At 61.8% G+C, this 41357-nt stretch carries 48 protein-coding genes, 2 pseudogenes and 1 riboswitch; of the genes and pseudogenes, 24 read left to right on the top strand and 26 right to left on the bottom strand.

Features of this window, described 5'->3' with window-relative positions:
• Window positions 1-76: 76 nt before the first annotated feature.
• The 18 genes from ACETK3_RS19750 to ACETK3_RS19665 form a co-directional block, all read right to left on the bottom strand.
• The gene (locus ACETK3_RS19750) at window positions 77-505 is read right to left on the bottom strand and encodes a GIY-YIG nuclease family protein (protein ID WP_373993462.1); all 429 of its coding nucleotides are present in this window, start codon (window positions 503-505) and stop codon (window positions 77-79) included.
• On the bottom strand, window positions 495-1664 hold the full coding sequence (locus ACETK3_RS19745; protein ID WP_373993461.1) for a DNA cytosine methyltransferase: 1170 nt from the start codon (window positions 1662-1664) through the stop codon (window positions 495-497). Before ACETK3_RS19745 ends, ACETK3_RS19750 begins: the two co-directional genes overlap by 11 nt.
• A gap of 382 nt (window positions 1665-2046) precedes the next feature.
• Complete coding sequence (locus ACETK3_RS19740; protein WP_267785030.1) at window positions 2047-2343, bottom strand: hypothetical protein; 297 nt, start codon at window positions 2341-2343, stop codon at window positions 2047-2049.
• The gene (locus tag ACETK3_RS19735; RefSeq protein ID WP_253033693.1) at window positions 2340-3119 is read right to left on the bottom strand and encodes a ParA family protein; all 780 of its coding nucleotides are present in this window, start codon (window positions 3117-3119) and stop codon (window positions 2340-2342) included. The genes ACETK3_RS19740 and ACETK3_RS19735 overlap by 4 nt, the downstream gene beginning before the upstream one ends.
• A gap of 102 nt (window positions 3120-3221) precedes the next feature.
• Entirely contained in the window at window positions 3222-3527 is a 306-nt protein-coding gene (locus ACETK3_RS19730) for a hypothetical protein (RefSeq protein WP_267785032.1), read from the bottom strand.
• Window positions 3528-3622: 95 nt separating this feature from the next.
• A complete protein-coding gene (locus ACETK3_RS19725; RefSeq protein WP_267785034.1) occupies window positions 3623-4018 on the bottom strand; it encodes a hypothetical protein in 396 nt (131 codons plus the stop codon).
• A gap of 62 nt (window positions 4019-4080) precedes the next feature.
• Window positions 4081-4284 (bottom strand): type II toxin-antitoxin system HicA family toxin, encoded by a 204-nt coding sequence (locus tag ACETK3_RS19720; protein ID WP_028264585.1) that lies wholly within the window; start codon window positions 4282-4284, stop codon window positions 4081-4083.
• A 26-nt stretch (window positions 4285-4310) separates the two neighbouring features.
• Complete coding sequence (locus tag ACETK3_RS19715) at window positions 4311-4523, bottom strand: hypothetical protein (protein ID WP_373993460.1); 213 nt, start codon at window positions 4521-4523, stop codon at window positions 4311-4313.
• A 25-nt stretch (window positions 4524-4548) separates the two neighbouring features.
• Window positions 4549-4878, bottom strand: a complete 330-nt coding sequence (locus ACETK3_RS19710; RefSeq protein WP_373993459.1) for a hypothetical protein — start codon at window positions 4876-4878, stop codon at window positions 4549-4551.
• Window positions 4879-4907: 29 nt separating this feature from the next.
• Entirely contained in the window at window positions 4908-5165 is a 258-nt protein-coding gene (locus ACETK3_RS19705) for a hypothetical protein (RefSeq protein ID WP_373993458.1), read from the bottom strand.
• The gene (locus tag ACETK3_RS19700) at window positions 5165-5407 is read right to left on the bottom strand and encodes a glutaredoxin domain-containing protein (RefSeq protein WP_267785040.1); all 243 of its coding nucleotides are present in this window, start codon (window positions 5405-5407) and stop codon (window positions 5165-5167) included. The genes ACETK3_RS19705 and ACETK3_RS19700 overlap by 1 nt, the downstream gene beginning before the upstream one ends.
• Before the next feature lie 55 nt (window positions 5408-5462).
• Window positions 5463-5813, bottom strand: coding sequence for a hypothetical protein (locus ACETK3_RS19695; protein WP_373993457.1), 351 nt, complete (start codon window positions 5811-5813; stop codon window positions 5463-5465).
• 11 nt (window positions 5814-5824) lie between these two features.
• A complete protein-coding gene (locus tag ACETK3_RS19690) occupies window positions 5825-6025 on the bottom strand; it encodes a hypothetical protein (protein WP_373993456.1) in 201 nt (66 codons plus the stop codon).
• A gap of 823 nt (window positions 6026-6848) precedes the next feature.
• Window positions 6849-7097, bottom strand: a complete 249-nt coding sequence (locus tag ACETK3_RS19685; RefSeq protein ID WP_373993455.1) for a hypothetical protein — start codon at window positions 7095-7097, stop codon at window positions 6849-6851.
• 50 nt (window positions 7098-7147) lie between these two features.
• Entirely contained in the window at window positions 7148-8029 is an 882-nt protein-coding gene (locus ACETK3_RS19680) for an ArdC-like ssDNA-binding domain-containing protein (RefSeq protein WP_267785045.1), read from the bottom strand.
• A gap of 478 nt (window positions 8030-8507) precedes the next feature.
• Window positions 8508-9725, bottom strand: coding sequence for a hypothetical protein (locus tag ACETK3_RS19675; RefSeq protein ID WP_373993454.1), 1218 nt, complete (start codon window positions 9723-9725; stop codon window positions 8508-8510).
• Window positions 9726-9992: 267 nt separating this feature from the next.
• Entirely contained in the window at window positions 9993-10226 is a 234-nt protein-coding gene (locus ACETK3_RS19670) for a hypothetical protein (RefSeq protein ID WP_253033654.1), read from the bottom strand.
• 60 nt (window positions 10227-10286) lie between these two features.
• Window positions 10287-10604, bottom strand: a complete 318-nt coding sequence (locus ACETK3_RS19665) for an ArsR/SmtB family transcription factor (RefSeq protein ID WP_373993453.1) — start codon at window positions 10602-10604, stop codon at window positions 10287-10289.
• A gap of 312 nt (window positions 10605-10916) precedes the next feature.
• On the opposite strand from ACETK3_RS19665, the gene ACETK3_RS19660 reads away from it, so the two are divergent.
• The 13 genes from ACETK3_RS19660 to ACETK3_RS19600 are packed head-to-tail and all read left to right on the top strand — an operon-like array spanning window position 10917 to window position 24035.
• Window positions 10917-11354: a hypothetical protein gene (locus ACETK3_RS19660; RefSeq protein WP_373993452.1), complete on the top strand. Its 438-nt coding sequence runs from the start codon at window positions 10917-10919 to the stop codon at window positions 11352-11354.
• Complete coding sequence (locus tag ACETK3_RS19655) at window positions 11351-12430, top strand: M23 family metallopeptidase (protein ID WP_373993451.1); 1080 nt, start codon at window positions 11351-11353, stop codon at window positions 12428-12430. Before ACETK3_RS19660 ends, ACETK3_RS19655 begins: the two co-directional genes overlap by 4 nt.
• Complete coding sequence (locus ACETK3_RS19650; RefSeq protein WP_373993450.1) at window positions 12430-12921, top strand: hypothetical protein; 492 nt, start codon at window positions 12430-12432, stop codon at window positions 12919-12921. Before ACETK3_RS19655 ends, ACETK3_RS19650 begins: the two co-directional genes overlap by 1 nt.
• A gap of 36 nt (window positions 12922-12957) precedes the next feature.
• Window positions 12958-14277: an AAA family ATPase gene (locus ACETK3_RS19645; RefSeq protein WP_253033659.1), complete on the top strand. Its 1320-nt coding sequence runs from the start codon at window positions 12958-12960 to the stop codon at window positions 14275-14277.
• Between the two features lie 2 nt (window positions 14278-14279).
• Window positions 14280-14798, top strand: a complete 519-nt coding sequence (locus ACETK3_RS19640) for a hypothetical protein (protein WP_373993449.1) — start codon at window positions 14280-14282, stop codon at window positions 14796-14798.
• A complete protein-coding gene (locus ACETK3_RS19635; RefSeq protein WP_253033661.1) occupies window positions 14795-15076 on the top strand; it encodes a hypothetical protein in 282 nt (93 codons plus the stop codon). Before ACETK3_RS19640 ends, ACETK3_RS19635 begins: the two co-directional genes overlap by 4 nt.
• Before the next feature lie 8 nt (window positions 15077-15084).
• Window positions 15085-15786, top strand: coding sequence for a hypothetical protein (locus tag ACETK3_RS19630; RefSeq protein ID WP_253033662.1), 702 nt, complete (start codon window positions 15085-15087; stop codon window positions 15784-15786).
• Window positions 15779-17155 (top strand): hypothetical protein, encoded by a 1377-nt coding sequence (locus ACETK3_RS19625; RefSeq protein WP_373993448.1) that lies wholly within the window; start codon window positions 15779-15781, stop codon window positions 17153-17155. Before ACETK3_RS19630 ends, ACETK3_RS19625 begins: the two co-directional genes overlap by 8 nt.
• Window positions 17152-18660, top strand: a complete 1509-nt coding sequence (locus tag ACETK3_RS19620) for an SCO6880 family protein (RefSeq protein ID WP_373993447.1) — start codon at window positions 17152-17154, stop codon at window positions 18658-18660. Before ACETK3_RS19625 ends, ACETK3_RS19620 begins: the two co-directional genes overlap by 4 nt.
• Complete coding sequence (locus tag ACETK3_RS19615) at window positions 18660-20171, top strand: ATP-binding protein (protein ID WP_267785056.1); 1512 nt, start codon at window positions 18660-18662, stop codon at window positions 20169-20171. The genes ACETK3_RS19620 and ACETK3_RS19615 overlap by 1 nt, the downstream gene beginning before the upstream one ends.
• The gene (locus ACETK3_RS19610; protein ID WP_373993446.1) at window positions 20171-22000 is read left to right on the top strand and encodes a type IV secretory system conjugative DNA transfer family protein; all 1830 of its coding nucleotides are present in this window, start codon (window positions 20171-20173) and stop codon (window positions 21998-22000) included. The genes ACETK3_RS19615 and ACETK3_RS19610 overlap by 1 nt, the downstream gene beginning before the upstream one ends.
• Window positions 21997-22845, top strand: coding sequence for a DUF4913 domain-containing protein (locus ACETK3_RS19605; protein WP_373993445.1), 849 nt, complete (start codon window positions 21997-21999; stop codon window positions 22843-22845). The genes ACETK3_RS19610 and ACETK3_RS19605 overlap by 4 nt, the downstream gene beginning before the upstream one ends.
• Window positions 22842-24035, top strand: coding sequence for a hypothetical protein (locus ACETK3_RS19600; protein ID WP_373993444.1), 1194 nt, complete (start codon window positions 22842-22844; stop codon window positions 24033-24035). Before ACETK3_RS19605 ends, ACETK3_RS19600 begins: the two co-directional genes overlap by 4 nt.
• A 63-nt stretch (window positions 24036-24098) precedes the next feature.
• Here ACETK3_RS19600 and ACETK3_RS19595 read toward each other — a convergent pair whose 3' ends face one another.
• From ACETK3_RS19595 to mobC, 4 genes are all read right to left on the bottom strand, one after another.
• The gene (locus ACETK3_RS19595) at window positions 24099-24956 is read right to left on the bottom strand and encodes a hypothetical protein (protein WP_373993443.1); all 858 of its coding nucleotides are present in this window, start codon (window positions 24954-24956) and stop codon (window positions 24099-24101) included.
• A 91-nt stretch (window positions 24957-25047) separates the two neighbouring features.
• On the bottom strand, window positions 25048-26313 hold the full coding sequence (locus ACETK3_RS19590) for a hypothetical protein (protein WP_373993442.1): 1266 nt from the start codon (window positions 26311-26313) through the stop codon (window positions 25048-25050).
• A 2-nt stretch (window positions 26314-26315) separates the two neighbouring features.
• Window positions 26316-28154 carry a relaxase/mobilization nuclease domain-containing protein gene (locus ACETK3_RS19585; RefSeq protein ID WP_373993441.1) on the bottom strand — a complete coding sequence of 613 codons (1839 nt, stop codon included), beginning with the start codon at window positions 28152-28154 and terminating at the stop codon, window positions 26316-26318.
• Window positions 28155-28162: 8 nt separating this feature from the next.
• Window positions 28163-28543 (bottom strand): plasmid mobilization relaxosome protein MobC, encoded by a 381-nt coding sequence (gene mobC / locus ACETK3_RS19580; protein WP_373993440.1) that lies wholly within the window; start codon window positions 28541-28543, stop codon window positions 28163-28165.
• Window positions 28544-28766: 223 nt separating this feature from the next.
• On the opposite strand from mobC, the gene ACETK3_RS19575 reads away from it, so the two are divergent.
• From ACETK3_RS19575 to ACETK3_RS19560, 4 genes are all read left to right on the top strand, one after another.
• Window positions 28767-29105: a hypothetical protein gene (locus ACETK3_RS19575; RefSeq protein WP_373993439.1), complete on the top strand. Its 339-nt coding sequence runs from the start codon at window positions 28767-28769 to the stop codon at window positions 29103-29105.
• 490 nt (window positions 29106-29595) lie between these two features.
• Window positions 29596-30006 carry a hypothetical protein gene (locus tag ACETK3_RS19570; protein ID WP_373993438.1) on the top strand — a complete coding sequence of 137 codons (411 nt, stop codon included), beginning with the start codon at window positions 29596-29598 and terminating at the stop codon, window positions 30004-30006.
• Window positions 30007-30039: 33 nt separating this feature from the next.
• On the top strand, window positions 30040-30222 hold the full coding sequence (locus ACETK3_RS19565; RefSeq protein WP_267785019.1) for a hypothetical protein: 183 nt from the start codon (window positions 30040-30042) through the stop codon (window positions 30220-30222).
• Window positions 30223-30615: 393 nt separating this feature from the next.
• Entirely contained in the window at window positions 30616-30954 is a 339-nt protein-coding gene (locus tag ACETK3_RS19560; protein WP_373993437.1) for a hypothetical protein, read from the top strand.
• 360 nt (window positions 30955-31314) lie between these two features.
• On the opposite strand, the gene ACETK3_RS19555 is transcribed toward ACETK3_RS19560, so the two are convergent.
• From ACETK3_RS19555 to ACETK3_RS19540, 4 genes are all read right to left on the bottom strand, one after another.
• A complete protein-coding gene (locus ACETK3_RS19555; RefSeq protein WP_116768532.1) occupies window positions 31315-31899 on the bottom strand; it encodes a hypothetical protein in 585 nt (194 codons plus the stop codon).
• Entirely contained in the window at window positions 31896-32210 is a 315-nt protein-coding gene (locus ACETK3_RS19550; protein WP_116768533.1) for a PadR family transcriptional regulator, read from the bottom strand. Before ACETK3_RS19550 ends, ACETK3_RS19555 begins: the two co-directional genes overlap by 4 nt.
• Window positions 32211-32296: 86 nt before the next feature.
• A complete protein-coding gene (locus tag ACETK3_RS19545; protein WP_373993436.1) occupies window positions 32297-32980 on the bottom strand; it encodes a nuclease-related domain-containing protein in 684 nt (227 codons plus the stop codon).
• Between the two features lie 1109 nt (window positions 32981-34089).
• Window positions 34090-34410, bottom strand: coding sequence for a hypothetical protein (locus ACETK3_RS19540; protein ID WP_116768536.1), 321 nt, complete (start codon window positions 34408-34410; stop codon window positions 34090-34092).
• 312 nt (window positions 34411-34722) lie between these two features.
• On the opposite strand from ACETK3_RS19540, the gene ACETK3_RS19535 reads away from it, so the two are divergent.
• The 7 genes and pseudogenes from ACETK3_RS19535 to ACETK3_RS19505 all read left to right on the top strand — a co-directional run bounded on the left by ACETK3_RS19535 (window position 34723) and on the right by ACETK3_RS19505 (window position 41300).
• A complete protein-coding gene (locus ACETK3_RS19535; protein WP_373993435.1) occupies window positions 34723-35295 on the top strand; it encodes a recombinase family protein in 573 nt (190 codons plus the stop codon).
• A gap of 416 nt (window positions 35296-35711) precedes the next feature.
• A riboswitch (M-box (ykoK) riboswitch) is annotated at window positions 35712-35888 on the top strand.
• A gap of 252 nt (window positions 35889-36140) precedes the next feature.
• On the top strand, window positions 36141-37841 hold the full coding sequence (locus tag ACETK3_RS19530; RefSeq protein WP_373993434.1) for an Nramp family divalent metal transporter: 1701 nt from the start codon (window positions 36141-36143) through the stop codon (window positions 37839-37841).
• Window positions 37842-37914: 73 nt separating this feature from the next.
• Window positions 37915-39180 carry a magnesium transporter MgtE N-terminal domain-containing protein gene (locus ACETK3_RS19525; RefSeq protein ID WP_373993433.1) on the top strand — a complete coding sequence of 422 codons (1266 nt, stop codon included), beginning with the start codon at window positions 37915-37917 and terminating at the stop codon, window positions 39178-39180.
• 87 nt (window positions 39181-39267) lie between these two features.
• The gene (locus ACETK3_RS19520) at window positions 39268-39633 is read left to right on the top strand and encodes a hypothetical protein (protein ID WP_373993432.1); all 366 of its coding nucleotides are present in this window, start codon (window positions 39268-39270) and stop codon (window positions 39631-39633) included.
• Between the two features lie 146 nt (window positions 39634-39779).
• Window positions 39780-39958, top strand: a pseudogene (locus ACETK3_RS19515) (ATP-binding protein); the annotation flags it as partial.
• Between the two features lie 48 nt (window positions 39959-40006).
• A pseudogene (locus tag ACETK3_RS19510) lies at window positions 40007-40573 on the top strand (recombinase family protein); the annotation flags it as partial.
• Between the two features lie 154 nt (window positions 40574-40727).
• Window positions 40728-41300, top strand: coding sequence for a recombinase family protein (locus ACETK3_RS19505; protein WP_373993431.1), 573 nt, complete (start codon window positions 40728-40730; stop codon window positions 41298-41300).
• Window positions 41301-41357: the final 57 nt, after the last annotated feature.

Genomic DNA, 41357 nt, shown 5'->3' with positions numbered 1-41357 from the left:
GCAACCGCCACGACATCGCGGCGGAACTCTTCGGGAAAGGCTTTGGGCATGAGGAACATCCTTCCACCCGCAAGGATCAAATCCTCACAGGCAAAGTGTCAATCAAACCTTCAGCAGTCCCTTTCGCGTCAATGTACGCTTGGGCTTTCTTTTCCTTAAGATTTACGCTCTCGTACTGCCACGCGGGCCAAATTTCCACTTCTGCGACTTCAAACAGGTCGAGGATTCGCATGGCTACCGCATCGGTCCGTTGATTGGTCAGGTGCCTGCCCAGTCGCACTCTCAGCTGCTCGTTTGTCTGCCCGACGTAGATGGGTTCCCCGTCATAGTCGTAAAACGCGTACACACCCCATTTGGCGTCTGACCATTTGCGGCCCACATCGTCCGTTTCGTTCAAGAACTGCTTGAGAAGGAGACGGAACTGCTGGACGTCGGTGGCCGGTAGTGAAACTTTGGCCGGTTTCTTGGGTTTACGTACGGGAGATGCGGTGCTCTTACTGGACAACCGACACCAGTTCCTCGCTCTGAGACTGGGTGCCCAGCTTTCCCTTGATCAAGGGCATGAGGTAGTTTTCCCCCAACCATTCCACAACCGGGACTGCAACTGCGTCACCGAATCCGAAGAGAGCTTGGTTCGTGCGAGCTGTGGAAAGGTCGTAGTCGCCGGCACCCATAAGGCGGGCGTATTCAAGGGGCGTCATCCACCTCACTTGGAGTCTCTTGTTCCCGAGCCTCACGACGGCCTGTTTTGAAGAGCCGCCTCGGGCTGTACGGAGGCAACCTGAAACGTCATCAGGGCGGACTTCCCAAACAGCGACCCCGTTTCGGGTTCTCCGGTACGCTGTTCGGTATTTAACGCCGCTGTCGCGGCGCAAAGAGTTGACGCGATCGCGTTGAGTGGGTGACAGCGAGGCAATGAAGGCATCCGTCCGATCCTGGTCCCACCACCTCTCGTCGGTTGTTTGCATTTCCTCAACGAGTTCACCAAGCCCGGAGAGCTGAGGGGTTGGAGGCGCGGGCAGCGCCGCGCGGTGAGTCCTCAGCGTGGGGTCGCCGTAAATCCATTGCAACCAATCGGGCCGCAGCTCGTAATTCTGCTCTTCAGAGTCTTCCGGAGGGTTTTGTGCGCCTACTAGGAAGATCCGCGGACGCGACTGCGGCAAGAAACGGCGAGCGTCTATGGCCAACACATCGACTGAATATCCAAGCTCGTTAAAGGCCCGGATGGCAGCAACCAGATCATCTCCGCCATGCGACGTCACCAACCCGTTCACATTTTCGAGAACAGCTACCTCTGGCCGATTTTCTGCTCCCAAGTCCTCCAGGAGGCGGATGAAGTGCCAGAATGTCCCGGATTGACTCCCAGCGAGGCCTGCCCGGCCTCCAGCCAGGGATAAATCCGTGCACGGCGAGGATGCCCATGCGAGTTTGGCATCCGTCGGCAAGTCAGCTGCCTTTACGACCCCTATGTCCCCCAACGCGAACGTGTGTTCAGAGTCATCGCTGAACTGCCCCTCGTACATGGCCCATTTGTCCGGCTCAAAGTCGTTGGCCCAGGCAACGCGGAATCCTGCCGATTCCAGGCCTATGCGGGCCAGTCCGATACCTGCGAAGAATTCAAGGACCTTCGGGCGAGCAGTGGATAGTTGGGTGACGTTGTGCATGTCTGAAGATTACCGTTGCCAGCGAGAGCGGCCAGCAATTGTGTGACGGACACGACCACTCAAGGCTATGGCGACAAATCAGCCAAGACGGCGAGCATCCAGATCCCATCGCCAAACCTGATCTCAAATAGCGGTTCCCCTTTGGGATCTGTGCCGCGTGGTTCCATTGCGAAGTAGGGCCATCCATCCCTTGCGAAGGCCACGGCATCCCGCGTGCGAACCGCGTGAAACGTCCCTAAAGGCTTCGGCGGTGTGCTCATGTCTGCTCCTAATTCCACCAAGTCGGTACAAAGCGAAGCGGTTTCTCTTGAACCTGCATCTGCACGTTTCCCATGGCACACCTCCGAACTGACTTCACTGAACAAGGTCCTTCGAGGGGGCTTCATTGCTCCTGCCGGTACTCGGACCAGTGGGCCAACACTGCCTGTTCGACGGCCGCACGCTTGGTCAGCTTCGTCTTGAACTTCACGAAATCAAGGATCTCCCCAACCTCGTCGCTGACTTGGAGATTCAGATCCCGCACACCTTGTGCGGCGTTCGGCTTGGCGGCTGGGACAGGCTGCCGGGCAGGTGCCGGCTGCGCAGCTACCGGGGGCTCAATGGGATCAACATGCTCGTCAGGAGCAGGCTTGATCTGGGCTCTCACACGGCGGTTGGTCAGGTCCGGTTTGCTACTCATCGGATCACTTTCTTGGATAGTTCGGTGTAGGCGTCAAGAACTTTGTGCCCGCTCGGATAGTCGCCATACCACTCCCCGGCAAGGCGGGCCTGTTCAACGATGGTCCGCTTCGGCACCATGGGCGTCAGCAGCAGCCCGGTTTGTTTCAAGTCATCGAAAGCCACGCGCTCAACAGCAGGGGTCCCCACAACACGGTCATCAATGGCGGCCGCGATAACACCCAGCTCGTCCAGCGTGTGAGTGGCCCCGATACGGGCCAGGTTCTTCTTGAACTGGCTGACCGTCTGCCGGGCCCCGTCCACGCCATCTACGCCATCTTCGGAAAGCCTGGACGCGTAGACGATGGAATCCGCGGCTGTCAGTGCTCCCTTGATGAGCGGACCGCCCTGCCTGTTGGGGCAGTCGATGACCACCAAATCGGATTCAAGGCCAACCAGCGAGGTCTTTAGGCGGTACTCAGCACCGTCCGCGTACTCGGCTTCCCGGTTGCTCATGCTGCGGGCAGCAGGAATGACCCGAATGTTCTCTGACCAGGCGGGAACGACGATGCCCAGCTCCTCGGCGTAGCCTTCGCAATCGTCGTAAGCCAGGATCGCGCCGACGTGTAGGTGATCTTCCTCGGGAACGACGCGCGCCCACTTCGTAGTGGCGGCCCGCGGGTCCAGGTCCAGTAGCGTCACCTTGCGCCCGCTTCTGGCCGCAATGACAGCCAACGATACTGCGGTGGTTGTCTTGGTGACCCCACCGCTCTCTGAGTAAATCGCTAGTACCTGCATAAGCCGAATCTACATTCCTTCCAATCTACATTTCCGGATATACACGCCTCTTGGTTTGTAGATTTCTTGTTTTCGGGAAACCGTGCGGATCTATGGATGCGGCTAGTTGCCTTCGGTGTCGAGCTGCGCGTGAACACTGTCCATCAGCTGCGACAGTCCTGCCGATTCCCAGGAGCCGGGGCGGTTGTCCAGAAGGGTGTAACCGTCTGCGACTTCCCGCTGGGCTTCCAGCATCCCGGCATAGATGAGTTCCCCTATGTCAGTGCCGGCTCCGAGCTGGCGCAGGATCGCGTCTTTGATGGCTTCAACGTCCTCGTGGTATTCCTGGCTGCGTGTCTCCAGCTCCTCGGGCGACTTTCCGGCTATGGCTCGGCCTTCGAAACCGCCGGGAATGATCTTTTGCGCCATGGTTTTGTTCTCCTTGTTTGTTCGGCTCGGGGCAGGACCTACTCCCCCAGCTCGCTAGTACAGATTTGTAGAAATCTTTTTTTGTAGATTTCTGGTTAGGCGTCAGCGGGCTTCTTCGCCTTGAGCTGGGACACCCGTTGGGTGGAAATGCCGAGCATGCGGGCAACTTCGGTGATGCTGAACTGATCGCTGAGTTCCGCGACGACGGCCCGAGATTCTGCGGCCCCCTTGGCGGCAAGCTCCTGGGCTTTATCAAGGTCTTCCCGCGCCTGGGTCCAGCGCTGCATGGCTTCGTCAGGGGCTCGGAGGGTGACATTGACCTGAACCTCGTCGGGGTCGAGGTCGAGCACTGCGGCCGCGAGGTCCGTGGCCATGTCCTGGATATCCTTCGCTCTGCTGGCCTGGGTGACCTGATCCAACTCGTGAATGTGAATCATCCACCACTTGCCTTCTTTGTGGGCTACAGCTTCGAGCTCGCGCTTGACGGTCATTTCTTCCTCTCGTACTGCCGGGCGGTGGTCCGGTAGGGGCCTTGCAGCCCCTACCGGGAAGGCTACTGCCAGCCGCTCGGCGTAGTCGGCAGTCCCTTGGCAATCTGCCGGACGACTCCGGGGCTGATGGTCCGGTGCCGGGGAACAGCCACGGTGACTGTCCCGTCCGGCGAGGCCCATACGTCGTGCTTGCCCGTCTGCCGAATAATCCTCCATCCGGCCTTGGTCAGTTCCGCCTCGGCTTCTTTCCTTTTGATCTCCTTCATAACTCTATTCTAGCCCCCCTTGCGTGTCAATTGCAAGGGGGGCTAGGAAAAACTAGGGATTGTTGGGTGTTGTGGATTTTGCTGCGGTTGCGGCAGCGACTTTCCTGCGCGAGTGAGAGGGTGGCGTATGCCTGCGCCATGCTGGCCTTGATCGCAGCGGCCGCCGTGGCGTCCTCAGGGAGTTCCTGGGCGGCTTCGGTGAGGAGGGCTGTGGCTTCGGCAAGGTAGGGGTTGTGCATGGTTTCTCCTTTGCGGGTGGGGGGATTAGGGCGAACCGAGTTGGTACAGTCCGCTGAATCCTTGGGGTCGTAGATAGGGGCAGGGCCAGCCGCCGGCGCGGACTAGGGCGACTTCGGCCAGCGTGTAGAACGGTTCTGTGATTCCGAGCTGGTGCATGTAGGCGCAGCGGCCATCGGTCATCATTTCGTGCTCGCGGTCGAGGCGGGCCTGAACGGTGGGTTTGGCCCGGGCGTTTTCGGCGCCCCAGTTGGAGTGGCAGGCGGGGCAGTAGGCGACTTCATAGGCTTCTGCATCGAGGATGGTTGGGAAGCTCTGGGTGTCGAAAAGTGCGAGCTGTCCGGCTAATTCAGCCATGGTCTTGGTTCCTTTCGCGTTCTGGCTGTTTAGAAAAGGGCTTCCTGGGTCCATGCCGGTGCGTGTTCGTGGTTCAGGTGTTCAATCAGTAGTGCGGCGGCGTCCTCGGGAGTCGGTCCCCAGAACCTGGGGTTTTCTGTCCAGTGGCAGACCGTGCAATCCGCGTGCCAGTGGGCCCGCCAGTCGGGGCAGCCTTCCAGCGGAAACGGGCCGGAGCAGCACCACGATGTTGAGTCGATTCGTCCCCGTCCCTGGATCTTCTCGGCCTGTTCCTTAGTCAGTGCCATCAGGATTCCTTTCCGGTGAGAGCCAGAATTTTGTCGGGGCGGAACCCTGCCCATGTGTCGGTGTCGGTGACGACGATGGGGGCTGTCATGTGGCCGGCCTTTTTGAAGGCTTCGCGGTCTGTCTCCGTCATTTCCCGGACGTGGTACGTGATCCCCTGGCGGTCCATGGCCTTCTTCGTGGCGGTGCATTTGCTGCACTCGCGGCCTGCTTCGTCGGTGATCGTGTAGACGGTGATGCTCATGGTTCCGACTCCTTGGGGATCGGTGGTGGCCGGGGGTCACGGCCACCTTGGGCGGTTAGACGGGTTCGGCCGCTGCTAGGCGGGTGTCGAACAACTTCTCTGCGAGGCGGATCAGATGTGCGGGAGCGTCGGTGTCCCAGCCGTGTTCTGCGCGTCCTAGGTAAATCGCGTTTCCTGTGACCTCTGGCAGATAGAGGCCCGTTTCCCGGAGCAATTGTGTGGCCCGGACGTTGGTGCGGAGGTTGCTGCTGTCGGCCCTGAGGTAGACCTGCCAATCGCCACTGACGATGCAATCGAGTGGGCCGTAAAGGGCTTCAAGGGTCCCGTGGCGAACGTCCTGGGGCCTGGCTGTGACTTCTTCGCTGAGTCTGGCGGGAATGACCAGGGCAATGCATTTGCGGATCATGACGTACTCCTTCACTCGTGGCGGATGGCGTTGGGCACGTAGGCCCTGAGGGTTTCTTTGTCGATCCAGAAGTGTTGGCGGCCAGTTCCCCCTGCGGCGACGTGATCACCGCTGAGAATGTTGTTGGTGGGGGATTCGAAGGTCTGAAACCACTTGTCCTCGTGGTCAAAAATGACGGTGTTGCCGTTTTCGTCGGTGGTCTCCGTGAGCATTTCGGTTCCTTCCGGTGGGCTTCTTGATACTTCTATTCTAGCCCCCCTAGGATCTGCTTCGCAAGCCCCACTAGGAGGCTTTGGAAGTTTTCCATATTTCTCTATAGGTAGATTTCTGCTTTTCTGCCTTTGTAGAACACGGGACATGCCATTACTTAGATCACGCGGGCCCGGCGTTACTGGGCGGCGAGTGTCGCCGTAGCCAGCTGTGGTAATCCCCGCCCGTAACCACGCTGGAAGCCCCCATGTGCCTTAGAAGCTGCTCACGGCGTCATGGTTCCTGTGCCTGCGCCAGCCCGGCTCCGCGCACTAGATGTGTGTCGTCCCGGCTGAAAAAGACCCAGCCATGACGGCAGGGGAGAAGGCCGCCCCAAAGTCTTAGACCATGGGGAACATGTCCGAGTGTCAGCGATACTTGCTAGATCAATCTCAAGAAGGAGACACATGGGGAAAGCAAGCCGTCTAAAGGCTGAACGTCAGCAGGTGAACGTGATTCGCGAGCCGATCACAGAGACTCATGAGCCTCCGCAGCCGCAGAACTGGCCAGATGGCCATGTGGGCGTTGCGCTTACCGGAGATGACCAGGAGGAGTGCATTGAGGTCACTATCCATGGGGTGCGGCACTACCTTCACTCGACCACCGCGGAGGAGCTGAGCAAGATGCTTAGGTCCCGCATTGATGAGTGGAACGAAACCGCCTTGGCCGGGGGAGCCCCAGGAGTCTAGGGACGGTCGCGGCAGGCGGGGGGCCTCAGGAGTCTGCCGTGAACCGCCGGCCGAGCTTGCGAGGCCGGCGGCGGCCATTTGGCCGCCGCCTCCTGGTCTATTGGCTCTCTGCTGCCTCGCGGGCTGCCTTGATGGCTTCGCGTAGTTTCCGGCTGAACTCGGGGTCAGGTGTCCGTGCGCATTTTTGGCATTTCTCCCAGCGGTAGCCTTTACCGCCTCTGCCTTCGTAGGCCATGGTGAGCTTTTCGCGGCACTTCACGCAGTGGGTTGGGGCCTCGCCGTTGGTGTAGATCAGTGGATCCGGCGCGATGGCGAAGAGTTCGCCCTGGCCTTCGAGCTGCATCATGGTTGCTCCTTTCAGTAAGGGGCGGCCCGGACGGACCGCCCCGGGCCGCTCTAGGCGGCTTCGTCGGTGGGGTCCTCGTCGAGCGCTTCCGCGAGCTCGTGCACGGCGCGGAGGACGTTCGCGGCGGTGGCCTTAACGGTCTCCATGTCTGCCTTGGACCATCCGGCGACGTAACCGACGCTGTAGGCGCTCGTGTCGAGTCCGAGCATTCCGGCCATCACGTAGGCCACGCTCTCGGCCTCGGTTTCCTTGACGCCACGGTGGGCCACGTATTCCTTGTGGTCCTCGTCGGCGTGCAAGATCACGTGTGCGGCCTCGTGGATAGCCGTCTTGGCTGCCTGAGCGGGGGAGAGGCCGGCATCGATCACAACGCGGCGCGTGCCGTCCGTGGTGGTGTAGCCGTTGACCTCGCCGGGAATCTCTTCGTGGGTGACGGTCCAGCCGCGGACGCTGAGAAATTCGGTGACCTTGGCGACGATGCCCAGATCATCGGAGCCGGTAAGGCGGCGGGCGGGGCTGCTGTAGTCCTCGGCCCCTTCCATGAGGTCAGTCTGTGAGATATCGAAAACCGAGAGGATGGGGAAGCGGACGACGGTTTTTTCTTCGTCCTCGCCGGTGGCCTCGTTGGTCTCGGTGACCTTCTTGGTGCTGTAGCCGAAAATCTTGATGGCCTTCTCACCCTTTCGGACCTGACGGCCGAGCTCCTGCCATTTGCGGAATCCGGCAACGCGGGTGGCCACGTTGCACTGGGAAAGGATCAAAATGACGTTGTTGAGGCTGTACGCGTGGAATGCCTGGGCGAAAGCCAAGAACTTCATCCACTCATCCGAGCTTGTGAACGATTCGATTTTGGCGGTGAGCTGAGCTTGCAGCGCTTCGGCCTGAGCCTTGCGCTCTTCGGCGGTCTTGCGGGTCTTGGTGGCAGTGGCCATGGTTTCGGCTCCTTCGGGATGGGCTGTTTTCTTATCTCTATTCTAGCCCCCCTAGGAACTTTTTTGCAAGCCCCACTAGGAGATTTTGGGGAGTTTTCCGGATTTCCTGATTTCCTGATTGGTAGATTTCTGCTTTTCTGCCTTTGTAGAAAACCGGACTTGCCATTACTTGGATCACGCGGCCCGGCGCTACTGGGTGGCGATTGTCGCCGTAGCCAGCTGTGGTAATCCCCGCCCGTAACCACGACGCAAGCCCCCATGTGCCTTGAAACCCGGCCACGACGCATGGTTCCTGTGCCGTCGCCAGCCCGGCCCCGCGCGGTAGATGTGTGTCGTCCCGGCTGAAAAGAACCCGGCCAGGGCGGCAGGGGAGACGGCCGCTCACGGCTTGGACCATGGGAAACTCCTCCGTTGCGCTGTCCCCACTGTGGGCCGGTGGAGACAGGAGGATGAATCTCAGAGCGGTCCACACTGGGTGTCAGCGTGCGGCCGCTTCTTGGACTCCTCGTTGGTAGTCGTCCGCGAACCTGGTTCGCCAGGACTGGCCCGAGGGTGCCGGACGATGTTCGGCCGCTTCCTTCTGGATCCGCTGGAATGCGGCCTCAGCCTGAGCTTTTGCGGCGCGGGAGCGTTGGATTGCTCGTTGGCTGCGGCTGTAGACGGGCTGGCCGTTAACGCGCCAATGGTTGAGCCTGCCTTGAAGGAGAGCGGGCAGGTTGAGAGCACCGTCAAAACCGTCGTGCCGGTGCTCGGTGCCATCCGGTTTAGTGTCGACCGCGTGCAGGATATCGCTGGGGGTGTAGTCGGCGCGGAAGAACGGTGCCAGGATCCGCGCGAGATGGCGGGAGCGGAGCTTACGCATCGGCGGTGAGTGCCATTGAACCGTGCGGGCCGCTTGCAACTCATTGAAGGATCGGGTTGCCTCATCCAGGGCGTTTGTCGTCCCGTCAAGCGGCCATTGCAGGTCTGCACGAGCGGCCGTCATCTCGGCCACCCACTTGGTTGTCGCCTGAAAATAGGCTTTCAGGGTGGGCGAAGCCCACGCCTTTATGCCCTTGGGGGCGGTTTTTCCTTTGGAGGGGTTAGGGTTGCCATTTATGTCCACAGCCAACCCGAACATCGTCAGGATCGGGTCCAGCTTGCACTTGAAATCCATGCGCTGGACCTCCTCTTCACCGAATCTGGCCAGCTCCTCTTCGGTGGCAGGACGGCAAAGAACGTAGACGGCTCGGTCGGCCATCCGTTCTTCCCGTTCGCCGTCCTTATGCAGGTTGGATGCGCCCAAGCAGTTCTTGGGTGTGTAGATCGCTGAGCGGCCGCCAGCGACGACAGCGAGGAAACCGTAACGGATCAGCCAGCGCTTGATGCGCCCCAGGGTGCCTTGGCCAATGCCGGCCATGGCCAACAGATAGGCATTGCCGGGAGTCACGGTGTGGCTGTTGAAGTCAAAGCCTTGAAGAAGAAGCTCAGCCACGGAGAGGAGGTTTCGGCGGAAGTCAGTTCTGCGCAAGGCGAGTTTGGGGTGATGGCGGATGGCTTCGAGCCAATCGAAGTCGGTGGTCAGCGCGCAGCTGCCCTCGGGAACGGCGCGCAGGACGTTCTCCTCGTCCCGTTCCACGAGCCGGTTCAGGCGACGGGGAGCCTCCGTGCGTTTCGAGTGCTCGCCCAGCTGGGCCGGATCCCGCTGCTTCCACACGCCCGGCAACCCCTGTACGGCAACGTAGCCGGGGATACTCGGGGTGCACGTACTTGTGGTGTTGCAGGGGGCAACTCGTATGCGGGCATGCGTTGACGCCGGTTCAAGGTCCGGTACCATAAGGGGGACAAGATCCTTTCAGGTTTGAAGGGAACACAAAGGGACCGTCCCTCGCGGGAAGGTTCTGTTTATCCATCGCCGGCCCGTCGCCAAACAAAGACGGTGATGGAAGGATTCGGAAGGCCCGCTCGCGCGGGCCTTCTTCTTTTAAGCGGCCTGGATAGGCAGCTCCTCAGCTTGGGGTTTCGGCTTGGGGAACACTGGCAGGCCGCCGTTCTCCTCAAGATGCCGGATGAGAGTGTCCAGGTAGAAGCTCAGGGAAAGGCCTGAGGCATCGGCTGCGTCGCTGACGGCGGTCCGTCGTTCGGGTATCACCTTGCCCTGTAAGAGCACGGTTAGTGCACCGTCACGGCGGCGGGCTCGACCGGGTTGTGTACTCATAGGATTAACCTGCCACGCAAGTTATGCATATGTACGGATTTGGGTCCGCGCGTGTCGCACTTAATCAGCTGGATCGGCTTTCGATCGATCACTACGCGTCCAAAGGGTTGAGCCCTTTACGTAAAGGGCGATGCCTGCCAGCGCATCATCGAAGGCAGATTCTTTGAGTTGATAGACCACTCGCTGCCCTTGACGGTTCTCGGAAGCATCGGATGTGACGGCACCGCGGTCCTCCAGCTGCCGCAGATGCCATGCCACAGTCTTGTAGCCTGCCCCGATAGCTCGTCCTATGTCGCCCGAGGTCCCTCCCTCGGGATTCTGGGCAAGGTGCCGCAGAATTTCGATCCTCAACGGGTTGATCCCCAGGACGTCGATCACGTCAGCCGCCCAGGGGGGCGTGGGGGTGGATGGCTGGACATAGCGGGGCATCCCTTCATTCTGTCGCACTCGGCATTCTTAGCTTTCCACTGACTAACTTAATACGATAGTCTGCTGCAAGAGGGAAAATAAATCGGATAGTAGGGACACGCGCATGGTTGCTGGTGAGGCCTAAGTCTCAATAGGTCGGTATGACAAGCGTTTTCGATGAATTGCAGGGACAATAGCGCCGTTCCATCGAATGGATAATCCGCCATCTTGTCGGAGGCTGCTGGTTAGGTATTGAACGATGTTCCAGGGGGAGGACAGGGTTTGAAGAATTTGGTGCCGTTCGGCACGCCGTGGCCGATGAATGCAACCCTGAGGGAACGCGCCGCCTGTGAGCGTGAGGCTTTCCGCTCATGGGTTGACGGCCTGGCTATCCCGTCCAGCCAGCGAAGGGTGCTCATTGAACTTCTAGGGCTGATGGATGAGCGGGAGTTCGTAGAAGGCCGCGCAGCTTGCGTAACGTACGAGGCGGAATTGGGCCGCCGCACCGGTTTAGGGGAATCCCTGGGCTCTGTAATCGATGATTTGGCGGCTGCTGGTCTGCTGACTTCCCACCGTGCCGCTGACGTGTTCCAGGATGGCCGGTCGGGCGTGGTGTTGCGTGTGCGGCGTCCAGATGTGGTCCTCACCGTAGAAGCGGCTGGCACGTTGTGGCTGGCCGATTCCTGGACGCGGAAGCACCGGCGTGGAGTAAGCCTGTGAAACAAAGTTCATCGGCCGCTGTGTTGGCTGTAGCGGCGTTTCTTTTTGCCCCTGTCCTGATTGTGATGCTGTTCCTCGGGACCGGTGGTGCGAAGGCCGCCGCGTCTTGCGGGGTGGGCGGCACGAGCGTGGCAGTGGGGAACGTCCCTGCCAAGGTCGGAGCCTTTTCGGGAAAGCAGCTGGAGAACGCGGCAGCGATCATGAAGGCCGCCAAGGACCTCGGGTTGCCTGCGGCCGCTCAAATCCTTGGTGTGCAGGCAGCCATTGGTGAGTCCACCCTGAACGTCATCGACTACGGCGATGCAGCTGGCCCGGACTCCCGTGGCTTATTCCAGCAGCGCGCCAATGGCGCATGGGGGTCCTACGCGGACCGCATGGACCCGCACACCAGCGCTACAAACTTCTTCAAAGCACTGGCGAAGGTTTCCGGGTGGGAGCAACTGGAGCCGAGCACGGCGATCCATCGGGTCCAGCGCAACGCCGTTGAGAACCACTATGCGCAGTTCCGTGCCCCTGCAGCTGAGATTGTGAAGGCCCTGGGCGGGGAGGCCGGCGCGGGCATTGACGCGTCCGGCGCGTGCCCCAGCGCCGGGGGAGCGGTCGTAGGGCAGCTGTCCGGCAAGTGGGTCCACCCTCTTGCCGGAGCCCCCATGACCAGCGGTTACGGCCCCCGTCCTGCCCCTCCGGGCACCGTCGGGGGAGTGCTGGCTAACTTCCACTACGGAATCGACTTCTCCACCCCCGGTCACGCGGGAACGATCGTGGCGGTGACGGATATGAAGATCGTCAAGGTCCGGAACCTTGACGGAACCTTTGGTACCGGCGTCACCGGCCAAACCACTGATGGCAAGTTGAGCATCGGTTACTACCACATGGAAGCCGGGTCCTTGAAGGTCAAGGAGGGCGACGTCGTTGCTGCCGGGACACCGCTGGGAACCGAAGGGGCCACGGGCAACGTCACCGGCCGTCACCTGCACATGGAGTTCTTCCCTGGCGCGCTGCCTAACCCAATGGTCCCGATCAACCAGACCATAGACCCGGCCCCGATCCTCAAAGCACAAGGAGTGAACTTCTAGTGAGTATCAACAAATTCGGTTTCGTCGTGGCCGTGACCGCCGCCCTGGCTGGCTGCGCTGCCCCGGCATCAGAGACCGCCCCGGCGACGCCTGCCATCACAACGAACATTCCCGTAGAGGACCCCGGCCACTCTGAAGATCACGGCGTTCCCGCCGTGACCTGGGACGCGGCCGCTGAAGAGAAGGTCAAGGCTCTGGCCGCTGACCTGATGGGCAAGTTCGCCCGCCCCGACCTGACGGACCGGGCGTGGTTCAACGCGTTGCAGCCGCACATGAGCGCTGACTACCAAGAGTCCGCGCAGTACATCGATCCCGGCCGCATCCCGGTCCGGCAGATCGTGTCCGGCCCGGTACTGGTCCGGGAGAAGGGAAACCCCATGTCCGTCACGGCCGAGTTCACCACCAATAACGGCCCATGGGTCCTGTCCCTCCACCGGACCGGGCAGGACGAGCCCTGGCTGATCACCAACATCGCACCCAAAGATTCCTGAGCAGCATCACCACTCCGAAACGAAAGAGGTAGGCCCATGGCCATCGAAAAATCGCTGATCCAGCCGGAACCGGTGATCAGCGCCATCATCAACGGTGACAACACCGGCGTCCTGAAAATCAACGGGGAAGAACACCCCTACGAAGCCCTGGACGTCAACGATCTGCGGCAAGCGCTCATGAAGCGGGTCATCGGAGAAGCGGCCACGCTCGGCCGCCCGGTCCGCGTAACTTCCATGGATGACAGCGGGGTTTCATACCTCGTTGTCTCCCCAGCTGGGGAAGTCGAGGAAGAACAGCCAGAGGCTGTCCCGGAGGACGCCAGCACGATCATTGAGCGCATTCCCTCGGCTACGTCCGCCACAACCACCGTCACCAAAGCCCCTGCGACGCCAGCTGCGCCAACCGCAGGGACATCGGCAGAAGCGCCCGCTACGCGCCGGTCCATCAGGGAGGCCAGCAGCTTTCTGGCCGCTCCCAGCGCCGTCGAACCAGCCAGCCAGGGTATCCGGGGATGGCTCAACAGCCTGGGCATGTCGTTGGCACCCTCGGAGGAAGAGCTGAGCGAACGCGAAGATATCCGGCTGGCCTCCAAGCACTTCGCCGGCACCCGCACCATCGCTGTGGCTAACCAGAAGGGCGGGTCGAACAAGACGCCTACCGTTGCCGACCTCGCGGCCGTGTTCGGCCGTAACGGCGGCAGTGTCGTGGCTTGGGACAACAACCCCACCACGGGCACCCTGGGGTGGCGGACGGAAAAAGGTGATCATTCCCGGAGCGCACTGGATGTGATTGCGGCCGCTGATGCGCTGCTGTCGCCCACGGCCCAGTCAGCGGATATCAACGCGTTCGTGCACCACCAGAGCACGGACAAGTACGACGTGTTGCGCTCTGATGCCGACGTGGCCGGTACACACGAAGTCACCGCTGAAGAGGTCGATATTCTGCACCGGGTTCTCTCCAAGTACTACCGGCTGATCCTCATGGATTCGGGCAACAACCACCGGAGCGCCGAGTGGAACCGCATGATCGATCACGCGGACCAGTTGGTGGTTCCCACCACCAACGAAGAGGACCGGGTAGAGGCCGCTCTGTTGACCTTGCAGGGTCTGGACCTGAAAGGCGAACGCTCGGCTGACCTTGCTTCCAACGCCGTCGTGATCGTCTCCGAACGGCAACGGGGCGAAGCGCGGTTGTCCCAGGAGACGGCAGAGAAGTTCCGCCCCTACGTCCGGGACGTGGTGGTGGTGCCGTTCGATGAGGCCTTGAAGTCGGGCCAGATCCGTTTTGGCGCGCTTCAACCGGCGACCCGGAGGGCGTGGCTGCGGGCGGCAGCTGCGGTGGCGCGTGGGCTATGACCGTGGCAGAGAAAACCGAGAACGTCAGTCCGTGGGTGACGGCCGCGCAAAGCATCGCCCCGGAAGTCCAGGCCGCTGCCCCTGAACCGGAGCCATCACCGGCAGCCGAGGAACAGCCAATGCCGTTCGTGGCCGCGCACGGCGGGGCCGGTGCCACAGCGTGGGCCGCGATCCTCGACGGCGCCGACCATGGCCAACAGTTGCCCGCTAATGGGGAACCGGCAGTGCTTGTTGCCCGTGCGAGCCTCCACGGCATCGACGCGGCCAAGGCTTCCATTGCCGCCCACGGACGGGCCGCGTTCAGCACCGTCCTGATCGTCCCGGCCTCACCGGGACGCATGCCGCGTCTGATCCAGAACGAGCTCAAAGTTCTCGGCGGCGCGGTTCCTCTGGTACCCGTCCCGTGGGTGCCGGGTCTGCTGATCAAACGCTCTGCCCTGTCAGATTTCACTGACGTACCTGCGAAGGACCTGGAAAAGATCCGCACCGCACTTTCAACGATTAAAGGAGAAACGAAATGACCGTTATGACCAAGCTGACCAACGTTGCAACCACCGTCGTGGCCGAGGCTAAGCCGCTGCCCAAGGAAGTCCAGGACGGGCTCGACACCGTTCTGATGTGGACGAAGATCATCGGCGGCTCCCTCGCCGTGCTGGGCCTGATGGTTCTGTTTATCGGCCTGTTCTTCGCCCACCAGCGCGGCCGCGGTGAAGAGTTCATGGGCAAGGCCGGCTGGTGGCTGACCGGTGCTATTGGGTTGGGCACGGCCGGTGTTCTCGCTGCCCTGTTCGTCGGTTAGGAGAGCCCATGCCTACGACAAAGAAGCCGCAAACGCTGCGCGGGAAGGTCGCCCTGTGGGCCTCCGTCCTCGTGGTGTTCGTCGTCGCGATTCTGTTGATCCTGATCGTGGTCAAGCCCTCCGGCCAGCCTGAACCGTCTGGACCGGTAGCCGTGGAAACACCCAAGAATGAGGGCGGCTGCAACGTCCCCGCAGGGGATATCTCTTCCAAACCTGCCATGCCCAAAGACCTCCGCTGGAACGCCGAGAAGGGCTGGACCTGGCCTGTCTCGGACACCTACGGCCCAACCAAGACCAAGGACGGATTCCCGGCCTGCTTCGCCCGCTCACCGCTCGGAGCAGCTCTGACGGCCGTCTCGATGAACGCAGCCGGAAACCTGATTAACGCCCGTAAAGCCGGTGAGTTTTACGGCATAGATTCTCCGGGGAAGGAGGTTTTGCTCGCCAAAACACCTGATAAGGCGGCTATGACGGCGCCCCCGTCATTTTCGGGTTTCATCGTGGACAGCTTCACCGGAAACGAAGCCTCCATAACGCTGGTCGTGGCCACGGCAGCGAGCAACTCCGGGTACGCGGGGCTTCCCCTGACCTTCCAGTGGGTGGACGGGGACTGGAAACTCAAAATTCTTGACGACGGATCGACGTTCGTCGGCCAGCCCCCGGTACCGGTCAAGGGCGGATTTGTTGAATGGAGTGCGTCAAATGGCTGATTGCAATCCTTTGACCGACGGTGCAGCCTGCGTGGCGGGAAAGGTGATCGGCGGCGTCGTTGGCGGCGCGAAGGATGCCGCCGCGGGTGCGGTGAACTCTGCCGTGGACTCCGGGGCCAACGGCCTCGGTGAAACCATGATGGGAGCCTGGGATTCGATTATGAAGGGCTTCCTGACGTCCTGGCTGGATTCCGGAATGCTCGTCAGTCTGGACGGCGCGTCCATGCAGTGGCTCGGGGACCAGTTGCAGGTGATCAGCATCTTCCTCGCCACGATCGGCATCATGGTCGCGTGCGTGTGGACGATGGTCCACGCGCGAGGTGATCAGGCCGTGAAGGTCTCCAAGGCCCTGCTGATGACATTCCTGGTGACCACCCTGGGAACAGCGTTGATGCAGGTTGCCATTCCTGCCGGTGACGCCTTCGCGAAGTGGATCCTTAACGAGGCCGGTGTAACGGTCTCCGGATACGGCGCGATTGGTCCCGCCTCGCAGGCGACCGGTTCCATTGGTGCGGGCCTGGCGATTATTGCCGGGATTTTCGGGGTGATTGCCACTTTGTTGCAGTGGATCATCATGATTATCCGCGCCACAGTCCTGCCGCTTTTGATTGCGTTTTGGCCGGTGGCTGCGGCGGCCGCGATGATCCGCGGCGCTGAAGGCGGTTTTGCGACGATCACGAAGTGGTTGATTGCCTTCCTGATCTACAAGCCGGTGGCGGCGATAATTTACGCGTTCGCGTGGAAGCTGAAATCAGGCGGTGACGGTATTGGAGGCGTCATCAACGGCATGCTGCTGCTGGTGCTGGCTGTGGCTGCCCTTCCGGCGATCATGAAGCTCCTGGGCCCTGCAACCTCCGCGATGGGTTCAGCTGCGGGCGGGACCATGGCCATGGCTGCCGGTGCCGCTGTCGTCTCCGCCGGTGTGGCCGGGGGAGCAGCCATCGCCACGGGCGGCGGCTCAGCTGCTGCCGGTGCCGCTGCTGCTGGCAAGGCCGGCACGGCTGGTTCCGGCATGTCCATGGCTCAGGGCGCATCGGTTTCCTCCGGGTCCTCCGGGGGCTCCGTCTTGGGCGGTGGAGGAGGTTCATCCGGTGGCAGCGGCCCGTCCGGCCCCTCGGGCGGTAGTGGCCCCTCGGGTGCACCTGGCTCTTCCGGGGCCAGCGGTGGCACGGGTTCGGGTGGGTCCTCAGCTGGTGGCGCTGGTCCTTCGGCCGGTCAGCCGTCTTCTGGTGGGGTCGTGGCCGGTGGTTCGCCGTCCACGGGGGCTTCCGGGTCGAAAGCAGGAATTCACGCAGCTGCCCAGTCTCTGGGCGGGACTGTAGCCCGCGGGGCACAAGACGCTGACGGAAAGGGCGTGTTGGGATCATGAGCGATAACGTTCCCCAGGAAAAATTCGGGAACTGGCTTCAGCCAGCGTCCCCTGGCCTGTACGGGCTGAGCCTGCCAGCGGTGATTGTCAGCGCTGCCGGTTTGGTCCTTGGCCTGTTGTTGCTGATGCGGGGCTTCTATCTCGCCGCTGTGCTCCTTGTGCTGGTCGCGGCCATGATTGTGCTGCTGGGCATGGTGAAGTTCGGTGGAACCACGATCATTGCCAAGGTCACTGATCGGTTGTCCCTGGCGTCCCGGAACGCTTCCGGTTCGTCGTTTTACGTCACCGGGGCCTTGTCGACGCTTCCCCCTGAGGATGCTGAGCGCCTTCCTGGCGCGCTGCTGGACGTGGACACGATTTCGGGCACTGACGGGTTGGGCCGTGAGTATTCACTGCTGCACCACAAGTCCGTGGGCCAGCTGGCGGCCGTGTTCGGGTGCTCCCCGGACGGCGCTGCCATGCAGGAGCAATCGACGGTGAATTCACAGGTGTCCAAGTTCGGCGTCTGGCTTTCGTCCCTGAGCGTCGAAGAGGGCCTGACCGGTGCCACGGTCGTGGTTGACTCGGCGTCCGAGTCCTCGGCCGGCACCTGTGCGGCGATCCGTGAAGACGTGGTGCCGGGGGCACCGGACTTCGCCAAGGAAGTCCTGGACCACGCGGTGGGCACCCTCCCGGCACGGTCGGCGGTGCTGAACGTGTACGCCACGATGGTCTGGGACACCGAAACGTTGGGGGCCTCGGAGAAGGACGTGTCTTCCGCAGTTGCCGAGGTCGCTTCCCGTCTGCCGGCGCAGAGCGAAATGCTCAGCGACGCCGGGGCAGGTGCCCCGGAACCTCTGGTCGAGGCGGAACTGGCCCATATCGCGCAGCTGGCGTATCAGCCGATGCGTGATCAGGAAATGGCGTTGGATGCCCTGAGCGGCCGCCAGGCCGTGAAGGACTGGCAGCATGCCGGTCCGGGATTCTTCGATGATTCCCAAGGCCGTGTGGTGTTCCACGACGGTGTTGCTTCCATGACGCTGATGATGACCGTGCCTCCCGGCGCGCACATCACCTCGAGGAGCTTTGACCGGATTTTCGGACCGAACTCCAAGTTCCTCCGCAAGCGGGTGGCACTGTTCTACCGGCCGGTGGACCCCGGATCGGGGGCCAAGGTTGTCGATAAGTTGGTCAAAACTGCTGACTGGAAGATCAGTACCCGCAAAGGCCGGCCGACGTCCTGGGACCGGGCGGCCAAGGCCGTGGCAGAGAAGACCGAAGAGGAACTGGCAACAGGTGCCAGGCTCTCGCTGTTTTCGATGATGGTCACGGTGACGTTCTCCCCGGATGAGAAGTCCTACCGGGATGCGCTGAACCAAGTGAAGTCTCTGATGAACCAGCTCATCATGCCATACCGGTTCGTTGAGCACGCCGGTTCGGCCGCCTTCCACACCACGCTTCCGTTCGGTGTCCTGCCGTGGCGCTACTCCGGCTCTCCCCTCTGGCTCGGAAAGGGAACGAACTAATGTCCAGCAAAAAGGCACCTGAAACCAAGCACTTCAAAACGTCCAAGGGCTTTACCGGATTCGGTGGAGGCCGCTGGGGCAAGCGTCCCAAGCCTCCGCAGTGGTATTCGTCCTCGAACCAGCTGTGCGGGATCTATCCTTTCTCAGCCGGGACGTCCCGGCCGAACCTGGGCACCCCGTTGGGCCGAGATATGAACGTGGGCACTGCGGTGGCCGGGGACATGAAGTCCTGGTATGACGCGGGCCTGATTTCCTCGGCCACGATGATGCTCTTTGGCTTGAACGGCAACGGCAAGTCCTCGGTCGCGCAGCGGTTCATCTACTCCATGGCCGCACGCGGCATCGTTCCGATGGTCTTTGACCCGCTGAAGGATGAGTACGGCGAGATGATCGAGCTTATGGGCGGGAAACGATTCAGTTTCGGCCCACGCGGGAAGGACCGCATCAACCTGATGCACCTCGGGGCGCTGGGAGAAGCGGCACACAAGATCGGTGGGAACCTCGGGGAAGAACTGCTCCAGGAAGCCATCGGCAAGGCTGTGGACATGGTTGCCCTGGTCGTACAGATCAACCGCGGCCGCCCGCTGGAGGACTTCGAAGATACCGCGCTGGACCTGCTGGTCCGTTCGGTCATCAAACGGGTCCGGAACGCTTCTCCGCACGATCTGAAGGCCGCGTTCCTGAACCCGCCTCCGGAAGTTCTCTCGGCTGTCGCCTGCAACAGCCCGGAAGAGTTTCTTTCCGAGTACCGGACGCTGCACCTGTCAGTGCTCGCCATGCTCAACGGCCAGATGGGGCCGCTGATCGGCGGCAGCGATGCCATGTCCGTGCCGCTGGGCAATCCGGGCGGGTTCTGCTTCGATACCTCATCCATCCCGGCGTCGAACACCAAGCTCCTGTCGGCGGCCATGCTGGCGACCTGGAACATTGGCTTCTCCGCGATCGATGCCCACTGGGAAATCTCCCAGCATGATCCCTCCGTCCACTGGGGCGGCTATCTGGCCGTCCAGGACGAGTTTTGGTACCCGATGCGTGCCTGTGAGGGCATCATCGACCGGGCAGACCGTATCGGTCGGACCAACCGTGGCCTGGGTGTCAGTGAACTGAAAATCACCCACAGCCCCAAGGACTTCCTGTCACTGCCCAACGAGAAGGACCGTGCCACGGCCAAGGGCTTCGCCCAGCGCAGCGGCATCCTGGGCCTCATGGCCCTGTCCCTCGATGACCTGCACGAGCTCAGTGCGGTCCAGCCGCTCAACGCCAGGGAAATTGAAACCGTGAACAGCTTCAACACCCCGCCTGACTGGAAGCCGAAATTCAACCCCGACGGCACCCCGGCTCCCCCTCCCGGCGCCGGAAAGATTCTGCTGAAGGTGCCGGGCCGGGCAGGGATTCCGGTCAAGATGACCCTGACCGACATTGAAAAGAAGCACCACGTCACCGACGAACGCAGCAAACGGTTCGTGCCGACGGAAGTTCAAGACGCTGAGATGGAAGGAGCGGCCGCCTGATGGGTGCACCAACACGGGCGCGGTACCTGCGCCAAAAGAACCGGGCAACGATCATCGGCGCTGCCGTCCTGATCGGTGTGCTTCTCTCCGTGGTGGCCGGCCTGGCTGTCGGCGGGTTCTACGCCACCGGCACCTGGGCGGGGCCCCAGATCGTCGTCCAGGAGCTGGTGAAGGGGCCGCGGGAGTTCTCCGGCCTGTATATCGCCGGGATGGGAACCGTCGCGGCTGTGATCGCGGCCGTCATCGTGGGCGGGTTGCTCCTGGCCCGGAAAGCATCCCCGAAGTCCTCCTGGGTGGACCCGGCAGCCCGGCACATGGCGGCGTTCAAAGAGGTCAAATCTCTTTCGGCCAAGGTCACGATTGCCGATAACCGGAAGATGAAGTGCCAGGCTGACGGCTGGCCCGGTTTCGAACTGGGAAAGATCGTCCCCACGTCCCAGCCGTTGTACGCGAACGCTGAACTGGTCGGCCTGATCTTTGCCGGCCCTCGCGCCGGCAAGTCCGCCTCCTATGCGGTGCCGTTCATCCTGGACGCTCCCGGCGCGGTCATCGTCACCGAGAACAAGCGGTTCCTGACTGACGCTACCCGCGACGTGCGAGCCAAGAACGGCGGAAATATCTGGGTCTTTGACCCGCAGCGCATTGTCGGGGAAGCGCCGGGCTGGTGGTGGAATCCGCTGTCGATGGTCCATGACGCGGCCAGCGCATGGACTTTGGCTGACACGTTCGCCAAGGCCGAAATGGAATCCGTAGGAGAGAAGGGCTTCCAGTTCTTCGAGCTTCGCGCCACGCAGCTGCTTCGCGGGTTCTTCCTCGCGGCCGCCGTGAAAGGCCTGCCCTTGTCCACGGTGCAGGAATGGATTTCGGATCGGGACGTGCGCGAACCTGAGGCCATCGCGATCCTGAACGAGACCCGCCACGTCGAGGTCCTGAACCAGCTGGCCAGCATCTTCTCCCCGGACTCCCTGCCCGAACGTTCCGGCGTGTTTTCCACGGCGCAGATCATGACTGAATGCCTGACCAACCATGAGATTGCGCGGTGGGTCAACCCTGTTGAAGGTGATGAGGTCGCCTCCCCGGAGGTTCCCGGTTCGGTGTACCGGGGACGCCGGCACTTCAACCCGGCAGAGTTCGTCCGCAGCAAGGACACCCTCTACTCGCTCTCCAAGGACTCGGCCGGTGGCGGCCGCGCACTGGTCACGGCCATGGCCGTGGCCGTGCTGGAAGCGGCCGTGGAATTCGCCACCGAATGCCCTGGGGGCCGGTTGCCTGTCCCCCTCTCGGCCATCCTGGATGAAGCGGCGAACGTCTGCCGCTGGTCCAAGCTGCCCAAGGAATACTCCCACTTTGGCTCCCGTGGAATCCTCGTGGCCACCATTCTGCAGTCCTACTCCCAAGGCGAATCCGTCTGGGGCGAAAAGGGCATGGAAGCCCTGTACCAAGCCGCCAACTGGGTCCTGTACCTGGGCGGCAACAAGCCTGGCCCCTTCCTCTCCAAAACCTCCGAAGCGGTCGGGGATTACTACTACACAACGCCCGGTTCACCCGGATCCAAGGATTCCCCCCGCGGTCCGGCCCAGGAACACCGTGACCGCATCTTCGATGTGGCCGAGCTCGCCGCCCTTCCCAAGGGCCGGGGCATCCTGATTACGGGCCAGAACCGGGCTGCCCTGGTCAAGTCCACCCCGTGGATGTGGACCAAGCACAAGGAAGCGGTCGAGGCGTCCCTTCGCGCCCATGACCCGCAGGCTGAAAGGACTATTCAGGACGCTGTAGCCGAAGCCGAGTCTGTGCGCCGCAACCCTGACATGACGCCGGTGGCAGCGTGAGCGGCACCGCTGAACAGAACGGCCAGTTCCCGGAAGAGCACCTTCCGGGAACTGGTCTGCTCTTTGAGGAAACTGACGCCGAACAAGACACGGGCACGCCTCCCGCTGCTCCGGCCGATAGCCAGGACGACTGCGCGGCTGAGCTTCCCTCGCCCGGTGCTGGCGGTGCTGCGCTGGCCGGGCTGGACCCCGCGGCCATGGAGGACCTGGTGGCAAAGGTTGCTCTCCGTCGCTACACCAAACGTCTCGAAGCCGAAGTGGACGCCCGGCTTGATCAGCTGGACTGGTCCGCCGTCACCGAAAGCATCGACTCGCGCTTGGCCGGCGACGTTGCAGAAGCCGCGGGGGTGGATACCTCGACCGGGGAAATCACTGACAGCACTGATACCCAGGTTGATGCCAAAGCACCGGCCGCCGAGGACACGGAAGAGACTCCCGAGCCTGCTTTCCGTACCGTGTACGACTTCTACGAAGGCATCTACGGGCCGCTCTATGAACACTACGATTCACGCCCGGGCGTCCTCGCCCAACGCGGGACCCCGCCCATCCAGTGGTGCCGGCAGTGGTGGAACCACGAGTCGGTCATGATGCGCCTGACTGCCCTTTGGCAGGCTTACGAAGTCGCCTACGCCGAAGGCGGCGGCGCACTGAGTACCTGGATGCTTGATCACGCTGACCGCCATTTTGACCGGATCATGGCCGAAGGGGGGCCGCTGTCAGAATGCCGCTCGGACCACGGCCACAACATGACCCGCTATCCCGTTGACCCGCTGCCCGAAGGCCTGAACCTCGACGCAACAACCGTCCAGCCAGCACCGTCTGGCAACGAAAGGAAAACTGCATGAACCGGGAAGAACGCCGCCGCCAGGAAAATGCCAACCGCCAACCGGGACCATCGCAAAAGACCATCGCGCCGCATCGGATTGACGCCGAAAATCAGGACTTCATAGCCGGAACCATCTTCGTCCACGGTGCAGCCGGCATCCGCCCCGATACAGACGGGCCAGCCCTGCCGCCTCTGTTCGTAGTGCTTCTGGATAAGAAAGCGCTGACCCCCGCCCCGGAGCTGTTGCATCTCTTTGACCTGTTCGACGCCCAGGGAACCGTCAAAATCAATGACCAGTTGCAGGGCACCGCCCGCTGGGGGGCCATGCCAGCCGGGAATGGCCAGATGCTCGCCAAGCTGGAACTGAACCTTGCAGCACCCGTGAGGACACGTCCCTCATTCCTTCTGCTGGCAGACAACTACAAAGACATTTGGGACATCCCCGCCACGGCAGGCTACGTACTGGGCATCACGACCACCGAACGGTTCTATGCGCTGAGCGATTCCAGTTCCTACGCTGACGCACTGGAAGCGTGCATCGTTATGCTGCCCGAGCCCAGTAACGCGGCACAGATGCTCAGCGAGCATTACAGCACCACCGACACACCGTTCTCGCCGGACGCGTCCCCTCTGCTCATCTTCAACGAAGACGACACCGACAACATGCGCTACCAGGTCGGAATCGCCACAGGCCCTGACGGGGAAGTGGTGTATCCCTTTATGCTGCTCCGGCCCACAGGGATCACGCAGATCGCCCTGGGTGATGGTTCCGTTCCCAAAGCGATCTCGTCGGCCTACGCCGAACGCGGCCTGCATTGGTTTGATGCTCGGGCTTCAATCAAACGCGCCGAGGGCTGGGCATGGAGGGAACAGGGCAATGACTTCATCATCACCGACGCAGACTGCGTCCTTGTCGCGTCCTTTGCGCCGCAGACAACGGGAGCCGAAGGAAAGTGGCTCGACGCAGTGCGGACCACGGGAACCCTTGTCCTGAACATCGGAGACGAACTGGTGATGGACGATGGAATCTCAACACGAGAGCAAATGATCACCGCGCATGAACGGGGCAACGTTGTTACCGGGCTCATCCTGCACGCCAGCGCCTCATCGGCATCCGAGGCGGCATACCCGGAAGCTGTCCTTGAAAGCACCCAGGACGACGCGGAGGCCAATACCCGCCCGTGGTGGAAACGCCTCTTCCGATCCTGACCCCTGCACAGGAGGGCCCTGCACACCAACGGTGTGCAGGGCCCTCTTGCGTGCCGCCAGCTGCTACTGGTCTGATTCCTGGCCACCGCTAATGCGACGCAGCATATTCGCGAGAAGGATGGCCGAGTCAGCGGCCACCCCCGCATAGCGACGGTTTATTGTTGCGCCATGCTTGACTCCCTGGGCCTGCTCAATCGCTGAACGGACAAGCTTCCGAAGAGCTGCGTTCTCCGAACCAGCAAGATCGACCTCGATCACGCGGTCCAAACGATTTTTCGTTTGGGCTACAGGAGGTTCTTCCTCACCCTCGGGCAGGTGCCGCGCCGGGACATAGGCTGCCTCAGACAGGCGTTCCAGGATGATCACACAGTCGTTGCCGACATTGCGGTAGTCCTGTTCGGTCCTGGCGTTCGCGAAGTGGCGTCGAAGTTCCGTGATTTCTTCGTCAACTCGGGTCCAACCGGTCCGTGGCTGAGTGGTTACAGGTTCAGCGAGGACCGACGCGACCGTACCCGCTTCCAAATCTGCGAGCTGTTCGTGCAAGGGGTCAAATAGCTCAGCAAGGATCTGACGCCGAGCTTGCCACGAACCGTAGCCGTTGTTGTTTTTCCAGTAGGTGTAGAACCCGTCAAAGTCTGTGAATGGCGGCTGAAAATCCACCGATAGGCGCTTCAATACGGCTCGCAAGGCGGCCATAACGGCGCGGGACTCAGCCTGCGAAATCCTCGGATTGTTGTCCGTGCCACGGCTGCGATATTCGTCATGGACAAGCCTGGCCAAAGGAACAGCAATCTCTACGTCAGTGGCATTCTGGAGTGGCCCCGCATGGATTCGTTCTATGAGTTCGGTATTCAACCGGTACTGCTGGGGCGTCCAGACATCGGCCGCCTCTACTTCTTCAAAAAAGTCAGTCTCTCGCATTGTGCGAGTCTAGCCAGCCGTGCCGAGTTCCAACGCAGCGAAAAGGCCCTGCACACTGATGTGTGCAGGGCCTCTTGCTGTTTGGTGATGCTTAGCGGCCGCGTGTGCGGTTCTTGCTTTGTGCCTGGGTCTTGGTCGCAGAGGCTGCCCGTGTTTTCCCGGCTTTCGCGCCCTTGCCGGCAGCGGCGTGGGTGATGGGGTACTTCTGGATCTTCTCGCCCTGCATTCGGGCCCTGACGGCTTGCTCGGGCACACCTGCTGTGACCAGCTGCTCTTCAAGTGCTGCCCGATGTTCAGCGGTGCCGTAGGCGGCCGCTGCACGGTCGGAGGCAGTATGGCCGGCCCTTTCGTGGGCGGCGGCGTCGTGGGCCGCTGTCTGGGCTTTTACGTCGGATTCAACAGCCTCCGGGTCCCGGTGAAGGAACTCTTCCCGGTACCACTCTTCTTCCAGCGCTGTCGGTCCGGTCCGCTGCTCCCGCGCCGCGTCCTCCTTGGCCTGGTCCGCCCGGGCGTATTCGGCCACGGCCACGGCTTTGTATCCCTCGGCTTCCCGACGAAGCTTGCCGTCGGAACCCTCTGTGTAGAACCTGCCTATGTCCTGTTCCGGGGCGGTCTTGCCCTGTCGTGTCAGGAATTCCTGACGGCGCTGCTCTGCTTCTCGCTCCCGCGTCTCTGCCCTTGCTGGTTCCCGTTCCTCGTAACGCTTGCGTGCTGCCAGGTACTCGGGATCGTAGCGGTTGATCTGTGAGGCCCCGGCGGCCAGCCAGTCCCTTACCAGCTGATCTTTAGCCTGAGGACTGTTTGCCTGGACTTGACCCAGAATGTGGTCCTGGTAGTCCGGGCTTTGAGTGGTGATGGCCCAGCGTTCGGCTGCTGCCTGAACAGCTTCCGGTGCCTGGGCCGTGGACCGCTCGGCAGGTGCCAGCTCCATCCAGGTCTCCAAGGTGGCGTCCCGGTCGTGAGCGGCGTCAATGCGCTGCTGGTCCTGCACAACTTCGTTGATATCGAAGCCGAAACGCTGCTGCAGCTGGGTGCGGATATTGTCCTCAGCCGCTGCGGCCGCGGGGTCGTGGTCCTTCCATGCTGTGGCGATGCGGTAGGCATCAACAATGTCTGCCTGCCCGGCAGATTCCCACCACTGGTTCCCGGCTGTCGGGGCCAGTGCCGTTACAGCTGCGAGCCGTTCGGAGTCGAACGCCAGCCGGGCCATGGAGCCGCGCCGGCTGTTGTCGGCACGTGCTTGTTCGGAGTGTTGTTTCCACGTTCGTGCAGCTGCCGAACCGATCTGCGCGGCCATGGCCAGCGCGTGCTGAAAGCTCTGTTCCACAAAATCATCAACGCCGTCAGATTCGCTCAACGTCATCCCCTGCCTTTCTGTTGATCCCTGCTCTGTTGTGTTTTCTGTTCCGGTCCGTGTGTCGCTGCCCTGGACGGGCTGGGCGGGGGTGTCTTTCCCTGTGCGGGCCGTGGCCCGGTGGTGATGATCTTCTCTGCCTGGAGTCGTGCCCTGATGGTCTGCTCCGGCAACCCGGCCGCGCGCAATTGTTCTTCGAGAACTTCCAGCCGGGGCCGTGGCTTCTGCACCGTGGCAGCGGCCTCGCCCTGGGACGTTCCCATGGGCCGTTCAAGGAGGGCCACCGACGTGTCAGCTGCGCCCTTCATGGGTGCGTTGCCGCCAACGTGCGGGCGGATCGGGTTCCCGTCCACGGACAGGTATGCGCGCTGGACGTGCGTCAGTTTTTCCCTGACCTCGCGGGAGAGCCGGTCTGTAGCGTGTCCGTAGCCGTGTGCCTTGAAGGCCTTCCCCAGCTGCGTTCCGAAATCACTCCATGCAGCCAGGACTGCTGATGCCCCCGCCCGCCTGGACATTCCGATGGCTTGGTGGGTTGCGATCCCGGCGATGACTTCCCGTGTGGGAACGACGGCGCGCTTGGGTTCCTCGGCCAGCTGCGCGTGACGGGCGAAAAGGTCTGCCGCCTCGGCAAGGTTCCGGGCGGCCGCGTCGCCTTCTGCCCCTGCTGCAACACTCCATGCCGAAAGCACCCCTGCACCTTGCCGGGCGATCTGAGCGAAGCGTGCCGGGTCAGTTCCCGGCACGTCCCGGAATAGTGCAGCAACGTCCTTCATTTCGCGGAAGAACTCGTTCACTACCTCAGCTGAAATCACGTCGGCTCCAGCTGGCACGGCGGTGGCGAACGCACGGTTCTTCTGTGCTGCTTTCCACTCCGGCACGGCTGCCGACGGATCAGTGTCGGGCCATTGCTGGCGCAAGGCCGGCAACGACAGATCTTTGGCCAGGGTTCCCCCGCCGTACCAGATAGGACGCTCCCCCGACTGGGGACGGAATGCCACGGAATACCCGGCAACAGCTGATGTGCTGCCTTTGGCGAAGTAGGGCCGGACCAGCAACCCTGAGCCACGGAGCCGCTGCACGTACTCGGCTTCCGTGCGCGCACCTGCACCTGCGCCGCGCAGTCGTCGCGCCAGTTCAATGCGTGGCTGTTCAATGGTCTTCTGAGCGCTGATCAGATGTTCACGGGCAGTCTTGTCCAGCATTGCCCAGGGCACCATGGAATGGTCTGCTTTGGCCTGCCGCGTGTAGGAAGCTTCAGCGCGCCGGCGGGCCAGTGATTCCAGTTCGCCGGGCTTGGTTCCCTTGGTCCTGAGGCCCTGTCCCAGGACACGCAGGCCCATGTCCTTTTCGATGACACGGGCGGCCTTCTGGGACTTGAACTTGCTCTTGTAATCGCTCCACCAGGTACCGTCTTCACGGATCATGGAGATAGCAAGGTGGACGTGGTCATTGCCGTTCTTGCTCAGTCCATGCCGGATCGAAACCCACCGGCACGCGGCCTTACCGTCGGACCCGTCCAGGCCCATCTCCGCGACGTACTTGCGTGAGACGGTTTCCCAAAACTCGTCGTCCCGGCTGCCGCTCTCTCCCAGCTGGTCCGGGTCCAGGGAAAGCGACACGTGCAGCACGTGGGAACGGTCGTTTCCATCCGGCCGGAATGCCTTCTTTGCAAAGTCCATTTCACGGCCAAGCTCCCGGCTGTTCTCAGCGTCGAGCTCCTGCCCGTCGAGCACGGAAACGATGTGCTCGGATGCGCAAACCACGTGCATATTCGTGTGCTCGTTGGCCCGTCCAGGACCGGCAAGGTACTGGATCAGTCCGAACATGCGGCTGCCCGTACTCACGTTGGGAATCATCGTTGACCAAGCTCCAACAACGTGTCATTGATACGCGAGGCCGTTCGCTGAACGGCTGTGATCGCCGCGTGGGCCTCAGCCGGAAACTCACCGGTCGCATTGGCATGCTTAGCCAGTTGGTTCACGTTGTTACCCAACGCGCGCATCATGTTCCGGATCGCCGTCAGCTCGTCGCGGATCTCCACACCAACGACTAACGTTTCCGTCCGTCCCTCTGCCATGGCCGCATCAAACAACAGCGCCGGAACCGTCTTCCGGGCCTGCTCGGCTTTCACAACCAGGGCAGCAGCTTCCTCATCGGAAGCGGTCACTTGCCATGAATGACGGCGACCGCCCGTCACGTTCGCACGGCGACGACGTTCCGCCACGGTCACCACCCCCAAACTCTGCTCTAATGCCCAGCGCAGCGACCCCCATAACCTGGGGGACGCAAACACCAGTTTGCCACCAACCGAGCGCGAAAGCGAGGTTCGAGCGCATTTATCGTAGATAAGTGCCCAGCTTGCTCCGGGTTAGAACGGTTGTAGGCTTTCGCACCTCTGGTCTGGGTCGGGTAAAAGCCGGGCTGACAGCCGCTCTGCGCGCCGGTAGGCTCATGCCATGAATATCGATGACATTGCCGCTAAAGCGGCCGCGAAAATTGACGCCGCCAGGGACGCCAAAGTGAACGCGGTAAAGAAGGCCGCCGCCAGTGGCGTCGAACTGGCAGAAGCAGCGCACCTGCTCGCCGCAGCCGAACAGAAATACGCTCAGGATTATCAGGGTGCCTTGCGCGCCGACTGGACCGAATCTGACCTGCGCGGGTTCGGCCTAGATGCGCCCGCCAAGAAGGCCGGCGGCCGTCCCCGGAAGAAGCCCGAGCGCCGTACACCTAACCGGGATGACACCAAGAACAGCGGCATCTCCGATATCAACATTCCAGCCGGAAGCGAACAGTAACCCCTCGCCCACAAGTGCACGGCAAAAGCAATTTCCTTCGGGCTTTTCCCGCACACAAGTGGACGACGGGACCCACCGGACCGGCTGCACACAACCACCACGGCACCTACCAGCTAAACGTCGCCCTGGGTTGAGCGGTGGTTGTGCACAGCCTCCTTGTAAATGGGGCGGGGAAAGCCCGGCCACCTTTCCCATGGTCTAAGACTTTGGGGCGGCCGTCTCCCCTGCCGCCCTGGCCGGGTTCTTTTCAGCCGGGACGACACACATCTACCGCGCGGGCCCGGGCTGGCGCAGGCACAGGAACCATGACGCCGTGAGCAGCTTCTAAGGCACCTGGGGATTTGCACCGGGGTACTAAACGCTTTCACCCAAGATCTACCGAACGCCGCGCACGCCAGGAACGAAACCACCAAGACACGAGCAGTCACAGCAGCGGGCCGCAGCTAAGAAGGCCACGCACAACACCACCGGAAGTTTGGGGACTTACGCCATGCTGATGAACGAATTAGCCGCACGAATTCGCGCGAGCCACTTGATGGTCCGTACCTCTGATGAATGGGACGGGCTCTCAGCCGCCCTGGTTCAGGCATACCACGCCAAAGATGACGAACTCATTGAACAACTACGATCACCATTCCTGCAATCCTGGCGAACAGTGACCAGTTACGTCTTACGGGACACCTTTGACGCTGCCGGCATCACCGTGACGGCACCAGAACACCCTTGGGGAATCGCAACCCTGACGGCGAACGGACACAGTTGTGAACCGCTCCTCTGCGATACCCCGGAAGATGAGGGTGGCAAAGCAGCTGCCGCCGTTTACGGCGGCCTTCAACTGCTCACCTTCGACCAAATCATAAACGGCTACATCGACGGCCTCTCCGAACTGCGTCTGGGCTGAAGCCTATGAGGAAATATCACCCTGGGGGAAGCAATGAAACTCACTACCCACATCAAGTCAGCCGCCGATGGGAAACTATCCCTGAGCATTGAGGAAATCCCGGCGCTCGAAGTTGCCGTAAAGAATGTCGGGGAGATTCCCGAAGCCGTACAGGCCGCGGCCGCAAAGCTGACAGGCCGTGACAAGTCGGAGTTCATCATCGAAGTCCGCTACTAGGACAAGTTCCTCCAGTCGCTGGCGAAAGAACGCTGCTGTACCGTACCGATTGAAGGCCCGCCGGTCCCCCATCGGCGGGCCTCCTTCTTGCCCATTCAGGGGCGCCTTATGCTACATGAATGACTGCCCTGCCCGACGATGACCCCCGGCACGGAACTGCTAACGGATATGGCAACCTCAAATGCCGGTGTGATCGGTGCCGGGAAGCTAACAGATTGGCTCACTCTGCCTACATGGAACGAATCCGCGTCGAGGGCCGCGTGCTCGGTAGGCACGGGACAGCGCTGAGCTACGATTCCGGATGCCGCTGCCAGTCCTGCAAGGCAGCCCACAACAAAAAATCCCGCGATTACAAAAGGCGTCAGCGTATCCAGAAAAATGGAATCCCCCCTTATGAGCGCCCTTCCCCCCAATGACGCCCGGCTGGCCAAAGTTGCACCGCGCGCACCTTACAAAACCCATCGCCAACAGCATCTAGGAGATTTTCTGGACCTTCTTCAGGGGCATGGTTGGCTTGTGTGGGAGCTTGGCCACGAGGACTCTCCAACGCTTTTTAGCATCGCCGAGCCGGGCTTCCGCGCAGCCATCTACCGAACTTGGGAGGCTGAAGCCCTCGCCCAGCGCATTGCTGACAGGGAAGGAATTGCCTGGCTGCCCGTTCCATACCCCGGGAGCTTCGATCGCTACGAAGAAACTCTGACCAAAATCAGGGCCCTGGAGAACCAACAGTGAAGTACATGCAACGACACTCGTCTTCGGCTCCGAAGAACCTTCGGCACTCCCCCTGAATGAGCCACACGGGCAGGTTAGTCCCCGTCTTGCCATGTCCCACTTCCTTAGAACCGGAACACCCCCGGTGGGACGCTCCCCCGCGGATCCTGATCTGTCAGTTTCAGAAGTCGTCTGCACTGGCTTCCGCGGAAGTACGGGACTTGTGCAGACGAGTCCTGACACGGAAGTGCTCGAAGTCGTCTGCACCAACCGTCGTTTTGTTAGGAGTCGCCTGCACCAACCGTCATTCTGTCTGAAGTCGCGTGCACTAACAGCCACCGGCATACGGGCACACCACACGCTATGTCGGCCATTCTCCGATCAGGCTGCCAAATTCGTCGGCACCTCTTCTGATTGGACCTGGATGAGGTCGCAGTCAATAATGTCGTCGATGACGAAGGTCACCTGTTCGCCCGGATTCAAGTGAACGAACAGGGGCCAGCTCTCCAGATCTCCCTTGAGTCGGTCGCCATCGCGGTGCGTCACTCGCACCCACATCCGTTCCCCTGGGAATCGCGCGACTGACCACGCAAGCTTCACCAAATCACCGGGCTCGATCAGCTCCTTGAGTTCAAGGTCTGGAACTTCGAATGTATCCGGCGACTCCAGATGGCGCTGCAGACCTGATTCGACCTTGGAACGGTGCCAAACGTAACGACCCCATGCCCACGAAATACGCGGCGACAATCCGAGGCGCAGTGCGACTTCGAACTGTTGCGCCACCCAGAACGGGCGCTCCCATCGCGGCACTTCGTAGAGTTCTGCCTGCAATTCTCGCCGACGATCAATATCAGGTATGAGCCGTACGACCGCGGCGAGGACCAGTCCTGGCGCGAAGCCGAACAGCAGCACTGCCAAGCCGAATGCGCCCAGAGCGCCAGGAGCAGAGAGGAGCTCAGCGATCATGCGAACGCTCCTCGGAGGGTGGAAAAACGCTGCTCGGTCTGGACTCGATGAGCCACAGCACCGAGCTCAATTCGACCGGTATCCGTCAGGGTGTAGTAGCGCCGGGGTGGCCTCTTCTGGCCTTCCTGTCTTTCCTCCCAATGGTCCTCCAGCCAACCTTCGTCTAGCATGCGGTCCAGCTGAGGATATAGGACGCCGGAGCGAACGCCGGAACGTTTAGAGAGCTGATATCCCCAGATGTATCCGTCACCTTCGTGACCCATCTGCAGGATCGCGAGTGCGACCAGTGCGAGCGAGTGCGTAACCTTCATAGGTCTAACTCTACATAGGTCGAGCGCGTTTCGGAAGAGGATCCCCTAGCGTGCTTCCGAACAGCTCCGAACATGGACACCTGACGTCACGCAGACTTGAACCGCGCGGCTACCGACTCACGCGTCCTCGGCACATCAACCTCGCCGGTTGTCTGCTCTATAAGCACTTTGGCTAACCGTTTCGGCCAGAGAACATAAACGCCACGAGTCGAGAACGCGCCCCCGATCAGGGGCCAATCTGCTTCTATGAAGCACAACGCCCCGGTTACCGGCACATCCCCAACTAGGTCTCGTACAACATCGACCTGTTTGAGCACCCCATCGACCAGTTTCGTGCAATCACGCCGGCCAACGAGGAGCTTGTCGACCCGGGGGCGAAGGATGCCACCCTCGATCTTCAACTCAGGCCGTCCCTTGTACCGTTTGGCATCAATCACCCAGATTCCAGCAGGAGTGATAGCGATATGGTCGATATTGGCCTTCGAGCCGGGGATGCGTCGGTCGTGGAGGACAGCCAGGCCATCGGCGGCCAGGGAATTTAGCCGAGCGCCCAGGCGTTCCTCACCGATCGCGCCCCGATCCCAGGACTTGGTGTGCTGCCGCTCGTCAGAGAGGGCGACTGCGAGGCCACCGAAGCGACCCCACTTCTCGCGGAGCTTTTCTTCGTCCTTCGCCTTGCGGCGCTCATATTCGCGTCGGGCGGACGAGCCGGCTACTCCGGACTCAGCGGCCAACGAATCATCATCCGGTGTTTCCAGGTCCTGGGACATGGTTTCCGTAGCCTCGGTGGCACAATCCAAACAGAGGACGGTCTTCGTCTCGCGCTCATAAATAGCTTCTGTCCCAGCCGGAAGAGAGGCGAGGCACAGCCGACACGCTCCGGCGTACCGGAGCCTCATCTGCTTCACGAGGATGCACTTTGGAACATGGGCATGGACCCAGTCTGCTTGTAGATCACGGCGGTAAGGCCGCGGATGCGCTTTGCCATGGCTCAATCCTCAACCAGGGCAGGAACTTTTTCGGGGGCGCCGCGCGTGGCGGTACTCAAGACCTCAGGAACTGTCTCAGCACAGGATCGACTGGGGAACCGCCCTGTCTAAGCTCCTCCGGTTGTTGCCGGTGGCTGGCGGCGTCGCTCCGGGATGGGCATGGGAGCGCCCCGATGCTATTGGGGGATGCATCGAGGCGCTTGAAAGAGCGTATGAGGAGGACTTTTTCAAGTCAAGCTGCTTAAGTCGGCATCCCAGAACCGCACCACGGGGCCGAAGCACCGCTTTGGCGAGATGGCTAACCGGACGAGGTCGGCACTGGAAGCGGGCCGCTACTTGCCGAACCTCTTCAACGCCATGTCTAGGTCACTGAGAGCCTTAGATGCCTTTCGGGCGCCGCCGCCTTCGTCATGCAACTTCACCAGGTGCCCTCGCGAGCACCGCACTGTGCGCTGCTTAGCGACGTCATCGAGCGTGAAGCGGACCCTACTTCCGCATTTCGGGCACTCGGTCTCCATCTTGTCGGTCATTGCCTGCTCACCTTCGTTAGGAACTACTGGCGACCATGATGCCCCCGACCCCAGACATTTTTGGATCTGACACGGCCCCCGGTAGCCCACGTGCTCCCTTGGACAGGCTCACTAGCGGATCTTTGACCGGGCGCAGCTCGAGTGCCCATGAGACCGGGAGGCGTGGCATTAAGGGTGCGTTTAGCGTTTCCTCGTTCTCCATTCGGTCTCGAAGAGGAAGTGGCTTGTTTCGCCAGGGCAACCCCGGAGTCGCTCATCTCGTCCGCTAGTTTCAGCACGTCGTACATTCCCAACTGGGCTTCCCGGCTGATCGCGGTGACAAGAGTTCCCTCGTCGGTGGCGAACAACGGCGATCCTACTTCATGCCTCCGACACGCCGCGTGGCTTAGTCGGTCCTTTGTATCCCTCCGCCGCGCAGCCTGGGCATACGTCAGGGTCTCCAGGATCGAAGACCTTCGGGAGTACCACCTTGACCTTGGCCCCGCACAGGGCAAGTTTGTATTCCCACGGCGCGTCGCAGAACTGTGGCTCCGTGTAGATCCCCGTCCGGTGCCAGCGGAAGTCGGATATGGCGTGGACCTTGCCTATGTTCACCGGCAGTGTCGGGTATGCGATTCCGTGGCCGTTGTCGCGCGTTTTGTCGAAACGGTCAAGGCCGGCAATAAGTTGGCGTTCGCGCAAATCTGCTTCCTCCGTCCGCGGGTTCCCGTCCGTAATGGCCAGGCTGTTCCCTCCATGCGAGCGTACTTGCGGCCACAGACAATATGGCGCGGTTCGTGGAGCTCGTCACACACCTCATACCGAGCGTTTCCTTCCAATGTGCCGGCGCCAAAGACCCGCGAACGCCAACGACAGTGTCAACGTCCCCAAACGATCGTTCGCGAGACATCCCGGCTATGTTCAGCAGACCCCGAAATTACGGTAGTGATTTTGTAATAGATGACGTGTACGCATCTATGTAATGCGTTGCGGGGTTGGTGATACGTTGTGGTGATGCGCATTGGCTATGGGCGGGTCTCTACCCGTGATCAGCACCCCGAGGCTCAGCATGATGCTCTGGCCGCGGCTGGCTGCGACCAGGTGTTCGTTGATGTGGCATCAGGAAAGCTAGCCCGCCGCCCTGAACTAGACAAGGCGCTGCTCTCGGCCAACCGGGCAGGAGACCAACTCGTCGTCACCAAACTGGACCGACTCGGCCGGTCACTGGAAAACCTCATCGAGCTCTCCAATACCCTCCAGGAGCGGGGCGTCGACCTCGTGGTCCTGGACCAAAACATCGATACGTCCACCCCGATGGGGCGGATGTTCTTCCAGATCCTCGGCTCAATCGCCGAGTTCGAACATGCCCTGATGTCAGAACGCACCCGCGATGGGCTCGCCGCGGCGCGGGCGAGAGGCCGGACCGGCGGCCAGAAACCCAAGCTCGGCCCGCGCCAGGTGAAGCTTGCCCGGGAAATGTATGAAGAAAGAGGCGCGGACGGGAAGCGAGCACACACGGTCGAACACATTGCCCAGGAATTTGGCGTCACCCGGCCCACGATCTACCGGCACCTCGCGAAACCATGACCTGCCGCCCGGTTGTGGAACACGACACCGGCATGTCCGTGGGGCGAGAGCCGTGCGCAGACCGTGCAGGTTAAACAACTACGGATTGTGCAGAGGAGTATTGAGCGGAATGCGGTTTCGTGCAGGCGACTTCTGACACTTCGGTATCCATACTCGGCTGCACAACCCCGGAAACACGCAGCCAGTTGTGCAGACGGGTACTGAAAACGACAGATCCGCCAGGCGGTCGCCGACGCGACTGCCCCGTCTCAAAAAACTGTTGTTTTATGAGACATGCTCAGGAGAGTGCTGGCCCAGGGGCGGCTATATTCCGTCCTGGGAACGGATGCGAAATCGGGGACAGGACCGGCCCGTTGGAGACGGCCGGCAGCTTGTCATTTTTGCTTAAGGTTTTGTGTGTATCATGAGCGACGCAAGGTGCCGTTTGTTAGCTGAGGCTCCTTCGCGTACAAACGCCAGCGACCCCCAACGTCGAGAGACGCCACGGGTCAGGACAGGTTCCCCCGGACTAAGGGGCAACCCCGATTGGCTCCCCCGGCATTGGGCAGGGGGTCACGACGCGGAGTGCTGAAGGTCTTACGAGGAAGGGCCCGGTCGCTCTGACCGAGCCTCTGCAGGCACACGATGTCGATGCCCAGGAGGTGGTTCGCCATGGCGAGTGGCGATAGTACCCCCTCCTCATTCACGTCCTGACGTCCTGACATTCACGTCCTGACATTCACGTCCTGACCGGACTTCAGCGCGGTCCACCCTTCACTCAGCATGCCGATGATGGCCCTCTCAGGGCTTCCGGCGTGCCCGCTTCACAACCGCCCGGCCACCGCCGGGAGGAAAGCTGGTTTCCCATGCCCAAGATCCCCATGAACAAGACGACCCCACCCGGCCGGCCCCTACCTGCCGCTCCCGCACTCCCGGCCGACGGCAGAACCTCAGCAGTCCTCGACTCTGCCCACGTGGGCGACATTAAGGGCGCCTTTGGAACCATCCAGCTGGAGGATTCCTCGGCTCAGTCGAGCTGGAAGAGGCGATTGAAGACCCTGCTCGCGATTGTCGGTCCTGGCCTGATCGTCATGGTCGGCGACAACGACGCCGGTGCCTTCGGCACCTACACCCACGCTGGGCAGAACTACGGGACGTCCCTTCTGTGGACGCTGCTGCTTTTGGTTCCTGTCCTGTTCGTCAACCAGGAGATGGTGCTGCGCCTGGGTGTGGTGACCGGAGTGGGCCACGCCCGACTCATCCTCGAACGCTTCGGAAAGTTTTGGGGAGCGTTCAGCGCCATTGACCTGTTCATCCTCAATGCGCTCACGATCGTCACGGAGTTCATCGGAATCTCGATTGGACTCGACTACCTTGGCGTGCCCAAGGTGGCGGGTGTGGTCGTCTCTGCCCTGTTCGTCATAGGCGCGGCCAGCACGGGTTCATTCCAGCGTTTCGAACGGGTCTGCATGGCCCTGATCATCGGCTCACTCCTGCTCGTTCCCGTCTTCTTCATGGCCGGCCCGGACTACGGACAGATGGCTCACGACTTCGTGGTCCCCGGCATCCCGGCAGGCTCCGACATCGCCGACGTCACGCTGCTGATCATCGCTGTAGTGGGCACCACCGTCGCCCCATGGCAGCTGTTCTTCCAGCAGTCTTATGTGATCGACAAGCGGATCACACCCCGCTACATGAAGTACGAACGCGTGGATCTGTGGCTTGGAATCGGCATCGTGATCCTCGGCGCTGCGGCGATCATTTCCTTCACCGCCTTCACTTTCGGGGGTCGGCCGGAGTTCGGGCACTTCACCGACGCCGGCGGTGTGGCGGAGGGTTTGGGGAAATATGTGGGTCACGCCGCGGGGATACTGTTTGCACTGGCCCTCATCGACGCCTCAATCATCGGCGCCGCTGCTGTTGGACTGTCGACGTCCTACGCATTGGGCGATGTTCTCGGGCTGAAGCACTCCCTGCATCGCAAGCCCAGTGAAGCCAAGGGCTTCTACGCAGCCTTCGCAGCCCTCATCCTTCTCTCCGCGGTGATCGTCATCATTCCCGGCAGCCCCTTGGGCCTGCTCACCGTGGGCGTGCAGGTGCTCGCCGGCGTGCTGTTGCCTTCCGCGACGGTGTTCCTGTTACTGCTTTGCAACGACAAGGAAGTCATGGGCCCCTGGGTCAACGGACGCGGCATGAACATCTTCACCTCGGCAGTTATCGCTGTTCTCGTGATCCTTTCCGTCGTTCTCACCGCGGCGGTTCTCTTCCCGGACATCGACGGAACCACGATCCTGGAGATCCTCGGCGGCGGCGCCGTCCTGGCCGTCCTGGCAGCCGTCGCGCTCGTGGTGGTCCGTGCACGGGCACGGGCCACCGGCAAACTTGTGGTTCCCGAGCAGATGGACCGGTCCCAGCGCTCCGAGTGGCGGATGCCACCGCTTGCCTTGCTGCGGCGCCCCCAGCTTTCCACAGCCCGAAGGGCGGGTCTCAGCGTCCTGCGCCTCTACCTGCTCGTGGCGATGATCCTGGTCATCGTCCGTGTCGTGCAGCTCGCCCTCGCGGGCTAATAACAGCCCCTCTCAAACCTGCCCCCAATGACATAAAGTCACCCCAGACGCTTTTGAGCACGAAAGGCCCTCGATGACCACCGCAGCGCCGACCGCAACACAGTCCCTCTCCACCCTCCTACGTCAACCCGTCACCGACGTCGACGGACACCGCATGGGAACCCTGGCAGACCTCATCGTCCGCCTCCGTCACGGCGACTACCCCCTCCTCACCGGCCTCGTCGTCGCCGTCGGCAACACCCGGGTATTTGTCGCAGCGACCAACCTGGCCGCCCTCGAGTCCACCCGCGTTCAGCTTGCCGTGAGCACCGGCGACGTGGGCGAGTTCCGCAGGCGCGACGGCGAAGTCCTCCTCTCCGAGGACGTCCTCGGACACCGCCTCATCGACGTCTCCCGGGCAGCGTTCGTGAAAGCCTACGACGTCCACCTCACACCTGTCCTGGACGGATGGGCAGCGACCGGATTGGACGTTCACCGCCGCCGGTGGCTCAGCCTCGGGTCCCGCCACGCGGCACACCCGCAGCGGGACTGGAAGGACTTCGAACCACTCATCGGCCATGCAGGATCCGCCCAGATACGCGCCGTGACCGGGCGGATCCCCGCACTGAAGCCGGCCCAGATCGCCGACATCATCGAAGAAGCCACCGGAAACGAACAAAACGAACTCCTGGCCGAGGTCCACAAAGATCCCGAGCTCGAGGCCGATGTCTTCGAAGAACTGGACGAGGACTCCCAGTCCGAACTCTTCCGGGACCGCACCGACGCAGAGGTCGCCGAAGTCCTCGGACGCATGCAGGCCGACGACGCCGCCGACGCGCTCATGGACCTCCCACAGGAGCGCCGCTCCCCTGTCCTGGATCTGCTGCCCGAACCCCACCGAGCCGTTGTCCACCGGCTCCTGGGCTACCACGGGCTAACAGCAGGCGGCCTCATGGGCACCGATTTCCTCGCGCTTCCCTCAACCGCCACCATCGCCGACGCCCTCACCGCGGTCCGCGGAGCCAGCCTCCTCCAACCCCAGGCTCTAAGCGTGATTTACACCCTCGCCCCCGACGGAAAACTCGAGGGCACCCTGAGCCTGGTCCACGCCGTCCAGGCCGACCCCGCTACGACCCTCGGTGAGGTCGCTGACCACGACCTGGTCTGCGCCTCACCCGGCGACGACGTCATTGACGTCACAACCCGCATGGCGGACTTCAACCTCCTGGCGATGCCGGTCATCGCCGAAGACCGCCGCATTATCGGTTCCATCACAGTCGACGATGCCCTCGAGGCCGCGATCCCCGACGACTGGTCCCGCCGCGAGTCCAACCACCACGAAACAGGAAGGGAAGGATAATCTCACTGGCGCAAATGACAGCCAAGGCGCATATTAATCATTGTGCAAGACACCAGCCCAACTCGGGCACGAAGCGATCAACCCAGCGTGAGGGTCCTTCTTGTGCCGCGGCTGCTCGCCCGTGGCATCTCGGCCGAGCGCGTTGCCCGCATCACCGGGACGCCGGCAGCCCTAGTTGCCCTGATCCGCGAGCACGAACCCCCATCTGAACGGGCCCGAGCGAGCTGGCATCCCGTGCGCACCCACCGGCGGAGGATCGCCGGTCTGGCGGCCACCAAACGGCTCACAACGATAGCGATCTTTGCCGCGGGCATCACCGCAACGATTTGCTGGCATGTACCGCTCGTCCCGCTATCCGTAGCTGCCGCTGCGATCATTACGCACCGCTGGAAGGTCCAAAGCGATGCTTTCGATGGCTCCACGCCGGAAAGCAATGGAATTAGTAGGGCCTAACCAGTCGATTACCCCTGGTCGGTCTGTTATGACCCAGGACCACGAGCGAGAACGCACAGGCCCTCACGGCACATTTTTCAGTGCGTCCGAAAATCCCCGACAAGACACACCTACAACTAAGAGCAGTAGATTCAATCTAGGACTGGCCCGGCGACTTCATTGATGCCCAAGCAATAGCCGCAATCGAACGAATCATCTGCGGCATTTCCGGCTCCTCGAACGACTCTTCCCCCAGGTCATCCCTGTAGTAAAGATCAACCAACTTGCGACCATCACAGATGACGTCATCGAAACAGCCGCGCCACCCCTGGTCATAGGCAACTGACGACAAAGAGCGCCACCAGAACACCGCCAGAGAGCTCCGAAGTCCACAGGATACGGGCGCGTCTCCACCCGAGACCAACATCCCGAGGCCCAGTACGACGCCTTGACGGCTGCCGGCTGTGAGCAGGTCTTCCTTGACACGGCCTCCGGGAAGCTGGCCCGCCGGCCCGAGCTGGACAAGGCCCTGCTTTCAGCCAACCGGGCAGGGGACCAATTGGTCGTCACCAAGCTCGACCGGCTCGGACGCTCCCTCGAACACCTCATCGATTTGTCCAAGACGCTGCAGGAGCGCGGTGTGGACCTTCTGGTCCTGGACCAGAACCTCGACACATCCACCCCCTTGGGCAGGATGTTCTTCCAAATCCTTGGCTCAATCGCCGAGTTCGAACATGCCCTCATGTCCGAACGGACCCGTGACGGGCTAGCCGCAGCCCGTGCCAGGGGCCGGACCGGCGGGCAGAAACCCAAACTCGGCCTGCGCCAGGTCAAGCTGGCCCGGGAAATGTATGAAGAAAAAGGCCTGGACGGCAAGCGGGCTCACACGGTGGAACACATCGCCCAGGAATTCGGCGTCACCCGGCCGACGATCTACCGGCACCTAGCGAAACCAGACTAAAAGCCCGTGCAGAGGACTTCTGACATTCAGTGCAGACGACTTCTGAAACTGACATGATCCACGGAACGGCGCGTCATCTGACTGTCCCTGAATTCAATCCACAACGCCCGCCACAATCGCCCGTCACGGGAGCGAATTTCGGTACGGTGCACGAATGCATATCGGGTACGCGAGGGTTTCATCGACCAAGCAGGACGTAACACGGCAGCTGGACGCCCTGGCTGCCGCTGGCATTGCAAGTGAGCACATCTACGTGGATAAGAAATCAGGGGCCACACGGGACCGGCCAGGGCTCCACGAAGCATTACGTCAAGCACGGCCCGGAGACGTGATCGTAGTTCACACCCTGGACAGGCTGGGCCGTACAGTCCGGGACACCCTGAACCTGGTCCACGAGCTGAGAGAACGCGGCGTCGGAATCCGGACTCTCGCTGATCCCCTGGGCATAGACACGTCCAACCCGGACAGCCCCATGGCGCAGCTGGCCGTGATCATGCTGGCACTGTTCGCGGAGATGGAACGCACCTACGCCACCGAACGCGCTTCCCACGCCCGGGCCGTAGCCGCGGCCCACGGCCGCCACACCGGACGCCCTTCCGTTGTGGATCCTGACAAGCTTGAACATGCCTTGATGCTCCGGGATAAGGGGGTCCCCATGCGGGAGTGTCAATGGCCATTACGTTCTGCCCATGGGCGGCCAGTTGATGTGCCCGCTGGTGGCCAGTAAAACTGCCCGGTTATGGCCAACAGATCTGCCCACTGATTCGTTTCGGCGGGGTCGGCC

It is taken from the genome of Arthrobacter sp. E44 (assembly GCF_041877125.1).
Taxonomy (GTDB): domain Bacteria; phylum Actinomycetota; class Actinomycetes; order Actinomycetales; family Micrococcaceae; genus Arthrobacter.
The sequence above is the reverse complement of the archived record's forward strand: the minus strand, read 5'-3'. Positions and strand labels throughout refer to the sequence as shown.

What these genes read in the sequence shown, in the direction of transcription:
- ACETK3_RS19745 (WP_373993461.1), bottom strand. Translation starts at nt 1,664, where the DNA reads ATGCACAACGTCACCCAACTATCCACTGCTCGCCCGAAGGTCCTTGAA.
- ACETK3_RS19740 (WP_267785030.1), bottom strand. Translation starts at nt 2,343, where the DNA reads ATGAGTAGCAAACCGGACCTGACCAACCGCCGTGTGAGAGCCCAGATC.
- ACETK3_RS19735 (WP_253033693.1), bottom strand. Translation starts at nt 3,119, where the DNA reads ATGCAGGTACTAGCGATTTACTCAGAGAGCGGTGGGGTCACCAAGACA.
- ACETK3_RS19730 (WP_267785032.1), bottom strand. Translation starts at nt 3,527, where the DNA reads ATGGCGCAAAAGATCATTCCCGGCGGTTTCGAAGGCCGAGCCATAGCC.
- ACETK3_RS19725 (WP_267785034.1), bottom strand. Translation starts at nt 4,018, where the DNA reads ATGACCGTCAAGCGCGAGCTCGAAGCTGTAGCCCACAAAGAAGGCAAG.
- ACETK3_RS19720 (WP_028264585.1), bottom strand. Translation starts at nt 4,284, where the DNA reads ATGAAGGAGATCAAAAGGAAAGAAGCCGAGGCGGAACTGACCAAGGCC.
- ACETK3_RS19715 (WP_373993460.1), bottom strand. Translation starts at nt 4,523, where the DNA reads ATGCACAACCCCTACCTTGCCGAAGCCACAGCCCTCCTCACCGAAGCC.
- ACETK3_RS19710 (WP_373993459.1), bottom strand. Translation starts at nt 4,878, where the DNA reads ATGGCTGAATTAGCCGGACAGCTCGCACTTTTCGACACCCAGAGCTTC.
- ACETK3_RS19705 (WP_373993458.1), bottom strand. Translation starts at nt 5,165, where the DNA reads ATGGCACTGACTAAGGAACAGGCCGAGAAGATCCAGGGACGGGGACGA.
- ACETK3_RS19700 (WP_267785040.1), bottom strand. Translation starts at nt 5,407, where the DNA reads ATGAGCATCACCGTCTACACGATCACCGACGAAGCAGGCCGCGAGTGC.
- ACETK3_RS19695 (WP_373993457.1), bottom strand. Translation starts at nt 5,813, where the DNA reads ATGATCCGCAAATGCATTGCCCTGGTCATTCCCGCCAGACTCAGCGAA.
- ACETK3_RS19690 (WP_373993456.1), bottom strand. Translation starts at nt 6,025, where the DNA reads ATGCTCACGGAGACCACCGACGAAAACGGCAACACCGTCATTTTTGAC.
- ACETK3_RS19685 (WP_373993455.1), bottom strand. Translation starts at nt 7,097, where the DNA reads ATGATGCAGCTCGAAGGCCAGGGCGAACTCTTCGCCATCGCGCCGGAT.
- ACETK3_RS19680 (WP_267785045.1), bottom strand. Translation starts at nt 8,029, where the DNA reads ATGGCCACTGCCACCAAGACCCGCAAGACCGCCGAAGAGCGCAAGGCT.
- ACETK3_RS19670 (WP_253033654.1), bottom strand. Translation starts at nt 10,226, where the DNA reads ATGAGTACACAACCCGGTCGAGCCCGCCGCCGTGACGGTGCACTAACC.
- ACETK3_RS19645 (WP_253033659.1), top strand. Translation starts at nt 12,958, where the DNA reads ATGGCCATCGAAAAATCGCTGATCCAGCCGGAACCGGTGATCAGCGCC.
- ACETK3_RS19635 (WP_253033661.1), top strand. Translation starts at nt 14,795, where the DNA reads ATGACCGTTATGACCAAGCTGACCAACGTTGCAACCACCGTCGTGGCC.
- ACETK3_RS19630 (WP_253033662.1), top strand. Translation starts at nt 15,085, where the DNA reads ATGCCTACGACAAAGAAGCCGCAAACGCTGCGCGGGAAGGTCGCCCTG.
- ACETK3_RS19625 (WP_373993448.1), top strand. Translation starts at nt 15,779, where the DNA reads ATGGCTGATTGCAATCCTTTGACCGACGGTGCAGCCTGCGTGGCGGGA.
- ACETK3_RS19620 (WP_373993447.1), top strand. Translation starts at nt 17,152, where the DNA reads ATGAGCGATAACGTTCCCCAGGAAAAATTCGGGAACTGGCTTCAGCCA.
- ACETK3_RS19615 (WP_267785056.1), top strand. Translation starts at nt 18,660, where the DNA reads ATGTCCAGCAAAAAGGCACCTGAAACCAAGCACTTCAAAACGTCCAAG.
- ACETK3_RS19610 (WP_373993446.1), top strand. Translation starts at nt 20,171, where the DNA reads ATGGGTGCACCAACACGGGCGCGGTACCTGCGCCAAAAGAACCGGGCA.
- ACETK3_RS19600 (WP_373993444.1), top strand. Translation starts at nt 22,842, where the DNA reads ATGAACCGGGAAGAACGCCGCCGCCAGGAAAATGCCAACCGCCAACCG.
- ACETK3_RS19595 (WP_373993443.1), bottom strand. Translation starts at nt 24,956, where the DNA reads ATGCGAGAGACTGACTTTTTTGAAGAAGTAGAGGCGGCCGATGTCTGG.
- ACETK3_RS19575 (WP_373993439.1), top strand. Translation starts at nt 28,767, where the DNA reads ATGAATATCGATGACATTGCCGCTAAAGCGGCCGCGAAAATTGACGCC.
- ACETK3_RS19570 (WP_373993438.1), top strand. Translation starts at nt 29,596, where the DNA reads ATGCTGATGAACGAATTAGCCGCACGAATTCGCGCGAGCCACTTGATG.
- ACETK3_RS19565 (WP_267785019.1), top strand. Translation starts at nt 30,040, where the DNA reads ATGAAACTCACTACCCACATCAAGTCAGCCGCCGATGGGAAACTATCC.
- ACETK3_RS19560 (WP_373993437.1), top strand. Translation starts at nt 30,616, where the DNA reads ATGAGCGCCCTTCCCCCCAATGACGCCCGGCTGGCCAAAGTTGCACCG.
- ACETK3_RS19555 (WP_116768532.1), bottom strand. Translation starts at nt 31,899, where the DNA reads ATGATCGCTGAGCTCCTCTCTGCTCCTGGCGCTCTGGGCGCATTCGGC.
- ACETK3_RS19550 (WP_116768533.1), bottom strand. Translation starts at nt 32,210, where the DNA reads ATGAAGGTTACGCACTCGCTCGCACTGGTCGCACTCGCGATCCTGCAG.
- ACETK3_RS19545 (WP_373993436.1), bottom strand. Translation starts at nt 32,980, where the DNA reads ATGTCCCAGGACCTGGAAACACCGGATGATGATTCGTTGGCCGCTGAG.
- ACETK3_RS19535 (WP_373993435.1), top strand. Translation starts at nt 34,723, where the DNA reads ATGCGCATTGGCTATGGGCGGGTCTCTACCCGTGATCAGCACCCCGAG.
- ACETK3_RS19530 (WP_373993434.1), top strand. Translation starts at nt 36,141, where the DNA reads ATGCCCAAGATCCCCATGAACAAGACGACCCCACCCGGCCGGCCCCTA.
- ACETK3_RS19525 (WP_373993433.1), top strand. Translation starts at nt 37,915, where the DNA reads ATGACCACCGCAGCGCCGACCGCAACACAGTCCCTCTCCACCCTCCTA.
- ACETK3_RS19505 (WP_373993431.1), top strand. Translation starts at nt 40,728, where the DNA reads ATGCATATCGGGTACGCGAGGGTTTCATCGACCAAGCAGGACGTAACA.